Below are 55,250 nucleotides of genomic sequence, written 5' to 3'. Positions count from 1 at the left end.
GGCCGCGACGGGCCGGACGCTTGACGACCTGCTGGCGACCCGGCCCGACGGGGTGGTGATCGCCACGCCATCGGCGCTGCACGCGGAACAGACGATCCGCGCGCTTGACGCCGGTTGCGCGGTCTTCTGCCAGAAGCCCCTGGGCCGGACCGAGGCCGAGGCCCGCGCCGCCGTCGAGGCCGCGCGCCGGGCCGACCGGCTGCTGGCGGTGGACCTGTCCTATCGCGGGACGCGCGCCCTGCAGGCGCTGCGCGACCAGGTGCAGGGCGGCGGCCTGGGGCGCGTCTTCGCAATGGATCTGGTCTTTCACAACGCCTATGGCCCGGACAAGCCCTGGTTCTATGACAAGGCGCAGTCGGGGGGCGGGCCGCTGATGGATCTGGGCGTCCACCTGATCGACAGCGCGCTGTGGTGCCTGGATTTCCCCCGCATCGACCGGATCGCGGGCCGCATCTGTCGCGAGGGCAACCCAAACGTGCCGGAGGACCAGGTCGAGGATTACGCCTCGGCCAGCCTGACCACCGACAGCGGCATTGCCATCAACATCGCCTGTTCCTGGCGGCTGCACGCGGGGACCGAGGCGAAGATCGAGATCCATGTCCACGGCACCGGGGGCGGCGCGTCGCTGACCAATCCGGGCGGAGGCTTCTACGACTTTGCAGCCCATCGCCACGACGGCACGGCCACCCGCGAACTGGTCGGCCCGCCGGACGACTGGGGCGGCCGGATGGCGCAGGCCTGGGCGCGGCAACTTGCGGTGGATCCGCGCTTCGAGCCGCAGGCCGAACGGCTGGTCGATCTGGCGCGGGTGATCGACGGGATCTATGGCCAGGCGCGGGCCGGGCGAAGCTAGACACAGCGTTGGCGCGGGCAGGCCGGATCAGGTGGCGGCCTGGCCGCCAAGATCGCCTGGACGGATGACGCGGTTGACCAAGCCGTGCTTCTCGATCTGGGGCGCGCGCAGGTAGCAGTTGTTCCGTGCATGTTCCAGAAGGTTCTCGACCGAGATGTCGCTGCCCTCGACGAACTCGCGAAATCCCTCCAGTTCAAGTGCCTTCGAGGTTTCCAGAAGCGAAAGCTGTTCCCGCACGATCTGCAGGCAGGCCTGGACCGGGCCCTTCAGCTCCAGGGTCTGGGTCAGGTGGCGTTCGTGGATCAGAAGCACCGCATCTTCGGTCAGGTAGCGCAGCGTCCGGGGGAAGGCCGCCAGGATCGTGACCCCGGCCGAATAGACATAGGATTTGCCGATGATCCGGCCGGTTCGTCCCGGCTCGGCCAGGAAATAGCGGATTTCGCTTGCGATGCGGCGCCCGATGTCGGCGTCGCCGCCCTGGGTGTTCAACTCCATCAGCAAGGGCAGTCCGTCGCGCCGGACATGGGCCAGCTTTTCAAGAAAGAAGCCAAGGGCCGACTGATCGATCGGGCCGTTGATCCAGACATTGGGTTCGAACAAGAGGCTTGAAAGGTCGGGGTCCGTTTGCTTGTCCGGCATGATCGCAGTCCCTTGCTTCTGGGGGTCAACCGGCCGTGGGACCGGATGTTCCCCCGCCTGTCGCACTGCCATCCGGCCGGGATCAGGCCCGCAGCGCGCTGCCCGAGGTTCCCGAAACCGGGAACGAGATCGCGCATCGGACACCGTCCGGACCAAGGTCGAACCTGACGCGGGCCTTCATCTGATAGGGCAGCGCCTGCTCGATCAACTCGCGCCCCTGGCCGCGGCCTATCTGGTCCTCGGCCGGCATCGACACGCCGCTTTCCCGCCACAGGACATGCAGCCAGGGCTTGCCCTGGGCTTCCGGCGGCTCCAGCCTCCAGGTGATGTCCAACCGGGCGGCGGGCTGTCCCAGGGCACCGTATTTGACGGCATTGGTCGCCAGTTCATGCAGAACCAGGGCCAGCGTCTGCACGGTCGAGGAACGCAGCCTGACCCCCGCCGGTCCCTCCAGCGTCACGCGGTCCGCCGTCGCGGGCATGGCCGACAGTTCGGACCGGATCAGTTCGTCGAAGGTCACGCGGTCGTGGTCGTTCAGGCGCGACAGAAGGCCCTGCACGCGGGCAAGGGCGTCCAGCCGCTTGCCGAAGCGGTCCTGGAAATCCGCGAGGCTGACGCTTGTGCTGCCGGTCCGTTCGGCCAGGGCGCGGACCACGCTCATCAGGTTGCGGGTCCGGTGCTGAAGCTCGGCCACCAGCAGCTTCTGCCGGTCCTCCCATTCGCGCCGCTGGGTGGTGTCGATCATCGCGCCGATCATCCGCACCGGCCTGCCGGCATCGTCATACTGAAACCGGCCGCGGCCATGCAGCCAACGCACCGAGCCATCGGGATGCATGACCCGGAATTCGCGCCCGTATTCCTGATGTGTCTCCATCGCGTGGCGCAGGGCCTGTTCGGTGGCTTCCTTGTCATCGGGATGAAGCCGCGCCGCCCATGTCTCGTAGCTTGGCTCGACCTCTCCGACGCGATAGCCCTCCATGCGGAAATGCTCGTCCGACCAGTGGACGCGGTTCGTCTGGACGTTCCAGTCCCACAAGCCCAGCCTGCCGACCTCCACGGCGCTGCGCAGGCGTTCCTCGCTTTGCTCCAACCGCTGCTCGGCCAGCTTCGCCTCGGTGATGTCATGGCCGACGCCGCCGATCATCACCACCTTTCCGGCGGTATCGGTGATGGGAAAGTCGGTGTTGCGCAGCCAGCGGATCTGGCCGTCCAGGGGCCGGCGGATGCGGTATTCGAAGGTCACGTGCTCCCCGGCCCGCACCTGCCTGATCCGCGCGTTCGCGGCCTTTCGGTCGGCGGGAAGGACCAGGTCCAGCCAGTTTCGATAGTTGTTGCCTGACAGGGCGCGGCTCCGGTCGATGCCGTAGATCGTCTCGAAGGCGGGCGTCAGATAGGTCCATCGCAGCGTTTCGGCATCACGGATCCACAGGACGTCCTGCGACGCTTGGCCGAACTGGCTGAACAGGTCTTCCCGTTCGCGAAGCGCGGCCTGGGCTTCATGCCGGTGGGTGATGTCCAGCACGAATTCGACATAGCCGTCGTCCAGCTTGCGGGCGGTGAACAGCCCCCACCACCGCGTCCCGTCGCGGCGGAGATACTGCTTCTCATACGGCTTTCCCTCACCCGTGGTTTCGACTTCCTGGACGAAGCGGGCAGATGCGTCGTGGAAATCGGGTGGGGTCAGTTCACGCCAGGATTTGCCCAGGACATCGTCGCGTTCAAAGCCGCTCATTGCCAGGAACGCCTGGTTCACGTCGTTCAGCCTGCCGTCGCGGCGCCAGAACAGCATCCCCACGGTGCTGATGGAAAAGGCGGCGCGCAGCCGCGCCTCGCTGTGGCGCAAGGCGCTGTCCGCACGGACCCGTTCCATCGCAGCCCAGGTCCGCTCGGCCGCTTCCTCGACAAGGGCCACCTCGCCGGGGGACCAGCGGCGGGGCCTGGCCGTGCTGGCCACCATCGACCAGAGCGGCCTGCCCGGCCCCGCCCGCACCGTCGAGGCCACCGCCGCCCGCAGCCCCAGGTCGCGGCGGAAGGCTTGTTCCGCCGGGGACAGCCCCTCACTGTCGGGGCTGTCGTCGATGACCAGGGTCTTGGTCATGGCTTCCCGAAACGAGGCCTGGAAATCCGACAAGCGGACTTGAACCGGCAGGGGCGCCGCATCGCCGCGCGCGATCTGGTGGGTGATGTCGGCCCGGTCCTCGGCCAGCCGGTAGGCGGCGATGAAACAGCGGTCGAGCCTGAGCTGGTCGGTCAGCATCCCCATCGCCCGATCTGCGACCCTGTCCGCATCGGGTTCCACCCGCAGGGCATCGGAAAGGCGCAACAGGAACGCCTGCCATTCCTCTCGCTCTCGGCGCTCGGTCGTGTCCTGGAAGACGACGCAGACTTGGCGGCTGTCCGGGGCACCGACCGGCGTGGCATAGACGTCGTACCAGCGGCCCGTGTCGTTGTGATGGCTTTCAAAGCGCCTGGCGCGTCCCGTCCGGACGATCTCGGCGTAGTGTTCGATCCACGGGGCTTCCAATCCTGGAGATACCTCGCTTCTGCGTTTGCCTTCGATGCCCGACAGGCCGGTGTGCAGTTCGAACGCCTTGTTCACCTCGACAAAGCGGTAATCGGGGGGACCGCCCAGGGGGTCGTCGATGATGTCGAGAACGCAGAAGCCTTCGTCGATCGAATCGAACAGGGTGCGGAACTTCTGTTCGCTGTCGCGAAGGGCCGCATCGGTGCGCGCCCGCATGATGTCCGCCCAAAGCCGCCCGGCCACTTCCTGCACCAGGCGGATCTGGGGGTCGGGCCATGGGCAGGGGGCGTGGCCCAGCACGGTCAGGTGCGCGACAAGCCTGCCCTGGACCCGCACAGGCACCGCCAGCAGCGCCCTTGCCCCCTGCCGGAACAGGGCAGCCAGGTCGGGCCGCGCAGAGGCGGCATTGTCGTCCAAGACGGCCTGGACGATCCTGCCGGAGCGGAGATCCTGCATGATCGGGTCCGCCAAGGCGGAAAGGCCGCCCGTTCCGGTGCCCGTTCCGCCGTCATCGGCGCACCAGCCGGACAAGACCCCATCGACCTCCGAAAAGACGACGCGCAGCGCGTCCAGCCTGTTGGCCAGCATTCGCGCAGCCGTCGCGACCACCGCGGCGGGATCGGACTGGGCGCGCATCGCGTCGCTCAACGCCAGCAGGAAGGACGGGCCGTCGTCGGGCAGGGGCACCGCCATCGTGTCGGGATTGCGCCCAGGGTCCGCAGGCTTGGGAGGGAAATCGTCAGACATGGATCCTCCGGAACATTGCCGGGCGTGGGGGGCCATTATGCGGCCGGGCGGCGCGATGCGCCAACGGAAACAACGTCCGCTTTCTGGTGTTCACCCTGGCCACTGCGACAGCCCGACGGAACATCCCCCGGCCCACCGGGTTGACCCTGCAGGAGGACGTGCCATGACCCGCGAAAAGCCCAAGGATCCCAATCCCGCCGCCGATCCGCCCCGCCATAACGGCCAGGGGGACCACGAGGGGGTGCCCCATTCGCCCGAGGAGTTCGACGTGATGAACCCCGCCAAGGCCGAAAAGACCCCCGGCGGGCCGCAGGAAAACATGTAGGCAACGTGAGGACCCCGCGCCATGTGGCGCGGGGTCTTAACCCCCGGCCGTCTTCAGCGTGGGCAGAAATCGGTGTCGGGGCGGATGCGGCGGCAATAGGCGGCCGCAAGCTGCGCCGTCCGATCCAGGTCGGCCAGGTCGATCACCTCGCAAGGCGTGTGCATATAGCGCAGCGGCACGCTGAGAAGCCCGGTCGCCATGCCGTTCAGGCTGATCTGCATGACCTGCGCATCGGTTGGCGTGGTGCCTGCCGTCGCATGGATCTGGCAGGCGATGTCGTCCTCGGTCGCGGCCTGCATCAGGATGTCGAAGACCGCGTCGCTGGTATTGGCGCCCCGGTCAATGCCCGGCCCCTTGCCGATGTCCAGCACGCCATAGCGGCGCACATCCGCGTTGGGATAATCGGTCGCCTGGCCCATGTCCACGGCAAGGCCGGTGCGCGCGTTGATCCTATGGGCGGCGATCTGCGCCCCGCGGGATCCGATCTCCTCCTGAACGGCGGCCACGGCATAGACGCCCACCTCGGGGTGGAGACCGCCGTCCTGGCGCAGCAGCCGCAGCGCCTCGGCCACGACATAAAGGCCGCCCTTGTTGTCAAAGGCCCGCGCCACCGCCCTGCTGCCCATCAGGGGCTGGAACTCGTACTGGAACGTCACCACATCGCCCACGCGTGCGGCCTTTTCCGCCTGGTCGCGGGACGTCGCACCGATGTCGATCCACATCTCGGACATCTTCGGCTTCTGGCCGGCCTCGTCGGGGTCCAGAAGGTGGATCGCCTTGCGGCCGATGACGCCCGGCACCCGGTCCTTGCCATGCACCCAGACCCGCTGGCCAAGCAGGGTCGTGCTGTCATGACCGCCGATCGGGCTGAAATACAGCAGCCCGTCATCGGCGATGTAGTGGATGATGAAGCCGATCTCGTCCAGATGGGCGGTCAGCATCACCCGCATCTCGGCCTCGGGGTTCAGGACGGCGATGACATTGCCCACGATGTCGACCTCGACCTTGTCCGCGAAATCCTTCACGCGGTCGCGAAACACCGTGGCCGAGGGCTGTTCGCTGCCGCTGGGCGATGGGGCGGCGATAAGGGAGGTCAGGAAATCAAGGGATTCGGGCGCCATGTCGGTGATCCTTCGGTCTTGGGCATTCGGGCTGTTCAAAGGACCGAGCCTGCCCTTTGTTCCCGGATTTCCGTCCCGACAAACAAAAGCTGCCTCCCGTGCCCCGGCCGCGCCGGAGGACCGGGCCCATTGCCTTGCCCTTGGCGCGGACCGTTCGGGGGGATATGCCAGCCGCGGGACATGCGGAAAGGGAAGGGGTCGGGATGGCGCTGCTTCTGGGGATCGACAACGGGCTGACCGTCACCAAGGCGGTGATCTTCGCCGAGAACGGTCAGGTCCTGGCAACCGCCCGCCGCCGCGTCGCGCAGTCCATGCCCCGCGCGCGTCATGTCGAGCGGGACATGGGCGATCTGTGGAGCCAGACCGCCGCCGCCATTGCCGAAGCCGTCGCCGCCTGCGGCCGCCCCGCGACCCAGATCGCCGCCGTGGCCGCGACCGCGCATGGCGACGGGCTTTACCTTCTGGACCGGCAGGCGCAGCCGCTGGGGCCGGGGATCCTGTCGCTGGACAGCCGCGCGGGCGATCTGGCAGGGGCCTGGCTGCGCGACGGCACAGCCGACCGCGCCCTGGCGCTGACCGGACAGGTTCCCCATGCCTCGGCCCCGTCGGCAATCCTGGCCTGGATCCGCGACAACCAGCCCGAGCGCTTCGGCCGGATCGGCCATGCGCTGGCCTGCAAGGACTGGCTGACCTTCTGCCTGACCGGCCGGATCGGCACCGACCTGACCGAGGCCAGCACGTCATTCACCAATGTCGGCACCCAGGACTTCGACCTGGACGCGCTTGCCGTCTTCGGGCTGGGCGCGCTGCGCAACGCCCTGCCCCCTGTCGCGCTGCCCGATCAGGTCGTGGGTCATGTGACCGGGGCGGCGGCTGCCGCAACCGGGCTTGCGCCGGGCACGCCGGTCGTGGCGGGGCTGCACGACGTGACCGCCTCGGCCCTGGGATCGGGAGGCTATGGGCAGGGGACCGTCGCCATCGTCGCCGGGACCTATTCCATTAACGAGACGGTGTCGGCCGAACCCCGCACCGATGCCCGCTGGTTCTGCCGCAACGGGCTGCGGCGGGGGGAATGGAACGCCATGTCGATCTCGCCCGCATCGGCGGCGAACTATGACTGGTTTCTGGACACGCTCTGCGGCAGCGACCGCCGCGCGGCTGAAGCCGAGGGCCGCGCCTTCCACGCCGAGATCGTGCCCGAGATCGCGGTCGCGCTGTCGCGCCCGTCCTCTGCGATCTTCCATCCCTACCTGTTCGGATCACCCCACGGCCCGCAGGCCAGCGGCGCCTTCCTGGGCCTGCACGGCTGGCACGACCGGGGCCAGATGCTGCGCGCCGTGGTCGAGGGGATCGCCTTCAACCACCGCCACCATGTCGATGCTCTGCGCGACGGCTTTGCGCCCGGCGCGGCGCGGCTGACCGGCGGCATCTCGCGCAGCCCGGTCTTCGCGCAACTGTTCGCGGACGTGCTGGACATGCCCGTCACCACCAGCGACACGGACGAGGCCGCCGCCTGGGGCGCGGCGCTGTGCGCGGGGTCGGGCGTGGGCCTGTTCGACAGCCCCGTTGCCGATCCGCGCGACTTGGCCGCGCTGACCACCATCTACCACCCGGACCCCGGCCGCGCGGCGGACCTGTCGCGCCGCTACGGCGTCTTCAACGATCTTGTCGCCGCGTTGTCGCCGCTTTGGCCGCGGATCGAGGATCTGGCAAAGGCTTCCCATGACTGACATCCAGGACATCGACGTGCTGATCCTCGGCGCCGGCATCAACGGCGCGGGGCTGTTCCGCGACCTCTGCGAACAGGGGCTGCGCTGCGTGATCGCGGACAAGGGCGATTTCGGCGGCGGCACCTCGGCCGCGCCGTCGCGGCTGATCCACGGCGGCATCAAGTATCTGGAAACGGGCGAGTTGCGCCTGGTCGCGCAGTCCACGCTGGAACGCAACCTGTTGCTGAAGAACGCCCCCCATCTGGTGCGCCCGCTGCCCACGGTGATCCCGATCTTTTCCTGGCTGAAGGGGGTGGGAGCCGCCTTGCGGACGCTGCTGGGATCGACGACCGCTCCGCGCAGCAGGGGCGCGCTGCTGATGAAGACCGGGCTGGCGATGTATGATTTCTATGGCCGCCGCCACAGGGTCATGCCCCGCCACCAGCTGTGGTCGAGGAAGCGCGCGATCCGCGAGATCCCGCCCATCACCCCGCGCATCGTCGCGGCGGGGCAATACTACGACGCGACCGTGGCCCTGCCGGAACGGCTGGTCTGGGAACTGCTGGCCGAGGGGATGCGCGCCAGTCCGCAATCGCAGGCCCTGAACTATGCCACGCTGGAGGGGGTAGGGGGCGCGGTGCTGCGTCTGGACACGCCCGCCGGCGCTCAGGCGCTGCGGCCCCGGATCGTGGTCAACGCCGCCGGCCCCTGGATCGACCGGGTGAACGCGGCGCTTGGCGCGCCCTCGCGCCTGATTGGGGGGACCAAGGGGTCGCATATCCTGCTGGATCACCCCGACCTGATCGCCGCGCTGAAGGGCCGGATGATCTATTTCGAGGCCGATGACGGCCGCATCTGCCTGGTCTTCGACTATCTGGGCAGGGCGCTTGTGGGATCGACCGACACCCGCGACGACGACCCCGACAACGTGGCCTGCGACGATGCCGAGATCGACTATTTCCTGGATGCGCTGCGCGGGTTGCTGCCGGGGCTGAGCTTCGACCGCAGCCAGATCGTTTATGCCTATTCCGGGATCCGGCCGCTGCCCGCCTCGGACGCGGCCAATCCGGGGCTGATCAGCCGCGACCATTCAGCCCCCGTGGCAGAACCGGACGGGGCGCGGCCCTGGCCGATCATCTCGCTTGTGGGGGGCAAGTGGACGACCTTCCGCGGCTTTGCCGAGGAAGTCGCGGACCTGGTGCTGGACCGCCTGGGCCAAGCCCGGCGCTTCGACACGAAGCTGGCGCCGATCGGCGGCGGGCGCGATTATCCCGCCGATCCCGAAGCCTGGGCCGAAAGCGCGGCGCGCGGCATCGGCACAAGCCCCGCCCGCGCGGCACGGCTGCTGGCGCGCTATGGCACCACGGCCCAGGCGATCCTGACGGTCGAGGGCGCCGCGCCCGAGATGCTGGCCGATGCCGATTATTCGATCCCCGAACTGGACTGGCTGGTGCGGCACGAAAGCGTGCAGCACCTGGCCGACCTTGTGATGCGGCGCACGCCCCTGGCCGTCACCGGCCACCTGTCGCGGCGCGACCTAGACCGGATCGGGGCGCTGTGCGCCGCCACGTTGTCATGGGACGCCGACCGCAGGACGCGCGAGATCCAGGACACCGAAACATTGCTGGTCACGCGGCACAGGCTGCGGCTGTCATAGGGCGGCCGGCCCAGCAACTGGCGCATCGCTTGTCGCTGCATGACCAGGCGGTGCCGGTCCGGCATGGGGCATCTGGACTGCAGGGAAAGATTTATCAGCCGGGCGGCGCAACCAACTAAAAAGACGCACTACCATGCCGCCTGGCTGATGCAGACCTTATGTCTGGACCTGACGAAAAGGGAAACCTGTCCTTTCGGCCAAGGGGACGGGACAAGAGTGAGGGTCGGAACAATCCCCATGCCGGGCTGTTCATTCAGCAACGGCAGGGGGCAGTCATGGACGACATCAGGGCGAAGGCACAGGAACTGGGCATCCAGCCTGATTATGAAGGCATGGGCGGTACCGCCCACCGCGTGCCCGACGCCACGCTCGAGAAACTTGTCGCGGCCTTTGGCGGCGGCCCGGCCATGCGCCCGCAGAAACTCGAGGCCCCCCGTGACCTGCATTGCCATCTTCCCGAGGCTGACCGAGCCTGGGGCGTCGCGGTGCAGCTTTACCAACTGCGCTCGGATCGCAACTGGGGCATCGGCGACTTTGCCGATCTCCAGGATCTGGCGGCAGTGCTTGGGGACATGGGGGCGGATTTCATCGGCCTCAATCCGCTGCACGCGATGTTTCTGGCAGATCCTGCGCGGTGCAGCCCCTTCTCGCCCTCGAACCGGCGCTTCCTGAACCCGCTCTACCTGGCCATCGACCGGATCGACGGCTTTGATCCCGCGATGGCGGATGCCGATGCCATTGCCCGACTGCGGCAGACGGACCTGGTGGATTATCCCGGTGTCGCTGCCGTCAAGCTGAAGGCGCTTCGGGCGCTTTGGGAAAAGGCGGGCTGCCCCGATGCCTCGGCCGATTTCCGGCGCAGGGGCGGGACGGACCTGGACCGGCACGCGCTGTTCGATGCGGTCTCGGCCCATATGGTTGCGGAAGGCCACGGCGCGGGCTGGGCCAGTTGGCCCGAATCCTGGCAGGATCCCAAGGGTCCCCATGTCACCGCCTTTGCGCAGGACCATGCGGCCCAGATCGCCTTCTATCGCTGGCTGCAGGACCAGACCGACCACCAACTTGGGCAGGTCCGGGATGCCTGCAAGGCCGCGGGCATGGGGATCGGGCTATACCTCGACGTCGCGGTGGGCGAGGCCGGGGACGGGTCGGGAAGCTGGGGCCACCCCGACGTGCTGGCGGATGTGCGGATCGGTGCGCCGCCCGATTACTTCAACGAACTGGGGCAGGACTGGGGGCTGGCACCCTTGTCCCCCGCGGCGATGGCAGCCTCGCGCGCGGCCCCCTTTGGCGCGCTGATGGCCGGGGTCATGGCCCAGGCCGGTGCGGTGCGGATCGACCATGCGATGGGCATCTGGCAGTTGTTCCTGATCCCCGAGGGCGCGGGCCCCGATGCGGGCGCCTATGCCCGCTATCCGCTGGACGACATGCTGACCGCGCTTGCCCGCGCCTCGCAGGAGAATGGCACGATCGTCATCGGCGAGGATCTGGGCAATGTCCCGCCCGGCTTCCGCGAGATGATGGAGGCCGCGAGGATCCTGTCCTATCGCATCCTGTTCTTCGAACGCGACGAGGATGGAGGCTTCCTGCCGCCGCCGCATTACCCCGAGAAGGCCCTGGCCTGCCTGTCCACCCATGACCTGCCCACATTCCTGGGCTGGTGGGCCGGCCGCGACATCGAATTGCGGGAACAGTTCGACCTGATCAGTCCCGACACCGCCCGCGAACAGGCCGAAGCCCGCCCAGGCGAACGTCGTGCCCTGGTCCGCGCCCTGGCTGCCGAAGGACTGCTGGACGACACCTCCCTGGCCGACAGCCGCCAGGCGCCGCCCGATCTGGTCGTGGCCGCCCATCGCTTCGTGGCCCGCACGCCGGCGCGCCTGATGGCCGTCCGGCTGGAAGATCTTGCAGGCGACGACCGGCCGGTGAACCTGCCCAGCACCGCCGACGAATACCCGAACTGGCGGCCCAAGCTGCCCGGCACCATCGAGGCAATTACCGCCAGCGACATCTTTGGCGCGATCGTCGCCGGCATCAGGGCCGAACGCCCGGGCAAGGCCTGAGGCTCAGCAGATCCTGCGCATCCGGGGAATGTCCTTGACGTGCAGAAGATGCACCCCGGTCTTGCGCGACAGGGCCTTGGCGCTTTCGGTGTAATGGCCGGTGGTGATGACCACGGCCGCATCGACGCGGTGATAGGCGCGGCCCGAAAACGCCTCTTGCACGGCCTTGTTGCCGACCGCGCCGTCATATCGCTTGCACTGGATGCCGATCTTGCGGCCGTCGCGCTTGGCGATGATGTCAAGGCCCTGGTCGCCCGACCCGGCCGTGACCACGGCCCGCCAGCCATGCAGTTCCAGCCGGTCGGCCACCCATTGCTCGAAATCGTGCCCGTTCCGGGGCAGTGACGGCGATGATGACGACGACGAAGACGACGACGAAGAAGGGGCGCGGGATCTGGCCGGGGGCCGGGGCCGGGCCGCGCTGCGTGCCCGGGGCTGCGTGCGCTTGGCGCGCCGCTTGCCCTTGCGCCGCTGCGCCACGGTCCGGGGCAGGAACAGCCAGGGCATCACCAGGGCCGCCAGCACCACCCCCGCCATTGCGGGCGCCCCGCCTGCGCCCGTTGCCGCCACGCCGCCCGCAAAGGTCGCCATCAGAAACCCGCCGATCACGATCAGCGTGGCCGACAGGACGGCATAGCGGAACAGGTAAAAGGCAGTTGCGATCAGGCGGCGCATCGGATTCGGGAAAGGTGACATGCCTGGCGCGACTGTCACCCAGGAAGCACAGCCTAAGGGAAAATTAACCCTTGGGCAATTGGCAAAGAAAAACCCAGCGAATCCAGCCTTGCGGAGGAAATGGCCGTGCCTGTCAGGGCCGGGGCTCGCCCCTGAAGATGATGTTGTTCAACAGATAGCGATAGCCGCGCGACCAGCTTTCATCGGTGTTGCCCCGGATGTCGACGGCTCCATGGCGGACATTGGTCCGCGCCTTGGCATCCCGAAGGAACAGGTTCAGCGCCAGGATCAGTTCCGAGGTCTTCTGGATCTCTCCGGTCACGGAATAATCCGCGCCCAGTTCCTGCGCCAGCTTCATGTCGCAGCCGTTGCACGAGGCGATGTTCTTGACCTGCGCCAGCTTCTGGGCGACGGGCGCGGTATCCACCAGGATGAAGCCGCGCGCTTCCAGGTTCCGGGCGATCTGATCCTCGGCCATGGCAATGCGGGCGCGTTCGTCGCTGTCGTCGGGATCGCCCGGATTGTTCATCAGGTAAAGGCCGAAGAAGGCCACGGACCCGCGCGGCACCGGATCCTGCGCCCAGGCGGGCGAGAGGACCAGCGTTGCAGCCATTGCCAGGGCAAGAGGTTTCAGCATGGCTTCAGCCCCATCGGATACGGCCCAAGTCTAGCGGCCGCTTGCCTTGCTTCCTATCGGAAAAAGAGCCGAGCCGCCTTCAGCCTTCCTCGGACGCGCCCAACTCCTCTTCCAGCATGTCGTCGGGCATCGCGTCGGCGGCCTGCAGGCCGAAGCGCGCCGCCACGTCGGGAGCATAGCGCAGAAGGTCGCCCCGCAGCTTCAGAAGCGACAGATCCTTGGTCTTGGCTTCCAGCATGACATCGAAGTCCAGCCCTTGGGCGGTGCGCATGAAGGTCGCGAATTCGAAGGGATTGGTGAAATCGGCGTGTCCGGTCCAGATCGGCGGCAGCAGCACCGTCTTGAACCGGGATGTGGCCTTGACCACCTCGCGCGTCAGCGGCCCCTTGGCCGGGGCATCGGCCTTCATCGCCGCGCGGTCCTTGTCAGTGACCTTGCGCTTGATCTCGCGCAGTTCGGTCCGGGGGGACGAGAAATGGATCTTCGGCCGCACGTTCTTGGGCCAGGACGCCATCACCCGTTCAAGCGTGTTGCGCAGGTCCAGGCCCTCGGGGTTCAGGCACCAGAAATGCTGGTAGTCGAAGATCAGCGGCACCCCGCAGCGGTCGTGGATCCACAGCACGTCGGCGGCGGAAAAGCGGATATCGTCGTTTTCCAGGACCAGGCGGCGGCGGACATGGTCGGGGCATTTCTGGTATCCTTCGATCCAGCGGGCGCGGCTGGCCTCGCGGTCGTCATAGACGCCGCCGACATGGGTCACCAGCACCCCTTCCGGACCCATTCCCATCCGGTCCAGCATCTCTGCCTGAGAGGCCAGATCCCAGATGCTTTTCTCGGTCAGCGCAGGGTCGGGGCTGTTCAGCAGCACGAATTGCGACGGATGGAAGGACAGCCGGATGTCCAGGTCGCGCGCCTTGCGACCGATCGCCGCCAGTTCGGCATTGCTCTCGGCCACCATGGAATGGAACTGCGGCATGTCAGGATGCGTGGCATAGGGCGCCAGATCCGAGGACATGCGGTACATGTCTATCCGCGCCTCGACCAGATAATCCAGGATCGCGTCCAGGTATTCCAGCGAGGTCTTCAGATGCGGGCTTTGCTGCCATCGCCGGGTGTCGTTGCTTTTCAGGCCGGGCTTGCCCATCACCTTGACGGGAAAACCCAGACGCAGGGGCCGGTTGGTCATTGGGGCACTGTCTCCTCGGGAAAGCCGATGCGGGTGGCGAAGTCGTTCCAGTCCTGGGGCCGCAGCGCGCCGCCCGTCGCCTGGGCATGGCCGCTGCCATACTCCGTGCCCGCGCCGGGCGGGCGGTGGCGGGCCAGGAAGTCGATCAGGTCCGTGCCCGTGGCGCTGCGGGCCGCAAAATGCACCCAGCCGGGGCGATAGCCGGTATTGGCCGCCAGCACGATCTTGTCCCGAAGCCGCCCGCGCCAGGACTGCGCGATCAGCGGGTGGATCTGGCAGGCCGAGGCAAAGCGGATCAGCGCGACATCGCCGCGTATGCGGGGCGCCACCCGCCGGGCTCCCTCCAGGGCCGCCGCAACCTCGGCCTTGGCGGCATGAAGAAGATCGGTTTCCGGGTGGCCGCCCTTAAGCAGATCCTTGGCCCCGTCGCATTTCAGAAGCAGCGCAAGCGCCGGCGTCGCATCGGCGCTTGCCGTCCGGCGGGGCGCGTTGACAAGGGAAACGGCATCCCGCAGCGCGGTCTTGCCATATCGTGCCTGCGCCTCGGCCAGTTCGGGAAAACCCTCGTCCGCCATGTCGCCGATCAGGCCAAGGGCCGCCAGCCAAAGAAGGTCGTCACAGGGTCCAAGCGCCCCCGCGCACCAGAAGGCCAGCAGCGATGAGGTCGGCTCGGGCAGCCAACCGTTGCCCGAGATCACGGCCGCATCATCCGGCACGCCCTGTGGAACGTGGTGGTCGATCAGCACAGTGGGAACGCCCGGCAGGATGGGGCCCGCCTGCACGCCAAGGTCCGTCACGATCAGCCCGCCCGGGTCCAGGGCTAAAAGCCCGTCCCGCGACGCGGGCGACCAGGGGTTTTCGCCCTTGCCCATGATGCGGATGTCGGCAGGCCGCCCCGCGCGGTCCAGAATCCGCGCCAGGATCGCAACGGCCGCCAGCCCGTCCGCGTCGAAATGCCCCAGGATCAGGGGCCGGCGCGCGGGGTCAAAGCGGTCAAGCGCCGCGCGAAAGGCGGCTGCGGCATCGTCGGGGGACTGAACGGGTTGCAAGGTCATGGTGCCTAACGGCGCAACCGGCCTGCGGGTTCAGGTCGCAGGACCGGAACAAAGGCCCGCCCCGGCCCGTTCTCGCCACAACTGCGAGGAGGCCCCATGCCGGACGATCCCGATACGCTGGACCGCTTTGTCGACGCGCAGGACGGCATCCATGACCGCGCGCTGTCGGAATTGCGGCAAGGGCGCAAGCAAAGCCACTGGATGTGGTTCATCTTTCCGCAACTGCGCGGGCTGGGCCGGTCGCAGATGTCCCACCGCTATGGCATCGTCGACGGGGACGAGGCGCGGCGATACCTGGCCCATCCGGTGCTTGGCCCGCGCCTGATCCGCTGCGCCGAGGCGGTTCTGGCGCATGAAGGCGTTCCGGCGACGGCGATCTTCGGCCCGGTGGATGCGGAAAAGCTGCGATCCTCGGCCACGCTGTTCGCGCAGGTCGAGGGCGCGCCGGATGTCTTTGCCCGGATCCTGCGGGCGTTCTTCGACGGCAGTCCTTGCCGCCTGACGCTGGACCGGCTGGAGTGACCTTCAGCGAAGCATGTCCAGCCATGCATCCACCGCCGGTCCCATCGCCGCGACGATGGCCGTCACCCCTGCCGCGCTTGGGTGCAACTGGTCGTCCTGCATCAGGTCGGCATAATCCTGGCCCGCGGTGTATCGTTGCGTGATCGGGGCCAGCAGGTCGGGGTAGAGCGTGGCGCCATGTTCCTGCGCCAGTTCGGGAAACATCGCCCCGAAGTCCCGCTGGAACTGGGGTCCGAAATTGCCGGGGGCGGGCAGGCCCACCAGCATGGCGGGCACGCCCTCGGCATCCAGCCGGGTCAGGATCGCATCCAGGTTCGCGCGGCTTTCGGCCGGGTCGATGCCGCGCAGCAGGTCGTTGCCGCCAAGCGCCACGATCATCGCGTCGGGCCGGTCGGCCAGCGTCCAGTCAAGCCGCGACAAACCCCCAGCCGTGGTGTCGCCGCTGACGCCCGCATTGATCACGATCACGTCATGGCCCGCCGCCCGCAGCCAGTCCTGAAGCTGCGGAACCAGCCCCTGATCGGCCGGCAGGCCATAGCCCTGGGTCAGCGAATCCCCCAGGGCCACCAGCCGGAACGGCTCTTGCGCAAGGACTGCTGCCGGGGTTGCGGCCAGAAAGGCCGTCGTCAGAATGTCGCGAAACCGTGGCTTGCCTGAACGGCGGCAAGGCCTAGATGCCAGAAAACGCAGGGCAAGGGAAAGGATGGTCATGATGGGTCCGGTTCTGTCGCTGAGGGATGTCCACCTGACCTTGCAAGGCAATGCCGGGCCGGTCGCGATCTTGCGGGGCATTTCGCTGGATGTCCACCGGGGCGAGACGCTGGGCCTGATCGGGCCGTCGGGTTCGGGCAAGTCCTCGCTGCTGATGCTGATGGGCGGCTTGGAACGCGCCACCGGCGGATCGGTCCGGGCCCTGGACCACGACCTGACCGCACTTGACGAGGATGCCCTGGCCCGCTTCCGCCGGGGGCGCATGGGCGTGGTCTTCCAGTCCTTCCACCTGATCCCCACCATGACCGCGCTCGAGAACGTCGCGACCCCGCTGGAACTGGCGGGCCAGCCCGACGCCTTCGACCGCGCGGCCGATGAATTGCGGGCAGTCGGCCTGGGCGCGCGGATGGACCATTACCCGGCGCAGATGTCGGGCGGCGAACAGCAGCGCGTGGCGCTGGCCCGCGCGGTGGCGCCGCGCCCCGCGATCCTGCTGGCGGACGAGCCGACCGGGAACCTGGACGGGGTGAACGGACAGGCGATCATGGACCTGCTGTTCGGCCTGCGCGACCGGCACGGCACCACCTTGGTTCTTGTCACCCACGCGCCCGAGCTTGCCGCCCGCTGCGACCGCGTCCTGCGCCTGCGCGATGGCCTGGTCGAGGCCGAGGACCGCCGCCAGCGGGCCGCATCGTGACCGCCGCCTGGCGCATCGCCCGGCGGGAATTGCGCGGGGGGCTGGCGGGGTTCTGGATTTTCCTTTCGTGCCTGATGCTGGGGGTCGGCGCCATCGCCGCCGTCGGCACCGTCCGCGCCGCGATCGAGACGGGCTTGTCCCGGCAGGGCGCGGTGCTGCTGGGGGGCGACGCCGCGCTGCGCCTGACGTATCGCTTCGCGACCGACCCCGAGCGCGCCTGGATCGAAGACCGCGCCGCCCGCGTATCCGAGATCGTCGATTTCCGCTCCATGGCCGTGACGGGCGACGACCGCGCCCTGACCCAGGTCAAGGGCGTCGATGCCAACTGGCCCCTGACGGGCGAGGCGCAATTCGACCCGCCGATGACGGTGGCGCAGGTGCTGGCCGGGCGCGACGGACTGCCGGGGGCGGCGATGGACCCGTTGCTGATCCAGCGGATGGGGCTGTCGGTCGGTGACCGCTTCCGGCTGGGCGTGCAGGATTTCGTGCTGATGGCTGCGCTGACGCGCGAGCCTGACGCGCTTGGCGGCAGCTTCGGCCTTGGCCCCCGCACGCTTGTCGCAACCGCCGGCCTGGCCAATGCGGGCCTGCTGTCGCCCGGCACGCTTTTTGAAACCAGCTACCGGGTGCTGCTGCGCCCCGGCGACAGCCTGGACCGGCTGCGGGCCGATGCCTTGGTCCGGTTCGAGGGGGCGGGGATGCGGTGGCGCGACAGCCGCCGCGGTGCGCCGGGGGTCGAGGTCTTTGTGGATCGGCTGGGATCCTTCCTGGTGCTGGTCGGCCTTGCGGGGCTGGCGACCGGTGGGGTCGGCGTGTCCTCTGCCGTGCGCAGCTATCTGGACACCAAGACCCCCGTGATCGCCACGCTGAAGACCCTGGGGGCCGAGGGGCGGACGATCTTTGCCGTCTATTTCGCCCAGATCGGCGCGCTGACCCTTCTGGGGGTGGCCTTGGGCCTTGCGCTTGGCGCGCTGCTGCCCCTGGCCGCGGCACCCCTGCTGCAGGCCCGCCTGCCGATCCCGGTCGAGTTCACCCTTTATCCCGCGCCTTTGGTCGAGGCCGCGATCTATGGCATCCTGACCGCGTTGATCTTCACCCTGCTGCCCCTGGCGCGGGTGGAGGGGGTGCGCGCCGCGGCGCTGTTCCGCGGCATCGGGACCGACGCCCACGCCCGGCCTCGCCGGCGATACATGGCCGCGCTGCTGCTGGCGGTGATGGCGCTGATCGGAACTGCGGCGGTGATGGCCTCGGTTCCCCGGCTGGCGCTGTCGGTGGCGGCGGGGGTCGTGCTGGCCCTGGGCGCGCTGTGGCTGGCGGCGCGGGGGTTGCGCGCCCTGGCCCGGCGGCTGTCGCGTCATCCCGCCCTGCGCGGGCGCAGCGCCCTGCGGCTGGCCGTGGGTGCGGTCGGCAACCCGCAGGAAGGCGCGGTGGCCGTGGTCCTGTCCCTGGGCCTTGGCCTGACGGTGCTGGCGACGGTTGGCCAGATCGACGTGAACCTGCGCCGGGCGATTGCGGCCGAACTGCCGCAGCAGGCGCCCTCGTTCTTCTTCATCGACATCCAGCCCGACCAGTTGCCCGGCCTGCTTGACCGGCTGAACGGCGATCCGGGCGTAAGTCAGGTCGACACCGCGCCATCCCTGCGCGGCATCATCACGGCCATCAACGACATCCCCGCGCGGGACTGGGGCGATCATTGGGTGCTGCGGGGCGACCGGGGCGTCAGCCATGCCGCCGCCCCGCCCGAGGGCGCGGCCCTGACGGCGGGCCAATGGTGGCCCGCCGACTACGCCGGTCCGCCCCTGATCAGCTTCGGGGCCGAGGAGGCGGCGGAACTGGGCCTGTCGCTGGGCGACCGGATCACGGTCAATATCCTGGGCCGCGACATCACCGGAACCGTCGCCAATTTCCGCCAGGTCGACTTCCGCAGCGGCGGCATCGGCTTCGTGATGATCTTCGACGGGGCGACGCTGCAATCGGCGCCGCAGACCCATATCGCCACCGTCCATTCGGATCCTGCGGTCGAGGCGCAGCTTCTGCGCGACATCTCGGACAGCTACCCCAACATCACCCCGATCCGCGTCCGCGACGTGGCCGAACGGGTGGCCGAGGCTATGGGCGCGCTTGCGTCCGGGACCTCGCTTGCGGCGCTTGCGGTTCTGGCGACGGGCTTCGTGGTGCTGATCGGCGCGGCGGCGGCCGGCGAACGCGTCCGGGTGTTCGAGGCGGCGGTGCTGAAGACCCTGGGCGCGGCGCGCGGCACGGTCCTTGCATCGTTCGCGCTGAGGTCCGCGCTGATGGGGGCCGCGGCGGGGCTGGTCGCCGTTGTCGTCGCGGCCCTTGCCGCCTGGGCGATCCTGACCCAGGTGATGGAGCTTGACTACCGCTTCGCGCCCGGATCGGCCTTGGCCGTCATTGCGGGCGGCATCATCGCCACGATGGCCGCGGGCCTGGCCTTCGCGCTGCGACCCCTGTCGGCGCGGCCCGCGCGGGTGCTTCGCGCGCAGGAATAGGGACGGTTTCCCCCGATCCGGGAACTGTCCCGGCCCTTCACGGTTGCATGACAGGTCGACAAGGAGGAACCGACGTGCTTGCAGCCGATTACAGGGGACCGCGCCGGATGCGCGTGGCCTCGAAGGCCGATCCGGTCATCCAGCATCCGCGCGACGCCATCGTGCGTGTCACCCGGTCCTGCATCTGCGGGTCCGACCTGCATCTTTACAACGGCCTTGTTCCCGACACCCGCATCGGAACCACCTTCGGGCACGAGTTCTGCGGCATCGTCGAGGAGGTCGGACCCGAGGTCCAGACCCTGAAGGCCGGCGACCATGTGCTGGTGCCCTTCAACATCGCCTGCGGGCAGTGCCATTTCTGCAAGCAGGGGCTGTTCGGCAACTGCCATGAATCGAACCCGCAGGCCACCGCCGTGGGGGGCATCTTCGGCTATTCCCACACCGCCGGGGGCTATGACGGCGGGCAGGCGGAATATGTCCGGGTGCCCTATGCCGACGTGGGGCCGATGCCGATCCCGGACTGGATGGATCCCGATGACGCGGTCCTGCTGACGGACGTGGTGCCGACGGGCTATCAGGCGGCCGAGATGGGCGGCATCCAGATGGGCGACACCGTGGTGGTCTTTGGTGCCGGGCCCGTGGGCATCATGGCCGCCCGCTGCGCCTGGCTGTTCGGCGCGGGCCGGGTGATCGTCATCGACCATGTGGAATACCGGCTGGACTTCGCCCGCCATTACTGCCCGGCCGAGGTCTACAACTTCCAGTCCATCGACGACATGGCGGTCTTCATCAAGAAACTGACCGACGGGCTGGGCGCGGATGTCTGCATCGATGCGGTTGGCGGTGATGCGGCTGGCAGCGCGCTGCGCACCGTACTGGGCAAGAAGATGAAGATCGAGGCGGGCAATGCCATCGTGCTGCACTGGGCCATCAACTCGGCCAAGAAGGGCGGGGTCGTGTCCATCGTCGGCGTCTATGGGCCCACGGGCAACATGGTGCCGATGGGCAACGTGCTGAACAAGGGGCTGACGATCCGGGCCAACCAGGCCTCGGTCAAGCGGCTGCTGCCCCGCCTGGTGGAACATGTGAAGGAGGGGCGGATCGACCCCAAGGCGCTGATCACCCACCGCGTGCCGCTGGAAGACCTGCCCGACGCCTATCACCTGTTCTCGGCCAAGATGGACGAATGCATCAAGCCGGTCCTTTACCCCAACAACGGCCGCTAGGAGAGTGACGATGGCACGCCAGATTACTTCCCAGACGATCAACCCGGAAGATGTCATCGGCTGGGGCGTGGACGCGGATTCGCGGAACGACCCGACCTATCCGATGCGGGACAGGACTGTTGAGACCGGGTCCGACTGGAACCGTCCCAAGTCGCAGCGCACCGATATCGAGGTGCTGCAATCGATGGAATACAACCGCCGTCCGGCGGTGTTCGGAACCTCGGTCGCGCCTGCTGGCCTCAGCGGCATGATCCGCCGCGCAGCCTTCGGCTATAGCGAATCCGACTGGCGGCATTGGCTGATGCTGCTGGGCGCCGACCGGGTCAACATGGTCGAGGGGATCGTGGACGACCTGACCCATGGCCATCTGCCGAACGTGCCGGGCGAGATGGGCGTCAGGGCCGAGATGCGCCACAACCGCAACGGCCTGGTCAAGAAGGCGGCCATTGGCGCAGGCATCGCCGTGGTCGCAGTCGCGCTGCTTGGCCGCAACCGCAGCCCAAGCCGCCGCCACCTGCGCTGAGGCATCTTGCACCACGGAAAAAGGGACCGGCCTGATCGGAAGGCCGGTCCCTTGCCGTTTGTCGTGGCCCCTGCCGGTTCTAACGCTTGGGTGTCTGTTCCGCGTCGTCTTCGAACTGTTCGGATGGCTTGCGCAGGTCAGGCTCGGTCGGATCCTTATAGCCTGCGTGTTCGTCAGCCGGTCGGGTATAGGCCGTGTCCCGCGTCGTGCCCCTTACGCCATCGGGCAGGATCCCTTCGGGATCGGTCGTTTCAAGGGGAGCACCGTGGATTTCCTGGTTCGTGCCGGGCATCTGCAACCTCCATTTCCTGTCATGCGACAGGTGTTCAGACAATGTCCGAACCGGCTTCGGGGGGCTTTTGTTCCGGAAAGACCTGCCGCCCTGCACGTGCGCGGTCGCCACAGCTTGCACGTGAACGTGGTAAATCGATGAAGTTGGATATGAAACTTCGGCATCGGTTTCGTGCACGTTGTGCCGATCAAGCTGCTCAACTGGAGGTAACGACCGTCCGCCCTGACACATGGACGGTCGGGCGCGCGGGTCGGGCCGCGCGCCTGGGGCTTATCTAGTCCGGGTCTTGCCCGATGACGACCATCCCATCGACGACCGCCACCGGAACCGCGTCCAGCCCGCAATCCGCCCCCCGAGTGCCGCGCCGGTGCTGATGTCGAAGCGGGCGCCGTGGGCTGAACACATCAGCATCGTGCCATCCGCCGACAGCAGCTGGTCGCTGCGGTAATCCAGCGGCAGATACTGGTGCGGGCAGGCATTCACATAGGCCCGCAGGCCGCCCGCCTGCGTCACCAGCAAGGGAAAGCTGCCCTTGTCGGTGACAACAGACAGCGACAGCACGCCCGCAACCTGGGCCAGCGGACAGACCCGCGTTCCCGGCGCGGGGGCAGAGGAATAGTCGGTCCAGGCCATCCCGCCCGCGTCCGCAGCCGGGCCTATTCCGCCGGAGAGGCGCTAAGCACCCCGCGGCGAACCTGGTCTTCCTCGATGGATTCGAACAGCGCGCGGAAATTGCCCTCGCCGAAGCCGTCGTCGCCCTTGCGCTGGATGAACTCGAAGAAGATCGGCCCGATCACGGTCTTGGAAAAGATCTGCAGCAGGATCCGCGTCTCGCCGCCGCCGACCACGCCTTCGCCGTCGATCAGGATGCCGTGCTTCTTCATGCGCTCGATGGGCTCCTGGTGGCCCTTCACCCGCTTGTGCGACATCTCGTAATAGGTGTCGGGCGGTCCCGGCATGAACTCCATCCCCGCGTCGCGGATCCGGTCCGTTCCGGCATAGATGTCGTTCGAGGCGATCGCGATGTGCTGGATCCCCTCGCCCTTGTATTCGCGCAGATATTCCTCGATCTGGCTGTGATCGTCGGTGGATTCGTTGATGGGGATGCGGATCTTGCCGTCGGGCGAGGTCAGCGCGCGGCTGACAAGGCCGGTCTGCTTGCCCTTGATGTCGAAATACTTGATTTCGCGGAAATTGAAGGTGTCGTGGTAGAACTTGTACCAGGTGTCCATGTTGCCGCGGATCACGTTGTGGGTCAGGTGATCCAGGTAGAAGAAGCCGAAGCCCTCGGGGCGCGGGTTGGGCGCGCCCAGCCAGTCGAAGTCGGCCTCATAAGCGCTGCCGGTGTCGCCATAGCGGTCGATGAAATACAGAAGCGAGCCGCCGATGCCATAGACGGCAGGCGCCTCGATCGACTTGCCGGGGCCGGTATATTCGGTGGCGCCCAGGTCAAGCGCACGCTTCAGCGCGGCCTGCGCATCCACCACCCGCCAGGCCATCGCCGGCGCGCAGGGTCCATGTTCCTGGACAAAGCCCGCAGCATGGCTGTCTGCATCCGCGTTCAGCAGGTAGTTGATGTCGCCCTGGCGATACAGCGTGACGTTCTTGGTCTTGTGGCGCGCGACCGGCGCAAAGCCCATCTGCCGGAAGATCCGGTCCAGCACCTGCGGGTCGGGATGGGCATATTCGACAAATTCGAAGCCGTCGGTGCCGGCGGGGTTGATGTCGCTGATCGTGGCCTTTGGGGCATCATGCGGAAACGGTCCCATGCGCGCTCCTCCTGTTCGCTGCGGTTCCATGTCAGAATGACACGGGTTTGGTGCATGAGGGTTGCGAAGTATCGGGCAGAACGCCGATATATGCACGGAACGTGCATGAAAATGGAAAAGGATGCGTCGGATGAAGCTGGATGGATTCGATATCGCCATTCTGACGGCCTTGCAGCGGGACGGCGCGATGACCAATGCCGCCCTGGCCGAAGTCGTGAAGCTGTCGCCGTCCCAATGCTCGCGCAGACGCGCGGCGCTTGAGGAGGCGGGCGTGATCGAGGGCTATTCGGCGCGGCTTGGCGCGGCCAAGCTGGGCTACGGAATGCGCGCGATCATCCGCGTCAACCTGTCCAGCCATGGCCAGCAGAAGGAAGACGAATTCGCGCGCTTCGTCGCGACGCATCCGCAGATCCGCTCGGCCTTCTCGGTGTCGGGCGATGCGGATTACATCCTTGATGTGCGCGTGCGCGATCTGGAAGCCTTTGCCGACTTCGTCCACCGGCACCTGCTGCCCCATCCCCAGGTGTCGCAGGTGCGGTCCGAGATCGTGCTGAAGACGCTGAAGGACGAAAAGGGCGTCGCGCCCGGTCTGGTCGCGACGCCCGATCCATCCTGAAGACCGCGTCAACGGGTGGTCGGTCCACCCTTGACGCATAGCACTCTTCCGGTTGCCCCTGCCGGCACCATCAGAACTTGTATCCGGCAAGGCGCGGCAACCATGTCGCCAGATCGGGAAGGGCCATGATGGCCAGCATCCCGCCGATCATCAGCAGCACGAAGGGCGCTGCGCCCCGGATGACGGTCGACAGGGGGCTGCCGGTAATCCCCTTGATGACGAACAGGTTCATGCCGACGGGCGGCGTGATCATGGCCAGTTCCAGGTTGATCATCAGCAGGACGCCATACCAGATCAGGTCGATGTCGAGCGCGATCAGTGCCGGCAAAAGGATCGGCGTGGTGATCAGGATGATCGCGATGCTTTCCAGGAACATGCCCATCACGAAGATCATCGCCATGACGACCAGCATGAAGACCAGCGGCGTCAGGTTCATCGCCACGATCAGTTCGGATACCTGGTTCGGCAAACGGATGATGGTGATCGCATTTCCGAAGACGGCGGCACCCGCGATGATGGCAAAGACCATCAGCGAAGTCAGGACCGTGTCTTTCAGGCAGGCCGTCAGGACGCGTGGTCCCAGGTTGCGATACACCAGGGCACCGACCAGCAGCGCATAAAGGCAGCCGACGGCCGCGGCTTCGGTTGCGGTGAAGATGCCGAAGTAGATGCCTCCCATGACCACGGGCGGCATCAGCAGCGCCCAGATCGACTTGTTCATCGCCGCAAGCACCGCCCGCCAGCCGGGAAAGGGCGCACGATCGATCTCGCTGGAGCCACGCGCGCTGATCAGGCAGAACACCGCGAAGACCAGGGCCAGCAGCAGGCCCGGAATGATGCCCGCCAGGAACAGGGCGCCGATCGAGGCATTGGCGACGACCGCGTAAAGGATCATCGGGCCGGATGGCGGGATCAGGATGCCCAGCGTCCCGCCGGCCGCCACCAGGCCCAATGCGCTGCGCTCGGGGAAGCCATAGCGCTTCATCTGCGGGATTGCCGTCTGGCCGATGGACACGGCCGTGGCGACCGACGAGCCCGAGATGGCTGCGAAGATCGTGCAGCTGAGGATGGTCGCGACGCCGATGCCGCCCTTGACGTGGCCGATCAGCGTGTTGGCCATCCCGAACAGGTCGTCCACCGCGCCCGACCGGATCATCAGCTGCGCCATCAGGATGAACAGCGGGATCGTCAGCAGCACGGGTGAATTGAGATGCGCGAAGACCGTGTCCGCCACGCTTTCGACCGAGCCTTCGAAGAAGAACAGCACCGTCGAGCCGGTCAGCAGAAGCGCCGCGAAGATCGGGATCCCCGACAAAAGCAGCGCGATCAGCCCGATGACGATCAGGATTCCCGTCATGTCTCGTCCCCCTTCATGGCGCGCAGCAGGCGCAGCAGTGCGGAAAGGCCCAGAACGATCGCACCCGGAACCATCGGCGCCTGCACCCACCAGACCGGGACCTCGAGGGGGCCGGTGGAATAGGTGCCGAAGTCGCGGTTGAACATGACGGTATGCCAGGCCGACCAGGTCAGGATCGCGGCGCATCCCAGCACGCAGAGCGCGGCCCAGATTTCAAGCCTGCGGCGGGCCCGCGGTCCGGTCGAGGCGGTCAGGATATCGACGCCGATATGCTGGTCCAGCAGAAGCGCGCTGCCCAGCCCGCAAGAGGCGATCGCGACGACCAGATAGCCGGTCAATTCGTCCACCCCGTTCAGCGGGGTGCCCAGAAGATAGCGATAGAAGACCGCCACCACCACGGCGGCAAAGCCCACCGCCACAAGCGCTGCCGAAACGGCCGCAAGCGCATGGATCGGCCAGGCCAGAAGGGTCCAGGCCGAACCGTGCCGGCCCGCCGCAACCTTGTGGTCCCCGGACGGATGGGCCATCGTCATTGCACCATTCCATCGACCAGCTGCAGCAGTTCGGCGACGTCCTCGCCACCCTCTTCGGTGAAGGCGTGGTCGAAGGCGGGCTGCATCACGGCGCGCATCGCCTCGTTTTCCGCGTCCGTTGCAACATGCAGCGTCACGCCCTCGGCTTCCAGTTGGGCGGGCGCTGCCTGTTCGGCGGCCAGTCCGTCTTCGACCGCCCAGACAGCAGCCTTCCTGCCGGCCTCGTCCAGGGCTGCCTTTTGCGTATCCGACAGTCCGTCATAGAAGGCCTGGTTCATGTAGCCGTTGAAAAAGACCGAGATGACGGGCGATACCGTCATGTGGTCCTGAACCTCGTAGTACTTGCGGGAATAGGCGGCGGCCACATCGGTGATGGCCGCGTCGATGACGCCGGTGGAAAGCGCCTGGTAGACCTCGGACCCCGGCATCGAGCTGGTCGCGGCCCCCATGGCGGTCAGGCTGGTATCGAAGGCCGGGTTCAGCCCGCGGATCTTGATCCCCTGGAAATCGGCGGGCGCGATCAGCGGCTTGCCGTTCGAGGTGAAGACGCTCATCCGGGTCTGGAACAGCCAGGCGATGTTCTTCAGCCGCTTTTCCTCCATCAGCCCTTCCAGAAAGGCGGCGGGTTCGGAATCGGGCCATTTGCGCCAGATCTCGGGATCGCTGAAGGCATAGGGGCGCAGGGTCACGTTCATGGCGGGCAAGGTCTTGCCCCACTGGAAGTTGACCGAGAAGGCGCATTCGAAGCTGCCCTTCGCGACCGAGGGGATGTTCTCCTCGGGCTTTGCAAGGGCGTTGGCTCCGAAAAGCTGGACGTCCAGTTCGCCGTTCGACAGCGTCTCGACCTCGGCAGCCCAGCGTTCGATGACCTGCGCCACCTCGTGCTGGGGCGGCAGCTGGTGGCTGCAGCGGATGGGCGTTTCCGCCAGAGCCGGGATCGCGGTCAGGGCGACCAAGGCCGTGCTGGCAAGGATCGTGCGTGCGTTCATGTGGGTTCCTCCTCCCCGTGTTGTTGTCCTGTCAGGCCGCGTGGGCCTGCCAAGTCATTCCCTTGGGCAGCCCGGCCTGCGCCAGGGTGCCGTGCAGCTTTTCGTCAGGCATTTCGCGTGCCAGGATCTCGCGAATGGCGATGACCTCCTCCAGGTCGATGCCGGTGCTGATCCCGGCCGTCTCGAACAGGTAGACCAAGTCCTCGAAAACGACATTGCCGGTGGCGCCCGGCGCAAAGGGGCAGCCCCCCAATCCTGCAAGCGAGGCGTCGAAGACACGCGCCCCCGCGTCATAGGCCGCCAAGGCGTTGGCCAGACCCAGACCCCGCGTATCATGCAGGTGAACGATATAAGGCCGGTCGCCCATCAGCGCCGTCATGCGGCGGCAAAGCTCCGCGATCTGGCGCGGCCCGCCATAGCCCACGGTATCCGCGATGCCGACCAGATCGACGCCCGCCCTCAGGCAGGCTTCGGCCAGGCGTTCGACTTCGGCCGGATCGACAGGACCCGCCAGCGAACAGCCGGTCGCCATTGCGATGCCCACGTTGATCAACGTGGTCGAACGGGCTTCGTCGCGCAGACGGACTGTTGCGGCGATCTCGGCCAGCGATTGCTCGCGCGGGCGGCGGGCATTGGCCATGTTATGGGCTTCCGTGGCGGACAGCACTACGGTCAGTTCCGTCACGCCCGCCTCCAACGCGTCCCGAGCACCCCGCCCGTTCAGCGCCAGCCCCAGCGAGTGCGCGCCCAGGCTGTTGACCAGATCGGTCAGTTCGCGCACGTCCGCGAATTGCGGAAAACGGCTGGAGGGCAGGAACGACCCGACCTCGAAGTGGCGCACGCCGGCGGCATGTTCGCGCCGGATCCAATCCGCCTTGGCTTCGGTCGAAGGGAAGCTTTGCGTCAGTTGCAGCCCGTCGCGAAGGCCCACCTCGCGCAGGATCACCCGGTCGGCCGGATAGACGCGTTCCGCATCGCCCGCCATCACGCGCGTTCCATCTGCGGCAGGGCGGACAGGATCTCGGACGTGTGTTGCCCGACCGACGGCAGGTCCGCGTCAACCGGCCGCGGCGCCTCCCCATCGACCGAGAAGGGCAGGCCCGGCGCGCGGAAGTCCTTCTTGTCGGCATAGCGCGAATGGATCAGGCCGCCGGGGCGGGTCACATGCGGATCGTCATACATCTCGGCCGGGCGCGCGATCGGCGAACACAGCAGGGCCGCGGCCTCGCAGGCGGCCAGCAGGTCGGCATAGTCGCGCGTGGCGACGGCCTCGGCGACCATGGGCAGGGTCCAGCTTCGCGCGGCGATCTGGTCGGGGCGGGTCTGAAGCCGCGGATCCGAGAGCAGTGCCTCCAGCCCCAGCACCCGGCACAGTGCCGTCCATTGCGTCTCGGTCACGGCGCCCAGGAAAATCTGGCGGCCATCGCGGGTCCGGAAGATGTCATAAACGGGCCACGAGAAGATGCGTTCCGGCATCGGCGGGCTTTCGGTTCCTTCGATGTCGAACTGCACCATGTGCTGCGCGACCAGCAGCAGGCAATTTTCGAACAGGCCCGCGCGCACGATGCTGCCCTTGCCGTCCTGTTCCCGCGCGATGATCTGCGCCAAGACGCCGTAGGCTGCGAACAACCCCCCCATGATGTCGTTGGCCGAGGATCCGATCCGTAGCGGCCGGCCGGTCGGCCCGGTCATATAGGCCATGCCGGTCATCATCTGCACCAGTTCGTCCATGGCGGCGCGGTTTTCGTACGGTCCTTCCAGGAAGCCCTTGCAGGACGCCGCGATCAGCCGGGGAAAGCGCTTGCGCAGGCTTTCGGGATCCAGACCCATCTTCGCCAAGCTTTCGGTGCGGAAGTTCTCGACGAAGACGTCGGCCGTGGCCAGCAGGCGCTCCAGGTCAGCGCGGCCCTCGGGCATCTTGATGTCCAGCACCACCGATTTCTTGCCCCGGTTGAAGGTGGGGAAGAAACCCGCGCCCATGCCGGTCAGGTTGCGGGTCTTGTCACCCTCGGGCGGTTCGATCTTGATGACTTCGGCGCCCAGGAAGGCCAGGAACATCCCGCAGGACGGTCCCATGACCATGTGGCTCATCTCGACGACGCGGATGCCGTCCAGGGGCAGATGCATCGGTTATCCTCCCGTTCCTCTGGCCTTGGACGTTGCCAAGCGCCGGGGCTTCGCACAAATAGAAGATTCAGATATGCGGTTTCAGATAATCAGAAGGCCGACCGGATGCCGTTGAACCTGCGCCAGCTTCGCTATTTCGCCGAGATTGCCCGGATCGGCGTGATGGGCCACGCGGCCGAGGAGCTGGGCGTCGCGCAATCTGCGCTGAGCCATCACATGTCCGAGCTTGAATCGCAACTGGGCGTGCGCCTGTTCGACCGTCGTCCGCGCGGCGTGACGCTGACGCCCGCGGGCGAGCGGCTGTTTGAACATGCCCAAGCCATCCTAGGCGCACTGGAACGTGCCGAGACGGACGTTCGCGACTTCACGGAACAGGTTTCTGGCCCCTTCGTGCTGGGCTTGTGCCACACGGCGACCGAGGTGGCCGCCTTGGGCATCATGCAGCGCGTGGCCGAGCAACTGCCCGGCGTGCACCTGAGCATCGTCGAAAGTGTCAGCGGCAACCTGCTGGCGATGATGCTGCGGGGCGAGATCGACCTGGCCGTCGCCTATCAGCCGCCTGACGACAGCCGGTTCCACACCCTGCCGATCCTGAACGAACATCTCTATCTGGTGGGGCTTCCGCAGATGATCGGTGCCCAGGATGCCCCGATCTCCTTCGATGACCTGCCACAAGGGAAAGTGCTGGCGCTGAACCTGGTCCGATCCTCGCGCTCGATCGTGCACAGCCAGTTCCTGCGCCGCCAGATCATCCCGCACCCCCAGCTTGAAATCGAATCGCTCAGCGCGCTGATCCAGGCGATGCGCGCGGGCTTGGGCTGTTCCATCCTTGCCCGCGCGACGGTGGCCGATGACCTTGCCAAGGGTGGCCTTCACGCCCGCAAGATCATCCATCCCGAACTGAACCGCACCCTGTACCTTGTCACGATGGCAAACCAGCCAAGGCGACGGGCGGATGATGAGATGAGCAAGCTTGTTCTTGCCGTCCTGGATGAGGCCGTCGCCGAAGGTCGATGGCCGGGTGAAAGCCTGACGCGATCAGGGGGACAGGCTCGATGACAGTGGATCGGGCGCCGGGCGCCGAAGGGGATCAAGGTCCAGGATCAGTTGCAGGAAGCTTGTCCGGATCGAAACGATCGGGGCGCGCGGCAGCAAAGGCCGGTAATGCAGCGCAATTCCGTGCCACGGCCGCAATGCGGGGCAGGTGGCTATAGTCCACGCCCCAGCGGCTGGCATTGTAAAGCTGCGGGATCAGCACGCAGTCGGCCATGGTGGGCCCCTCGCCGTGGCAGAAGCAGCCGGTCGTCCCCTTGGCCAGCAATGCCTCGAAGGATGCAAGGCCGCTGCGGATGTTGTCGGTGTTCCACCTTTCCCGGGCCATGGACCCGCCAAGCGCCTCGACCCGCTTCAGCACGCGGAGATTTGAGATCGGGTGGATCTCGCTTGCGACGATTTGCGACAAGGCGCGGACCCGCGCCCGCCCGGTCGGGTCCAAGGGCAGCAGTCGGGGGCCAGGCCGCGTCTCGTCAAGGTATTCGATGATCGCCAGGGATTGCGTCAGAACCAGACCGTCGATCTGCAGGACAGGAACCAGGCCCTGTGGGTTCATGGTCAGATGGTCGGGACTGCGCTGCGCGTCCGCCATCAGGTCGACCGGCGCCCGGTGATAGGCGACCCCTTTCAGTGCCAAGGCAATCCGTACCCGGTAGGATGCCGAGGAACGCCAGTACTCGTGCAGAACGACCTTCACGGCTGCGCGGGCAGCACGGTGCCGGTGCAGGGACCAAAGCCGATCTGGTAGCCGTCGCCCTGGGCAGTTGCGAACAGCGTGATTTCGTCGCCGTCCTCGATGAAGATGCGGGCCTGACCTGCGACCGTGACAGGGGTCTTGCCACCTTCCGTCATCTCCAGCAGCGCGCCCACCTGATCCGGCGAAGGGCCGCTGATCGTGCCCGACCCCAAGAGATCGCCAACCCGCATCGGGCAGCCGGAACTGCTGTGATGGGCCAGTTGCTGCGCGGATGAATAATACATGATGTTGTAATTCGTCCGGCACATCACCTGCCCGTTCAGGGACCAGCCGACCGTCAGGTCATAAAGGCCGGGACGGCTTTCCTGAAGATGGGGCAGCAAAGGGTTTGCCCGCTCTGCCCCCTTGCAGCGAAACGGCTCCAATGCGGCCTGGGTGACGATCCAGGGGCTGATGGTGGTGGCAAAGGCCTTGGACTGAAACGGACCCAGCGGCTGATACTCCCAGGCCTGGATGTCGCGGGCCGACCAGTCGTTCAGCAGGACATAGCCGAAGATCATGTCCTCGGCCTCATCGACGCTGACGCGGCTGCCCATCTGGCTTGGCTGGCCCACGATGGCCCCCAGCTCCAGTTCCAGATCCAGCCTGCGGCAGGGAACCCATTCCGGGCCGCTCTCCCCCTTCACCTGACCCATCGGTCGGCGGACCGGCGTGCCCGAGACGACAACAGAAGACGCCCGCCCGTTATAGCCGATGGGCATATGCGTCCATTGCGGGGGCAGGGCGTTTTCCGGCCCCCGGAACAGCACGCCCACGTTGAAGGCATGGTTCCGTGACGCATAGAAATCAGTGTATTCCGTAACGTGGATCGGCAGGTGCAGCGTGGCATCCGCCATTGGCACCAGCGCCACGTCGCCCGCACTGCCCTCGGCCAGCAGATCGGTCAGGCTCGCGCGCACCTTGTCCCATCGGGCACGTCCAAGCGCCATGAAGTCGTTCAACTGCGGTCGGGCGAAGGTGCCGCCCGCATCCAGCAGGCCCCTGGTCTCGCATTCCGCCAGATCCACGATCATGTCGCCAATGGCCGCCCCGCAGCGCGGCATGTCCCCTGCCACGGAAAAGACGCCATAGGGCAGGTTGTTCAGGGGAAACGGGCAGCTGGCATCGTTCGCGCTGTCCAGCCAGGACCGGATCAAGGCCATTCCCGGCCTCCTTTCATCTTGGAAAAAATATCCCACGGGGGTCGGGGGGTGTGAAACCCCTCGTCTTCGGGATCCTCACTTCACGCCGGGCGTGCCGTCGAACTTCTTTTCCAGGCGTTGCCAGACTTCCATGTATTCCTGCTGCATCGGCGCCTCCTTGGCGGCGAATTCCGTCAGGTGCTGGGGAAAGCGCGTTTCGAACATGAAGGACATGGTGTCCTCCAGCTTCTGCGGCTTCAGGTCGGCATTGCTGGCGCCCTCGAAGGCGTCGCGGTCGGGACCGTGGGGCAACATGCAATTGTGCAGGCTGATGCCCCCCGGCGCGAAGCCCTGGGGCTTGGCGTCATAGACGCCATAGATGTTGCCCATCAACTCGGACATGATGTTCTTGTGATACCAGGGCGGGCGGAAGGAATGCTCGGCCACCATCCAGCGTTCGCGGAACAGCACGAAGTCGATATTGGCCGTCCCCTCCTGCCCCGAGGGCGCGGTCAGCACTGTGAAGATCGACGGGTCGGGATGGTCGAACAGGATCGCGCCCACCGGAGAATAGGTCCGCAGGTCGTATTTGTAGGGGCAGTAATTGCCATGCCAGGCCACCACGTCCAGGGGCGAATGACCGATCCAGGTTTCGTGGAACTGGCCGCACCACTTGATCACCACGCGGGACCGTGTTTCGCGATCCTCGAAGGCCGCGACCGGGCATTTGAAGTCGCGCGGGTTCGCCAGGCAATTGGCACCGATCGGGCCACGATGGGGCAGATCGAACTTCTGGCCGTAATTCTCGCAGACGAAACCGCGGCACGGCCCCTCCAGAACCTCGACGCGGTATACCAGGCCGCGCGGAATGATCGCGATTTCCTTCGGCTCAAGGTCGATGACGCCCAGTTCGGTGCAGAACCGCAGCCGGCCTTCCTGGGGCACGACCAGCATCTCGCTGTCGGCGGAAAAGAAGTATTCGTCCTGCATCGACCGCGTGACCAGGTAGACATGAGAAGCCATGCCGACCTGGATGTTTACATCGCCCGCCGTGGTGATGGTGCGCATCCCGGTGATCCAGGTCAGATCCTGATCCGGCACCGGGATCGGATCCCAGCGATACTGGCCCAGGCTGGTGATGCCGTCGTTGATGTGCGGCGCTGTCTTCCAATAAGGAACATCGATGGGCGCAAAGCGTCCCGTGTGATGGACCGAGGGACGGATGCGATAGCACCAGGTCCGCTCGTTCTGGCCGCGCGGCGCGGTGAAGGCGGTGCCCGACAACTGTTCCGCGTAAAGGCCATAGTTGCATTTCTGCGGGCTGTTCTGGCCCTGGGGCAGGGCATCCGGCAGCGCCTCGGTCTCGAAGTCGTTTCCGAAGCCCGGCATATAGCCTGCCGTGGCGCGGGTTGCGGCGGATCGGGTCATGGCCATCCCTCAAGACTCATTGCTGATGCAACGAATTATCGTTGCTTGCGCAACGGTGTCAATGATGATCTGCTGGGGCTTGCCGGCTTCAGCCATTTCTTCCGGATCACGATGAGCTTCGATCTCGACGATTTCCTGCCCTACCGCCTGTCGGTCGCGGCCGCCCATGTCAGCCGCCGCTTCGCCGAACGCTATGCGGCCGAAGCGGGGCTGACGATCCCCGAATGGCGGGTCCTGGCGCATCTTTCACGGTCGGGCATGGTCAGTATACGCGACATCAACCGGCGCGTGAACCTGGACAAGTCGATCGTCAGCCGGGCGGCAAGCCGGCTGGAGGAAGCGGGCCATGTCCTCAAGTCCGGCCACGACCGCGACCAGCGGCTTGTGGCGCTGCAACTGACTCCGCAGGGTCACGCCCTGATGGAAAGGCTGGGCCGGATCGCGCAGGCCTATCAGGCCGAGCTTCTTGCCGAACTGGGCGAGGACGGGCCAGCCTTCCGCCGCGCGCTGCTGCGTCTGGCGCAGCACGCCGAGTGACTGGCGATCACCTTGATGTCAGCCAGACGCCCAGCATCGTCACCGCAAGGCCCGCGAAGATCAGCGCGGTCAGCGGCTCGTCGAACAGCGCCCAGGCCCAGACCATCGTGACGGGCGGACACAGATAGATCGCGGCGCTGACGCGGGCTGCGGAAAACAGGCGCAGGCTGGTGTAGTAGACGGAATAGGCCAGGAAGGTCCCCAGCAGCACAAGCCAGGCGATGCCGATGGCGAAGTCGCGGGTCAGGGGCGGGGCCAGGCTGTCGCCGGTCACCAGGGCGCAGATCCCGAACAATGCCGCGCCGGTCAGCGAATGGATGCACAGCGCCTGATGAACCGGCATGTCCAGCGACCTGCGGCCCTTCAGCAGGACCGATGCCAAGGCAAAGACCAGCATCGAGCCCGCCGTCAGCCCATAGGCCCAGACCGGGGCGGCCCCAATGGCCAGGCTGTCCAGCGACACGATCAGCACCCCTGTGACGGCGACGGCGGTGCCCAGCCATTGACGCGGGCTCAGCCTTTCGCCCAGCACCGGCTGAGACAGGGCGGCAATGGCCAGGGGCAGAAGATCGGCCATCAGCGCCACAAGGCCGGTCGGCACCCCCCGCCCGATCGCCAGGGCAAAGCCCCCCAGGTAAAGAAACACCGCCATGACGCCGAAACCCATCTGCGACAGGACAGCCCGCCATTCCAGCCGCGGCCCGAAGGCCAGGGCAAAGGGCATCAGGATCAGTCCCGACAGCAGCGTCCGCCAGAACAGCAGCAGGACGATCCCGGCTTCCTGGTTGGCATAGCGGATTCCAACATAGCCCGAACTCCATCCCAGGATCAGCAGCCCGGCCATGATGGGCCACAGAAGGGGGTGCCGGTCGGCAGCGGGGGCGGCGACAGTGGTCATGGTGTGCTTGTCCGTTCGGGGGCGGTCTTCAGGACCATAACCGTCGAACTGCCCGTTCGAGACATGACAAATCCAGATATAGATATGACAAGCCATTAAGCCCCGTCATATCAGCGTGCAGTTTGGCGGCGATCTGTCATGCTGGACTTGCAACAATCAAAGGCCGCTGATGTCCGACCAGATGATCGCCCGGCTCGAGATCGACGCGCTGCGCGCCTTGCGGGCGATCCGCCAGCATGGCGGGATCACACGGGCGGCGCAGGCGCTTGGGCTGACGCAATCGGCAGTCAGCCACAAGATCAAGCGGCTGGAAACCAGCCTGGCCTGCGATCTTCTGTCGCGCAGGCCCGGGGCGCCGCTTTTCACGCCTGCCGGGCAGGATCTGCTGGACTATGCGGATCGCATCCTGGATCTGCATGACGAGGCGCTGACCAGCCTGACCCGGACGACGCTGGCCGGGCGCATCATGCTGGGCCTGACCGAGGACACCAGTTGCAGCGACCTTTCGCGCATCCTTGGCCGCTTCCGCCGGCTGCACCCGCAGGTCAGCGTCCGCACCAAGGTCCGGATGAGCCTTGTGCTGCGCGCCATGCTGGACCGCCAGGAACTTGACGCCGCGATCCTGCAGGTCTTCGCCCATGAGGTGCGGCCGACCGACGTCGTGCTGTTTCGCGAAAGCCTGCACTGGGTCAAATCCCCGGCACTGCCGCTGCCGCCCGAAGGCGGCGCGATCCCGTTCCTGTCCTTCGACGAACAGTGCTTCTATCGCCGCTGGGCGGTCGACATCGGGCAGGACGGCGGCGCCAGCCTGGAAATCGTCTTCGAATGTTCAAGCGCCGCGGGCATCGCCGCCGCCGTGTCCGCCGGGTTGGGCGTGGCCTTGCTGAACCGCCGCCACCTGCGCCCCGAGATGGAGGTCATCCGCGACCGCCTGCCCGATCCGCCGCCCCTGGCCTATGTCATTCGCCGTGCCCGCAAGGCGCGCAATCCCGCGCTCGACAGCATGGTCAAGGGGATCGAGGCCGAGATCTCGCGCCAGGGCGGTCTGACGCTGGCGGTCTGACGCAGGGCTTGATTGATCTGCCCAGGCACCGCGTGTATTTATACTGTCGACAATCCTCATGATCTGGAGATCGGACGATGCCCGACAGCGCAGCCCTTCCGGAACGCAGGCGCGGCTCGGGCGTCAGGATGGTTTATGACCAGCTTCGCGACGAGATCCTGGATCTGGAACTGCTGCCCGGCAGCCCCATCGACGAGGTCCAGCTTGCCGAACGCTTCGGCATGTCGCGCACGCCCATCCGCGAGGCCTTGGTGCGCCTGGCGGGCGAGGGGCTGGTCGAGACGCTACCCAACCGCTCGACCATGGTGTCCAACATCGACTTCCTGAACCTGCACACCTTCTTCGACGCGATGACGCTGATGTACCGGGTGACGACAAGGCTGGCCGCGACCTATCACCGGCCTGCCGACCTCAAGACGATCCGCAAGCATCAGGCCCGCTTTGCCAAGGCGGTCGAAGCGCAGGACGCCTTGGCCATGATCGCCTCGAACCGCGACTTTCACGCTGCCATCGCCGAGGCCGGGCGCAACCCCTATTACACCAGCCTGTTCCTCCGGATCCTGGACGAAGGACGGCGCCTGCTGCGGCTGTATTACCAGTCCTTCGACGACCGGCTGCCGCAGGAGTTCGTGCAGGAACACGAGGACATCATCGCCGCCATCACCGCACGCGACATCGACCTGTGCGACCGGCTGGGCAAGGGCCATGCCGACCAGATCATCCGGCAGATCCAGCATTTCCTGGCCCGCGACGAACGGCAGCCGGTGTCGCTGTAGCCGTCAAATCTTGTCGACAAGTAAAATGCAAATGCTAGAGTGCCCGTGAAAGAATCGGCGCCGATGCCGCCTGCCTGTCGAAAGGATCCCCGATGAACACCCAGATCTTCACCGGCGTCATTCCCGCCCTGATGACGCCCTGCACCGCCGACCGCCAACCCGATCACGACGCGCTTGTCCGCAAGGCGCAGGAATTGGTCGCGGCAGGCATGTCGGCCGTCGTCTATTGCGGGTCGATGGGCGATTGGCCCTTGCTGACGGATCAGCAGCGGATGGAAGGTGTGGAACGCCTGGTCGGCGCGGGCATCCCGGTCATCGTCGGGACAGGGGCGGTCAATTCCGCTGCCGCCGTCGCACACGCGGCGCACGCTCAGAAAACGGGCGCCGCGGGGCTGATGGTGATCCCGCGCGTCCTGTCGCGCGGCCTGTCGGCCACGGCGCAGCGCCACCATTTCAAGGCGATCCTTGCCGCCGCGCCGGATCTTCCCGCCGTGATCTACAACAGCCCCTATTACGGGTTCGAAACCAAGGCCGACCTGTTCTTCGCCCTGCGGGCCGAACATCCGAACCTTGTGGGCTTCAAGGAATTCGGCGGCGCCAAGGCCATGACCTATGCGGCCGAGCATATCACCAGTGCCGATGACGGCGTGGTGCTGATGGCGGGCGTCGATACCGGCGTCTATCACGGCTATGTCAAATGCGGCGCGACCGGCACGATCACTGGCATCGGCAACGTCATCCCGCGCGAGATCCTGCATTTCGTGGCCCTTGCCAAGGCCGCGGCAAACGGCGACCTGGACGCCCGCGCCCGCGCCAAGGAGATGGGCGAGGCGCTCGAGGTGCTGTCGTCCTGGGACGAGGGGACCGACCTGGTCCTGTATTACAAGCACATGATGGTGCTGCAGGGCGATCCGGAATACAGCCTGCACTTCAACGAGACAGACGAATTGACCCCCAGCCAGAAGGGGTGGGCCGAACGCCAGTTGCGCCAGTTCCAGGCCTGGTACGGGGAATGGAGCAAGCTTCCGGGCGCGGTCCAGGCCTGCAAGCCCTGACCCTGCCAAGGCCCCCGGCGATCCGGGGGCCTTTCGCCTTCAGGCAATCGCATCCAGCCCGAGCGCCAGGAAACGGTCGAGTTGCGCCAGTTCGGCCTGGGTCAGGTCCACCCCCTCGGCCTGGGATCTCGCGCGTGCGGCGAAGCGGCGTTGCGAGGGCAGGCGGGCGCCCTGGCCCTGGATCGCCTCGAACAGCAGTTCCGCCCGCGCGAAGGGATCGCCGCGCCGGCCCGCCGCAAAGCGTTCCGGCGACAGGGCGATGACCAGCTCGCCGTGGAAGGGTGCCAGCGTGGTCGTGCCCAGGAAATCCAGCACCTCGGGACTGGTCAGGTCGCCGATCATGACCCCCGCCAGCAATTCGATCATGGTGCCGATGGCCGATCCCTTGTGCCCGCCAAAGGGCAGCATCGCCCCGCCAAGCGCCGCCTCGGGGTCGGTGGTGGGCTGGCCGTCCGCGTCGATGGCCCAGCCCTCCGGCAGGGACTTTCCGGCGCGGCGGTGCAACTCGATCTCGCCCCGCGCGGCGACCGAGGTGGCGAAGTCGAAGACATAGGGCTGTTGCCCCTGCCGCGGCCAGCCGAAGGCAAAGGGGTTGGTTCCCAGCAGCGGCTTCGTGCCGCCCGCAGGGGCGACGGTTGCGTAGCTGGGGCACATCACCATCGCGGCCAAGCCGTGGGCCGTCACCGCCTCGACCTCGGGCCACAACGCCGCGAAATGGGCACAATCATTCACCACCATCGCAGCCAGGCCCAGGTCGCGGGCGCGATCCGCCAGCACCGGCAGGCCCAGTTCGAAGGCGGCATTGGAAAACCCGCCACCGGCATTCACCCTGACGATGGCGCCGTTGTCGGCCCCTTCTACAAAGGGCTTTGCCGTTCCCGAAACCTTGCCCGCCTTCAAGGTCCGCAGCACTCCCTCGATCCGATAGATGCCGTGCGACTTGCAACCGTCGCGTTCACCGGCCGAGATGACGCGCGCCAGCGGTCCCGCCTGCATGGCGTTCATTCCCGCCCGCAGGAAGATCCGCTGGACCCTGTCCTCCAGTTCCGTCATGGAAAGCGTGCTGTTCATGCCCTTGTCCGTCCCCTGCAACCGATGGCCCTGCAACCTGCCGGGGTCATAGCAGATCGGGCACCCCCATTGTATACTGTTTGTATTTTTAATTTGCGTCGCGGGGTCTTCTGCCCGATAGTGACAGGCAGGAATCGGCCGAAAAAGGCCGACAGTGATCCACAGGGAGAAGGTTCATGAAACAGACCACGCTTGGGCTTGGCTTGCTGGCCGCGACCGCGGCCATGGCGGCGCCGTCCTATGCCGACAAGCTTGATGACATCATCGCCTCGGGCACGCTGCGCTGCGCGGTGGTGCTGGACTTCCCGCCGATGGGGATGCGCGACGACAGCAACAACCCGATCGGCTTTGACGTCGACTACTGCAACGACCTGGCTGCCGCCCTGGGCGTCACGGCCGAGATCGTGGAAACGCCCTTCCCCGAACGCATCCCCGCGCTGATGTCGGGCCGGGTGGACGTGGGCGTCGCCTCGACCTCGGACACGCTGGAACGGGCCAAGACCGTGGGCATGTCGATCCCCTATTACGCCTTCGAGAACGCCGTGGTCGCCAACGAGGGCGTCGAGATGGCGACATGGGAGGACATGAAGGGCAAGACCGTCGGCGCCACCGCCGGCACCTACGAGGCGATCTGGCTTGAAAAGCAGATCACCGAATGGGGCGAGGGCACCTTCCGTCCCTACCAGACCCAGGCCGACGTCTTCCTGGCGCTGAGCCAGGGCCAGCTTGACGCCACCGTCTCGACCGTCGAGGTGGCCAATGCCAATGTCGCCTCGGGCAATTTCCCGGGCATCAAGATCGTCGATAAGGCGCCGATGGTGCCGGACTATGTGTCGCTGTTCACGCTGCGCGAGGAATACGGGCTGATCAACTATCTGAACCTGTTCGTGAACCAGCAGGTCCGCACCGGCCGCTATGCCGAATTGTACGAGAAGTGGATCGGCGAGGGCGAGCCTGCGGACCTGACCATTCCCGGCGTTTACCGCTGAACCCTGCCGGGGCGGCATCCCGCCGCCCTGACGCTTTCCGGCAGCCGCGGGACGGCCCATGTTCAACTATACCTTCCAATGGAAGCAGGCCCTGGCCCGGCTTCCGCAGATGCTGGATGGCGCGCTTGTGACCATGCAGATCGCCGTCCTGTCGATGGTGATCGGCATCCTTCTGGCGATCCTTCTGACGATGTTCCGACTGTCGGGCATCCGCGTGCTGTCGGCCGTCTCGAAGACCTGGGTCGAGATTGCCCGCAACACGCCCGCTCTGTTCCAGATCTACATGGCGCATTTCGGGCTGGGCAGCTTCGGCATCCACCTGTCGCCCTTCGCGTCCATCCTGCTGGGGATCACCTTCAACAACGCGGGCTACCTGACGGAGAACTTCCGGGGCGCGCTGAAGGCCATTCCCGACACCCAGGCCCGCGCCGCGCGGTCGCTGGGCTTCGGGCAGGGCGGGGCGTTTCGATACGTCGTGCTGCCGCAGATGCTGCGCATCGCCTTCCTGCCGATGACGAACCAGATGGTCTGGGCGATCCTGATGACCTCGCTTGGCGTGACGGTGGGGATGAACACCGACCTTTACGGCGTCACGCAGGATCTGAACGCGCTGACCTTCCGCACCTTCGAGCTGTTCGCCCTGGCCGCCGTGATCTTCTACCTGATCACCAAGACCATCACCCTTGGGGCGCGGCTGATCGCGACCCGCCTGTTCCGGTATTGAAGGGGGCTGGCCGATGTTCGATACCGCACTGACCGCCGCCGATTTCGCCTTTCTTGCCCGCGGCGCGGGGATGACCATCGTGGTCACGCTGATCTCGGTGATCGCGGGAACCATCCTGGGCATCGTCTTCGGCGTCTTCCGCTATCAGGTGGGTCCCATCTGGGCCGCGCCGCTGACCTTCGTGCTGGACGTGTTCCGGTCCATCCCGCTGCTGATCCAGCTTGTGCTTGCCAATGCCTTCCTGGGCACGATCCTGCGGCTGAACATGTCGGGCTTCACCGTGGCCTGCATCATCCTGTCGCTGTACACCGCCGCCTTCTGCGCGGAGATCGTGCGCGGCGGGATCGAGGCCGTGCCCATGACCACCCGCCGCGCGGCGCGGTCGCTGGGCATGACCTGGGGCCAGGACATGCGCTCCATCGTGCTGCCCCTGGCCACCCGGGTGGCGCTGCCGTCCTGGATCGGGCTGGCGCTTGGGGTGATGAAGGATTCCGCGCTTGTCTATATCGTGCAGGTGACGGAACTGCTGAAATCGACGCAGATCCTGATCACCCGGCTTCAGGAACCGCTGCTTTTGCTGATGATCTGCGGCGCCTTCTACTTTGTCATCTCGTTCCCGCTGGCCCGGTTCGGCGGCTATCTGGAAAAACGGTGGTCCAATGATTGAGATCGAAAACGTCCGCAAGTCCTTCGGCTCGCTGGAGGTGCTGAAGGGCATCGACCTGACCGTCCAGAAGGGCGAGGTGGTGACGATCATCGGCGGATCCGGGTCGGGCAAATCGACGCTGCTGACCTGCATCAACGGGCTGGAGCCGATCGATTCCGGCCGCATCACCGTGGACGGGACCGAAGTTCACGCCAAGTCCACCGACCTGAACAAGCTGCGCCGCAAGATCGGCATCGTCTTCCAGCAGTTCAACGCCTTCCCGCACCTGACCGTGCTGGAAAACGTGATGCTGGCGCAGGTAAAGGTTCTGAAGCGCCCCAAGGCCGAGGCCGAGGCCGAGGCGGTGAAGCAGTTGAACCACGTGGGCCTGGGCGACAAGCTGAAGGTCTATCCCTCGCGCCTGTCGGGGGGCCAGCAGCAGCGCATGGCGATCGCCCGCGCGCTTGCGATGTCGCCCGACTACATGCTGTTCGACGAGGTGACTTCGGCCCTTGACCCCCAGCTTGTGGGCGAGGTGCTGGACACGCTGCGGATGCTGGCGCGCGAGGGGATGACGATGATCTGCGTGACGCACGAGATGAAGTTCGCGCGCGAGGTGTCGGACCGCGTGGCCTTCTTCCACAAGGGCGTCATGGCCGAGATCGCGCCCCCCGACCACCTGTTCGGCGCGCCCCAGGACCCCGAGCTGCAGAAGTTCCTGTCGGCGACCCATTAGGCCATGACCCAGGACGTGATCGTGATCGGGGCCGGTGTCGTCGGCCTATCGGCGGCTTTGGCCCTGCAGGCACGCGGCGTGCCGGTGACGGTGATCGACCGGGAAGGCCCCGCTGCCGGGGCATCCGCCGGGAACGCGGGGGCCTTCGCCTTTACCGACATCCTGCCCCTGGCCTCGCCCGGGATCATGCGCAAGGCGCCTCGCTGGCTGCTGGACCCGCTGGGGCCGCTGTCGGTGCCGCCCGCCTATGCGCTGCGGATCGCGCCCTGGATGCTGCGCTTCTGGCGGGCCTGTTCGCCCGCCCGCGTCGCCGCCTCGGCCAGGGCGCAGACGGCGCTGATGGATCTGTCCAAGGCCGAGCTTGAGCCCTTCCTGACCGCCACCGGCACGCTGCCGATGCTGCGCAAGGAGGGCAACCTGGAAGTCTATGAGGGGCAGCGGCAATTCGACGCCTCGCTGCCCGGCTGGCAGGCGCGAGCCGAGCACGGCATCGACTTCCGCCACATGACGCCCGAAGAGATGGCCGAGATCCAGCCGGGCCTGTCGCCGCGCTTCACCCACGGCACCTTCACGCCAGGCTGGTATTCCATCGCCGATCCCCGGGTTTATGTGCTGGCCCTGGCCGACCGCTTCCGCGCGGGTGGCGGGCGGATCGTGATCGCGCAGGCGACGGGGCTGACCGCCGACGGCGTGCTGACCGCGACCGGCCCGCTGCGAGGCCGGGTCGTGCTGGCGGCGGGGGCGTTCTCGCACCGGCTGGCGCGGACCCTGGGCATCCGCATCCCGCTGGAAACCGAGCGCGGCTACAACACCACGCTGCCGGGCGAGGCATTCGACCTGCGCACCCAGGTGACCTTCGGGGGCCACGGCTTCGTGGTGACGCGGTTGTCCTGCGGCATCCGGGTCGGAGGCGCGGTGGAACTGGGCGGGCTGGACCTGCCCCCTAACTTCCGCCGGTCGCAGGCGATGCTGGACAAGGCGGCCGCCTTCCTGCCGGGCCTGCGCACCACCGGCGGCAAGCAGTGGATGGGCTTCCGCCCCTCGCTGCCCGACAGCCTGCCAGCCATCGGACCTCTGCCAGGCCATCCCCACGTCATTTGCGCCTTCGGCCACGGCCATCTGGGGCTGACCCAATCGGCGGGCACCGCGCGGATCGTGGCGGATCTTGCCACGGGTGCCGTGCCCCCCATCGACCTTGCGCCCTTTTCGCCTGCGCGTTTCGGAAAATGGACATGACCCAATACATCTTCCCCTGCATCGACGGCCACACCTGCGGCAACCCCGTCCGCCTTGTCGCGGGCGGCGCACCCCGGCTGGAGGGCGCTGACATGCTGGAAAGGCGCGCCCATTTCCTGCGCGACTTCGACTGGATCCGCACCGGCCTGATGTTCGAGCCGCGCGGCCATGACATGATGTCGGGCTCGATCCTGTATCCGCCGACGCGGGCGGATTGCGACGTGGCGGTGCTGTATATCGAGACTTCGGGCTGCTTGCCCATGTGCGGCCACGGCACCATCGGCACCATCACAATGGGGATCGAGAACGGGCTGATCACCCCCCGCACCCCCGGCCGCCTGTCCATCGAGACCCCTGCCGGCAAGGTCGACATCGAATACCGCCAGGAGGGCCGTTATGTCGAGGAAGTGCGCCTGACCAACGTGCCGGGCTTCCTTTACGCCGAAGGCCTGACCGCCGAGGTCGAGGGCCTGGGCGAGATCGTCGTGGACGTGGCCTATGGCGGCAACTTCTATGCCATCGTCGAGCCGCAGAAGAACTTCCGCGACATGGCCGACCACACGGCGGGCGAATTGATCGGCTGGTCGCCGAAACTGCGCGCGGCGCTGAACGCGAAATACGACTTCGTCCATCCCGAACATCCCGCCATCAACGGGCTGTCGCATATCCTGTGGACCGGACAGCCGACCCAGCCCGGGGCGCATGCGCGCAACGCGGTGTTCTATGGCGACAAGGCCATCGACCGCAGCCCTTGCGGCACTGGCACCTCGGCCCGGATGGCGCAGCTTGCGGCGCGGGGCAAACTGGCGGTGGGCGACGAGTTTCACCACGAATCCATCATCGGCAGCATCTTCAAGGGCCGGGTCGAGGCCGCGACGACCGTGGCGGGCCGCGACGCGATCATCCCCTCCATCGCCGGCTGGGCCCGCCAGACAGGGCTGAACACCATCTATATCGACGCCGAGCGCGACCCCTTCGCCCACGGCTTCGTGGTCAAGTAAACGTCCCCGGAAAGGACCACCATGCGCACCAGTCTTTCCATCTCGGTCATCGGCTGCCATGCCGAGGGCGAGATCGGCGATGTCATCGTCGGCGGCGTGCTGCCCCCGGAAGGTGCCACGATGATGGAGCGGATGATCGCGATGGAACGCGACCATGACCACATCCGCCGCCTGCTGATCTGCGAGCCACGGGGATCGGTCGCGCGCCACGTGAACCTGATCGTGCCGCCGATCACGCCGGGATGCGCGGCGGGCGCCATCGTGATGGAGCCCACGGAATACGTTCCCATGTCGGGGTCGAACACGATCTGCATCGCGACCGTCCTGTTGGAAACCGGCATGGTGCCGATGCAGGAACCCGTGACCCGCTTCAAGCTGGACATGCCCGGCGGCGTGATCGAGGTCACCGCGGATTGCCAGGGCGGCAAGTGCCGGTCTGTCACCTTCCGCAACGCGCCGGCCTTTGCCGCCGTGCTGGACGGCGCCTTGGAGGTCGAGGGCCAGGGGACCATCCCGCTGGACATCGCCTATGGCGGCATGTTCTTCGGCATTGTCGATGCGCAGGCCTTGGGCTTCCAGATCCGCCCCGACGAAGCCCGCGACCTGGCCATCCTGGGCGAGAGGATCCGCAAGGCCGCGCGGGAACAGTTCGACGTGGTCCATCCGGATTTCCCGAACGTGCGGGGCGTGTCAATCGTGCAGTTCGCGATGCCCTTCGCGGGCAGCGGCCAGGTCGCGCGCAACACCTGCATCGTGGCGCCGGGGCGGTCCGACCGATCGCCCACCGGGACCGGCACCTCGGCCCGTATGGCAGTGCTGCAGGCGCGGGGGCTGATGGGGCGGGGCGACGTGCTGATCCATGAATCCATCATCGGGTCGCGCTTCACCGGCGAAATCCTGGAGGTCCGGCAGGATGGCGGGCGCACCAGCATCATCCCGCAGATCACCGGCCGGGCCTGGATCACCGGGCAGCACAGCTACTATCTCGACCCCGAGGATCCGTGGCAGGCGGGCTACATGCTGTCCGACACCTGGGGCGTCACGCCGACGCTGAAGCAATGACGGCGCTGTCGATCCTGCCGGGAACGGCCGAGGGCCCGGTGGTCGCGTCCGGCGAGCCGCTCAGCTTCTGGGGAGGGGTCGATCCGGCGACGGGGCGGGTCATCGACGTGCATCACCCGCTGAACGGGCAGGCGATCACCGGGGCGGTGCTGATGATGCCGTCCACGCGCGGATCCTGCACCGGGTCGGGGGTGCTGCTGGATCTGGTCCTGTCGGGCCGCGGCCCGGCGGCGCTGATCTTTTCCGAACCCGAGGATGTCGTGACCCTGGGCGCCCTTATCGCCTCCGAGATGTTCGGCCATGCCCTGCCGGTCCTGCGCCTGCCGCTCGACGACTTCGCGGCCCTGGCGCGCGAAACCCAGGCCCGGATCGGCGCCGACGCCATCACGGCAGGTGGACTGTCGCTGCCCGTGTTGCCGCCCGCCACGGCGTCGCTGGATCTGACCAACGACGACCACGCGATGCTGGCGGGCCGGGACGGAGAGGCCGTTGCCCAGGCCATGCGGATCATCTGCGCCATGGCGGCCCAGCAGGGGGCCGAACGGCTGATCGACGTGACGCAGGCCCATATCGACGGCTGCATCTATGCCAGCCCCGCCAACCTGACCTTTGCCCGGAAGATGGTGTCGCTGGGGGCAAGTGTCCGCGTGCCGACCACGATGAACGCGATCTCGGTGGACCGAGAGAACTGGCGCGCCCAGGGGGTGCCGCCCGACTTCGGCAGGCCGGCGCAGCGGCTGGCCGATGCCTACGTCGCGATGGGCTGCCGGCCGACCTTCACCTGTTCGCCCTATCTGCTGGACAGCGCGCCCGGCAGCGGAGAAGCCGTGGCCTGGGCGGAATCGAACGCGGTGATCTATGCCAACAGCATCCTTGGCGCGCGAACGGCCAAGCATCCCGATTTCCTGGACCTCTGCATCGCGGTCACGGGCCGGGCGCCGCTGGCAGGCGTCTATCTGGACGATCAGCGCGCGGCGCGCCGCATCATCGACATCGACCTGCCCCATGCACCCGACGACGCCTTCTGGCCGCTGATCGGCTGGCTGGCGGGACGGCTGTCGCCCGACCGCATCCCGCTGCTGCGCGGCCTGGCCCCCGCGCGTCCCGATGCGGATGCGCTGAAGGCGCTTTGCGCGGCCTTTGGCACCACATCCGCCGCGCCCATGCTGCATGTTCAGGGTGTCACGTCCGAGGCGGGCCATGTCGCCCCCGACGCCGACCGCCGCCGGATCACGGCCGCCGACATGGCCGAGGGGTGGCGCCTGCTGAACGACGCCCCGGACGGGATCGACCTGGTAGCCCTGGGCAGCCCCCATGCCTCGCTGTCCGAATGCCGCGCCTTGGCAGACGGGCTGGCGGGCCGCCGGGTGCAGGTTCCCACCATCGTCACGGCGGGCCGCGACACCATCGACCGCGCGCGGGCCGAAGGCGTGCTGGACCGGCTGGAGGCCGCGGGGGTGCAGGTGCTTCCCGATCTGTGCTGGTGTTCGATCTCTCGCCCGGTCTTTCCGGAGCGGACGCGGACCCTGATGACCAATTCGGGGAAATACGCCCATTACGGGCCAGGCCTGTCGGGCTGCGCGATCCGCTTCGGCAACCTGGACCAGTGCATCGGTGCGGCGTTGACCGGGCAGGCCGCGAAGGATCTGCCCGGCTGGATCGGCCGATAGCGTCAGGACCGGCCTCGGCCCGAGCCGACGCGGGCCAGCAGGATAACCGGCAGGATGCCCACCACCACGATCGCAAGCGCCGCGATCGCCGCTTCCTCATAGGTGCCGCGCGCGGCCTCGCCGTAAAGATGGGTCGCCAGCGTCTCGAAGTTCAGCGGGCGCAGCAGCAGCGTGGCCGACAGTTCCTTCATGCAATCGACAAAGACCAGCAGTCCCCCGGCGGCAAGCGCTGCCTTGGACAGCGGCAGGTGGACATTGCGCAGCGTGCTGCCGATGCCGTGGCCCAGGGTGCGCGCCGACTGGTCATAGCTGCGGGGGATGCGCGTCAGCCCGGCCTCGACCGACCCGACCGAGATCGCCAGGAACCGCGCCAGATAGGCATAGCCCAGGGCCACGCCTGACCCGATCAGGACCAGCCCCGGATCGATGTCCAGCCAGGACTTCGCGGTCCGGCCGATCCAGCGGTCCACCCCCCCGGCGGCGATCAGGATGCCAAGCGCCAGGATCGTCCCCGGCATGGCATAGCCCAGCGAGGCCATGCGGTGGATCACCGCCATGCCGCGCTGCGGGAAGATGCGCGCGGCATATGCCACCGTCAGGCCGCAGACCAGCACGGCCACGGTCGCCACCGCCGAAAGGGCGAAGGTGTTCCAGGCTTCGCCCACCAGACGGGACGACAGGCCCGCGAACTGGAAGCGCTTCCAAGCCTCGACCGACAGATAGATCGCGGGCAGCACGAAGCCCAGCAGCACTGGCACCAAGCAGACGGAAAGCGCGACCCAGCGGAGGGGGCCGGTCAGCGGCTGGCGGGCCATCGGGCGGGCGCGCTGCGCGTTGACCGAATACCGCTGCTTGCGCCGCGCCCATCGTTCCAGCGAGATCAGCGCCACCACCAGCACCAGCATCGCAAGCGCGATCTGCGAGGCACCGGCCAGATCGGACCGCGTGACCCATGTGGTATAGACGGAAATCGTCAGCGACCGCACGCCCAGGAACTCGGACGCGCCGATGTCGTTCAGCGTCTCCATCAGCGCCAGGCTGACGCCCACGGCAATGGCGGGCCGGGCCAGGGGCAGGGCGACCCGGTGGAAGATCTGGCCCCGGGTGGTGCCCAGCGTATGGGCGACCTCGACCAGGTTGGCGGCCTGTGTCATGAACATCGCCCGCACCGGCAGGTAGACATAGGGGTAAAGCACCAGCCCCATCAACAGGATCGCCCCCGGCATCGACCGGATGTCGGGCAGGCGAAAGTCGCGCGGGCTGTCATAGCCCAGCACGGCGCGGACTGCCGACTGGAACGGTCCCAGCGGGTGCAGCATGTCCAGATAGGCGTAAGCCACAATATAGGTCGGCACCGCCAGCGGCAGCAGCAGCGCCCATTCCAGCATCCGCCGCCCCGGAAAGTCATGGGCCGTCACCAGCCAGGCGACGGTGGTGCCGATGCCGGCGGTCAGCACGCCCACGCCAGCCATCAGGATGGCCGTCTGGGTCAGCGCATGGGGCAGGACATGGCGGGCCAGATGCGTCCACAAGCCGTCCGATCCCTGCGCCGCCTGCCAGGCAAGCGCCAGGATCGGCACCGCGACAAGCCCTGCAATCAGCAGGCTTGCAATGACCCAAGACCCCCCGCGAAAGCGGAGGGTCCGGAATGGCGGCGCAAGCGTCCGCTGCCGCCCTGCGGCCCCGTCGTCAGTTGTCGAAGCCAACGCGGTCGACCAGCTCGCTTGCCTGCTGGCGGTTCTTGACGATGTCGGTCAGGGGCACGGGATCGACGTTCAACTCGCCGAAGGATGCGATGATCGGGTCGATGGCCGCGCCCGGCTTGACCGGATATTCGTAATTCGCCTCGGCATAGATCTTCTGCGCCTCGTCGGACACGAGGAACTCTAGCAGCTGCACAGCCTCCTCGCGGTTCGGCGCGTTCTTGGCGACGGCCGCGCCGCTGATGTTCACATGGGTGCCGCCATCCTCGAAGGTGGGCAGGATCACCTTGATCGCCTCGCCCCAGGCCTTCTGTTCGTCGCCGCCCTTGCCGGACCGCATCAGGCCCACGTAGTAGGAATTGGCAATCGCGATGTCGCAGATGCCGCCCAGGATGTCCTTGGCGCCGTCGCGGTCGCCGCCGCCCGCCTGGCGGGCCAGGTTGGCTTTCAGGCCGGTCAGCCATTCCTCGGTCTGGGCCGCGTCGTGATGGGCCATGAAGGCCGAGAACAGCGCGGTGTTGTAGGGATGCTGGCCTGACCGGATGCAGATGCGGCCCTTCCATTCCGGATCGGCCAGATCCTCATAGGTGATGCTGTCCAGATCCAGGTCATTGGCCGCATAGACCACGCGGGCGCGCATCGACAGGGCGAACCACTGGTTGGCAGGATCGCGCAGGTTTTCCGGGATGGACGAAGACAGCACCTCGGACTCGACGGGCTGGGTCAGGCCCTTGTCGACCAGGTCGGTCAGGTTGCCCACGTCCACGGCCATCAGCAGGTCGGCGGGCGAGCTTTCGCCCTCGGAAGCCACGCGCTCGGCCAGGCCGTCCTTCAGGAACACCGTGTTCACCTTGATCCCCGTGGATTCGGTGAAGGCCGCCAGCAGCGGCTCGACCAGGCCGGGTTCGCGCGAGGTATAGAGGTTCAGTTCCTGGGCCTGGGCCGCGCCGGCCCCGAAGGTGGCAAGAAGAATGACGGGTGCAAGTTTCATGATGTTCCCTCCGACGTTTGTTCCGTTGCAAAGGGTCTTACGCAGCCGGGAACGGGTAGTCTAGTATTTTCGTCAAGTTTCCGGCTGCAGCGGGTCGACAGCCGGAGGCTCGGGGAAAACATGGATCTGCGCGCCGTTCAGTTGCAGGCTGACCTTTTCCCCGATCGCCATGGGAATGCGGAAATGGGAATGCATCCGCAAGGTCTGCGCCAAGGGATGGACCATGATGTCGATCTGTTCGCTTTCCCCCGTGAAGGTCTTAGCCACGACGCGGGCCGAGATGCCCTGCCCGTCCGGCCCGATCGACAGCGCCTGCGGCCGGATGCAGGCGAGGGCCAGGGATCCGTCGGGCAGGTCCAGATCGGCGGGGAAGGTGCCGATGGGCGTCTCGATCCTGCCGTCGGACCAGATGCCGGTCAGGCGGTTGCAGGGCCCCATGAACTCGGCGGCATAGGGCGAATGGGGGCGGTCATAGATCTCGAACGGTGTGCCTGCCTGTTCGATCCGGCCCGCGCGCATCAGGACGATCAGGTCGCCCACGGCAAGCGCCTCTTGCGGGTCATGGGTGACGATGATCGCGGTGGTGCCGATGCGGCGCAGGGTTTCCACCGTTTCGCGGCGGACCTTTTCGCGAAGCCCCTGGTCAAGGTTGGAAAACGGCTCGTCCATCAGCAGGATCGCTGGTTCGGGGGCAAGCGCGCGGGCCAGGGCCACGCGCTGCTGTTCGCCCCCCGACAGCGAATGGGGATAGCGGTCCAGAAGGCCGGTGATGCCGATGCGTTCGGCCACCCGTGCCACGCGCTTGCGGCGTTCGGCCCGCGGCAGGGCGCGCAACCCGAAGGCCAGGTTGTCGGCCACGCTGAGATGCGGGAACAGGGCGTAATCCTGGAACATGAAGCCGATCTTGCGGTCCTCGGGTTCGACGAACATGCCCGGACCCACTACATCGACGCCGCCCACCCGGATGCGGCCGCCGGGGTCGGGCCGGTCCACGCCCGCGATGATCCGCAACAGAGTCGACTTGCCGCAGCCCGATTGTCCCAGCAGGCAGGTGATCCGGCCCGGCGGGATCGACAGAGAGATGTCCGACAGGACAGCCCGCCCCTCGAAATGGCGCGAGATGGCTTCAAGCTCGAGCGATGACGCCGGGTTTGCGTGCATGACAGGCCTTTCGGTTCCGCCCCGGGCCGGGAAAGAGGGGCAGGGGCGCTTGCTGCTTATCCGCTTGCGTCTTTCTCCTCCAGTCACGGAACGATCAGAATCTGCGGCGCGGCAGGACGACCCCTGCCGCGATCAGGGGATCAGCCCGACACGGCGGCGGATGGCTTCGTCCCGCAGCGATACCTCGGTTCCCAGGAACTCGTCGCCGTCGGGGCCGCACAGCCACACAAGGGCACGCGCGGGCCATTCGGGCGGAATGTGGACAGACCAGTCAAGCCGGCTGACCGGGTTGACGCCGCTTTTGCGGATGGCGTCCTGCATGTCGGTCGCGACGGTGCCGGGGGACAGGCTGATGGCGCGGATCCCCTGGCTTCGCGCCTCGTGATCCAGGGCGCGGGTCAGCATCCAGGCGCCTGCCTTGCTGGCGCAATATGCGCTCCAGCCTTCCTGGGGATTGTGGGCCGCGCCCGATCCGACGGTCAGGATCGTGCCGCCGCCCTGCGCCCTCATCACCGGCAGCGCGGCGCGCATCCCGTGAAAGACGCCCTTCAGGTTCACGTCGATGGCCTGGCCCCATTCGCCGGGATCGGCCGCCGAAATCCCGGCAATGGGCCCGATCAGGCCCGCGTTGTTCACCAGGACGTCCAGCCGTCCCGCCTGTTCAACAAGCGTGGCGACCGCGCGTTCCATGTCCGTGGGGCTGGTCACGTCGCCGGACAGGGCGATGCCGCCGATCTGGGCCGCGAGGTCGTTCACGGCGGATTCGCTGCGGGCCATCACGCCGACGCGGGCGCCGGCCTGGGCAAAGGCCCGCGCCGCGGCCGCGCCGATGCCCCGGCTTGACCCGGTAACCAGAACCACCTTGCCCTGCAGGTTGACCATCCCATCCTCCTTGCCATTGGGCGGCGGACCAGGGGCCGCGCCGCAAGCCTGCGGACCTTAGATCAGGTCGATGCGGATGCTGTCCAGCGGCAGCCTGTCGAAATCCGCCTGCCAGGTCTCGCCCGCGCGTACAGGAAGGGCTTGCGTCAAGGTGCCGGTCGTGACGATGTCGCCCGGCATTAAAGGGGCTGCGTCGGGCATCGTTGCAAGGAGATCCGCCAGATGGCCCAAGGCGACCAGAGGCCCGCCACCCAGGACGTTGCGGGCATGGCCCCGGTCCAGAACCACCCCGTCCCGCGACAAAGTGGTCTCGAAATCCCGCAGCCGTTCCACCCAGTCAGACCGTTCGGACGGATCCAGATCCCGGATCGGGCCGTGCAGGAAGGCGCCATGCAGCCCGAAGCCCGCCACGGTATCCGCAGCCTCGAACCGCCAGCCCGGAAAGATCGAATGGACCATCTCGAACCCCGCGCAGATGCCCCCGATGCAGGCGATCAACGCGTCGGGCGCCATTCCCGGTCCCGGCGCTGCGGCAAGGCGAAGGGCGATCTCGGGTTCGATGCGGGGCTCCATGAGGCCCGTCAGCGGGAAAGGAACGCCCAGCGGCCGGACCGTGCTGTCATACATGGGCCCGAAGATCGGGGCCGAGACGTTGAATTCGTCCCAGATCGTCTTGTTCGTGAAGCCGATCTTGCGCCCCACGACCTGGCTGCCCTGCCCGACGCGCGCGGCCTCGATCAGCGCACCGATGCGATAGGCGCGGCTCAGGCTAAGGCCGCCGTCCCGTGTGGTCAGGCAGGGGATCTGCCGGCCTTCCGCCAAGGAGCGGAGAATCTCGGCCGAAAGCGCGTCGTCTGGCATGGAACGGGTTTGGGTCTGGGTCATGGGGGCAGGGGATCACAAGCCCGCCTGCCCTGCAAGCCGCGCCGGGCCGATCCGTGACCCTTTTGGCGGCGCTTGACAGGCTCGCCCCACAGGCGGTTCCATGGCGAAGCCGCAGAGGGAGATCGCGCGATGTGCAACGCCTGCCTGATCGAGAACGTGAAACACCACATGATGTCGCGTCGCAAGCTGTTTTCGGGCGCGGCCGCCACCGCAGCCCTTGGTGCCGCGGCGGGCCTGGCGGCCGCAAGGCCCGCCATGGCGCAGGCAAGCGGGCGGGTGGTGGACCTGACCCATGCCTATGACAGCGACTTCCCGACCTTCGACGGCAAGCCGGGCATCCTTTTCGAGCCGGACAAGAACTTCGACCCGGACGGCTATCACCTGTTCAAGCTGACCATCTTCGAACATACCGGCACCCATATCGACGCCCCGCTGCATTTCGCGCAAGGCGGCATCTCGGTCGATGCCCTGCCGGTCGAGAACCTGATCGCCCCCCTCTGCATCATCGACATCTCGGCCAAGGCCGCTGAAGACCCAAATGCCACCGTCGAGCCTGCCGATGTCGAGGCCTGGATCTCGGCCCATGGCGATCTTCCGGCGGGCGCCTGCGTGGCCATGAATTCGGGCTGGTCCGCACGGATGGGCGATCCGTCCTGGCGCAACCTGCCGGACGGCACGCTGGCCTTTCCGGGCTTTTCCAAGGCCGCGACGGATCTGCTGGCCGATGCAGGCGCGGCGTCGATCGGGGTGGATACGCTGTCGCTGGATCCGGGAAACTCGGCTGATTTCGCGGTGCATTATTCCTGGCTGCCGTCTGGCCGGTTCGGGATCGAGGGGCTGGCGAACCTGGACCAGCTTCCCGCGACGGGGGCCACCGTCTTCATCGGCGCGCCCAAGCACCGCGGCGGCACCGGTGGTCCTGCGCGGATCATCGCCCTGGTCTGACGGCACGGGTCTTGCCCGGCCCCGCCGGGGGCCACATACGCGACCAGACGCCGTCGCGGCGGATCAGGGCGTGCTGGATGGCGGCGGCGACGTGGATCGCCAGAACCGCGATCAGGGCATAGGCGCCGATCGCATGGATGGATTGGGCGACCTCGGCCACCCGTTCCGATTTCGGAAGCCATGGCCCGACGCCGAGCCGGTCCAGAAGCTCGATCGGAAAGCCGCCCGCGCGGACGCGGACAAAGCCGCTGACCGGCATGACCAACAGCAGCAGGTAAAGCATCACATGCGACAGCCGCGCCGCAATCCTCTGCCAGCCGGGAACCGAGCGCGGCAGGGGCGGTGCCTTGTGCGTCAGGCGATACAGGATCCGCACCAGGATCACCGGCACCAGAAGCACGCCCATGTTCTTGTGGAACAGGAACAGCGCGTCCTGCACGGGGCGGGAAATCCCGTCCCGGATCATGATCAGGCCTGCGGGGATCATCAGCAGCACGACCGCCGCGACGATCCAGTGCAACCATCGGGCGGCCGGGCGATAGCCCGGCTGGGGATCGGCCATGACTGGGCTCCTTTGTCGGGCCAAGGCTAGCAGAAAAGCCGCCCTCCGCGAAGCGGGATTGCAGGACGCGCTTGACGGATTGCAGCCTTTCCCTAGGCTTCCGTCATGCGCGGCACCCACGCCTTCCAGCTTGCAGGACTTCAACGGTACCTTGCAGGGACCATCCCCGCGCAGGTGGCGGCGACAGCCATGGCCGGCGTCGCGACGATCGCGGCCCTGACCGCTGTCCTGCCTGCAACGGCGCCAGGACTGCTGGGCGCGGCTCTGGCCTTCCTTCTGGCAAGCACGGCGGTTGCGGTCCTGATGCGGCGCTATTATCCGCATCGCCGGATCGGCGGCTGCAATGTCGTGACGCTGCTGCGGGCGGGGCTGGTCTGTGCGCTGCTCATGCCGCTGATGGCGGACCGGCCCGCAGGCTGGACCGTGGCCTTGGTGGCCGGCATCGGCTTGGCGATGGACGGGCTGGACGGGTTCCTGGCCCGCCGCAGCGGCCTTGTTTCCGCCTTCGGCGCCCGCTTCGACATGGAGGTGGACGCGGCCCTGGCCCTGGTCCTGGCGCTGCACGTCATTGCCGGAACCGCCGTGGGGGCCGAGGTTCTGGTGCTGGGACTGATCCGCTATGTTTTCGTGCTGGCAAGCTGGGTCTTGCCCTGGCTGCAAGGCGCGCTGCCTGTCCGCCGCTGGCGCAAGGCCATCTGCGTGATCCAGATCGCCGCGCTGATCGTGCTGCAGACGCCGCTGCTTTCGCCCGGCCAGGGGATCGTCCTAGCCCGGATCGCCGCCCTGCTGCTGGTCGGATCCTTCGCGGTGGACATCCGCTGGCTGTGGAGGCACCGTTGACCGCCCTGCGCCTGCTGGCTGCGGCTTTCGTGATCCACCTGCTGCTGGTCCTGCCGCCGGCGCCGATGCCCGCGACCCAGGCGTTGATCCGCCTTTCCCCCGAACTGCCGCTGATCCTGCTGGGGCTGGCCCTGCTGGGCCGCTGGGGCCGGCTGCTGGTCATGGCGGCCCTGTTGCTGCTGGCGGTGCAGAAGATCGCCGATCTGGCAATGATCTCGGCCCTGGGGCGGCCGTTCAACCTGCTGACCGACGTGACCCTGATCGGATCAGGAATCGAGCTTCTGGCCGAGGCGACGGGCGGTTGGCGGCTTCTGGCCATGACGGCTGGCGTCGCGGCCGCAGCCTTGGCGACAGGCGCGGCCTTGTGGTGGGCGACGGGGGTCTGGGCGCGGCGA

At 67.1% G+C, this 55,250-nt stretch carries 54 protein-coding genes (2 of these 54 only partly in view); 27 read left to right on the top strand and 27 right to left on the bottom strand.

Going from position 1 to position 55,250, the window contains the following annotated elements; genetic code table 11:
• Positions 1–853, top strand: the 3' portion of a protein-coding gene (locus FIU66_RS17895; RefSeq protein ID WP_167624237.1) for a Gfo/Idh/MocA family protein. Its footprint begins 182 nt before the window's first position; the window shows 853 of its 1,035 coding nt (coding positions 183–1,035); its start codon lies off the left edge, out of view; it ends in the stop codon at positions 851–853.
• A gap of 27 nt (positions 854–880) precedes the next feature.
• Here FIU66_RS17895 and FIU66_RS17890 read toward each other — a convergent pair whose 3' ends face one another.
• Both FIU66_RS17890 and FIU66_RS18350 read right to left on the bottom strand, forming a co-directional pair.
• Entirely contained in the window at positions 881–1,492 is a 612-nt protein-coding gene (locus FIU66_RS17890) for an ATP-dependent Clp protease proteolytic subunit (RefSeq protein ID WP_167624236.1), read from the bottom strand.
• 82 nt (positions 1,493–1,574) lie between these two features.
• Complete coding sequence (locus tag FIU66_RS18350; protein WP_167624235.1) at positions 1,575–4,763, bottom strand: PAS domain S-box protein; 3,189 nt, start codon at positions 4,761–4,763, stop codon at positions 1,575–1,577.
• Between the two features lie 163 nt (positions 4,764–4,926).
• On the opposite strand from FIU66_RS18350, the gene FIU66_RS17880 reads away from it, so the two are divergent.
• Complete coding sequence (locus tag FIU66_RS17880; protein ID WP_167624234.1) at positions 4,927–5,088, top strand: hypothetical protein; 162 nt, start codon at positions 4,927–4,929, stop codon at positions 5,086–5,088.
• A gap of 53 nt (positions 5,089–5,141) precedes the next feature.
• Here FIU66_RS17880 and FIU66_RS17875 read toward each other — a convergent pair whose 3' ends face one another.
• The gene (locus tag FIU66_RS17875; protein WP_167624233.1) at positions 5,142–6,209 is read right to left on the bottom strand and encodes a M20/M25/M40 family metallo-hydrolase; all 1,068 of its coding nucleotides are present in this window, start codon (positions 6,207–6,209) and stop codon (positions 5,142–5,144) included.
• Positions 6,210–6,412: 203 nt separating this feature from the next.
• On the opposite strand from FIU66_RS17875, the gene FIU66_RS17870 reads away from it, so the two are divergent.
• The 3 genes from FIU66_RS17870 to malQ all read left to right on the top strand — a co-directional run bounded on the left by FIU66_RS17870 (position 6,413) and on the right by malQ (position 11,638).
• On the top strand, positions 6,413–7,939 hold the full coding sequence (locus FIU66_RS17870) for an FGGY-family carbohydrate kinase (protein WP_167624232.1): 1,527 nt from the start codon (positions 6,413–6,415) through the stop codon (positions 7,937–7,939).
• Positions 7,932–9,575, top strand: a complete 1,644-nt coding sequence (locus tag FIU66_RS17865; protein ID WP_167624231.1) for a glycerol-3-phosphate dehydrogenase/oxidase — start codon at positions 7,932–7,934, stop codon at positions 9,573–9,575. The genes FIU66_RS17870 and FIU66_RS17865 overlap by 8 nt, the downstream gene beginning before the upstream one ends.
• A 275-nt stretch (positions 9,576–9,850) precedes the next feature.
• Complete coding sequence (gene malQ, locus FIU66_RS17860; protein WP_167624230.1) at positions 9,851–11,638, top strand: 4-alpha-glucanotransferase; 1,788 nt, start codon at positions 9,851–9,853, stop codon at positions 11,636–11,638.
• A gap of 3 nt (positions 11,639–11,641) precedes the next feature.
• Here the strand turns inward: malQ and FIU66_RS17855 are convergent, their stop codons facing one another.
• From FIU66_RS17855 to FIU66_RS17840, 4 genes are all read right to left on the bottom strand, one after another.
• On the bottom strand, positions 11,642–12,313 hold the full coding sequence (locus FIU66_RS17855) for a restriction endonuclease (protein ID WP_167624229.1): 672 nt from the start codon (positions 12,311–12,313) through the stop codon (positions 11,642–11,644).
• A gap of 133 nt (positions 12,314–12,446) precedes the next feature.
• Positions 12,447–12,950 (bottom strand): DUF3280 domain-containing protein, encoded by a 504-nt coding sequence (locus FIU66_RS17850; protein WP_167624228.1) that lies wholly within the window; start codon positions 12,948–12,950, stop codon positions 12,447–12,449.
• A 79-nt stretch (positions 12,951–13,029) separates the two neighbouring features.
• Positions 13,030–14,136 (bottom strand): UV DNA damage repair endonuclease UvsE, encoded by a 1,107-nt coding sequence (gene uvsE, locus FIU66_RS17845; protein ID WP_167624227.1) that lies wholly within the window; start codon positions 14,134–14,136, stop codon positions 13,030–13,032.
• A complete protein-coding gene (locus tag FIU66_RS17840) occupies positions 14,133–15,191 on the bottom strand; it encodes a DHH family phosphoesterase (RefSeq protein WP_167624226.1) in 1,059 nt (352 codons plus the stop codon). Before FIU66_RS17840 ends, uvsE begins: the two co-directional genes overlap by 4 nt.
• 96 nt (positions 15,192–15,287) lie before the next feature.
• Between FIU66_RS17840 and FIU66_RS17835 the strand changes: the two genes are divergently transcribed.
• On the top strand, positions 15,288–15,713 hold the full coding sequence (locus tag FIU66_RS17835; RefSeq protein ID WP_167624225.1) for a DUF1810 domain-containing protein: 426 nt from the start codon (positions 15,288–15,290) through the stop codon (positions 15,711–15,713).
• Positions 15,714–15,716: 3 nt separating this feature from the next.
• On the opposite strand, the gene FIU66_RS17830 is transcribed toward FIU66_RS17835, so the two are convergent.
• The gene (locus tag FIU66_RS17830; RefSeq protein WP_167624224.1) at positions 15,717–16,424 is read right to left on the bottom strand and encodes an arylesterase; all 708 of its coding nucleotides are present in this window, start codon (positions 16,422–16,424) and stop codon (positions 15,717–15,719) included.
• Between FIU66_RS17830 and FIU66_RS17825 the strand changes: the two genes are divergently transcribed.
• The 4 genes from FIU66_RS17825 to FIU66_RS17810 all read left to right on the top strand — a co-directional run bounded on the left by FIU66_RS17825 (position 16,423) and on the right by FIU66_RS17810 (position 21,380).
• On the top strand, positions 16,423–17,121 hold the full coding sequence (locus FIU66_RS17825; RefSeq protein WP_167624223.1) for an ABC transporter ATP-binding protein: 699 nt from the start codon (positions 16,423–16,425) through the stop codon (positions 17,119–17,121). The genes FIU66_RS17830 and FIU66_RS17825 overlap by 2 nt on opposite strands.
• On the top strand, positions 17,118–19,631 hold the full coding sequence (locus FIU66_RS17820; protein ID WP_167624222.1) for an ABC transporter permease: 2,514 nt from the start codon (positions 17,118–17,120) through the stop codon (positions 19,629–19,631). Before FIU66_RS17825 ends, FIU66_RS17820 begins: the two co-directional genes overlap by 4 nt.
• 74 nt (positions 19,632–19,705) lie before the next feature.
• Complete coding sequence (locus FIU66_RS17815; protein ID WP_167624221.1) at positions 19,706–20,857, top strand: zinc-dependent alcohol dehydrogenase; 1,152 nt, start codon at positions 19,706–19,708, stop codon at positions 20,855–20,857.
• Positions 20,858–20,867: 10 nt separating this feature from the next.
• On the top strand, positions 20,868–21,380 hold the full coding sequence (locus FIU66_RS17810; protein WP_167624220.1) for a hypothetical protein: 513 nt from the start codon (positions 20,868–20,870) through the stop codon (positions 21,378–21,380).
• A 79-nt stretch (positions 21,381–21,459) separates the two neighbouring features.
• Here the strand turns inward: FIU66_RS17810 and FIU66_RS17805 are convergent, their stop codons facing one another.
• The 3 genes from FIU66_RS17805 to hppD all read right to left on the bottom strand — a co-directional run bounded on the left by FIU66_RS17805 (position 21,460) and on the right by hppD (position 23,441).
• The gene (locus FIU66_RS17805) at positions 21,460–21,672 is read right to left on the bottom strand and encodes a hypothetical protein (RefSeq protein ID WP_167624219.1); all 213 of its coding nucleotides are present in this window, start codon (positions 21,670–21,672) and stop codon (positions 21,460–21,462) included.
• A gap of 270 nt (positions 21,673–21,942) precedes the next feature.
• Entirely contained in the window at positions 21,943–22,305 is a 363-nt protein-coding gene (locus FIU66_RS17800) for a Rieske (2Fe-2S) protein (protein WP_370528980.1), read from the bottom strand.
• Positions 22,306–22,328: 23 nt separating this feature from the next.
• Positions 22,329–23,441, bottom strand: a complete 1,113-nt coding sequence (gene hppD, locus FIU66_RS17795; RefSeq protein ID WP_167624218.1) for a 4-hydroxyphenylpyruvate dioxygenase — start codon at positions 23,439–23,441, stop codon at positions 22,329–22,331.
• Positions 23,442–23,571: 130 nt separating this feature from the next.
• On the opposite strand from hppD, the gene FIU66_RS17790 reads away from it, so the two are divergent.
• Positions 23,572–24,057: an Lrp/AsnC family transcriptional regulator gene (locus tag FIU66_RS17790; protein ID WP_229849393.1), complete on the top strand. Its 486-nt coding sequence runs from the start codon at positions 23,572–23,574 to the stop codon at positions 24,055–24,057.
• A 70-nt stretch (positions 24,058–24,127) separates the two neighbouring features.
• Here the strand turns inward: FIU66_RS17790 and FIU66_RS17785 are convergent, their stop codons facing one another.
• The 5 genes from FIU66_RS17785 to FIU66_RS17765 are packed head-to-tail and all read right to left on the bottom strand — an operon-like array spanning position 24,128 to position 29,063.
• Positions 24,128–25,414: a TRAP transporter large permease gene (locus tag FIU66_RS17785; RefSeq protein ID WP_167624216.1), complete on the bottom strand. Its 1,287-nt coding sequence runs from the start codon at positions 25,412–25,414 to the stop codon at positions 24,128–24,130.
• Entirely contained in the window at positions 25,411–25,941 is a 531-nt protein-coding gene (locus FIU66_RS17780) for a TRAP transporter small permease (RefSeq protein ID WP_167624215.1), read from the bottom strand. Before FIU66_RS17780 ends, FIU66_RS17785 begins: the two co-directional genes overlap by 4 nt.
• Before the next feature lie 2 nt (positions 25,942–25,943).
• Entirely contained in the window at positions 25,944–26,936 is a 993-nt protein-coding gene (gene dctP, locus FIU66_RS17775) for a TRAP transporter substrate-binding protein DctP (protein WP_167624214.1), read from the bottom strand.
• Positions 26,937–26,967: 31 nt separating this feature from the next.
• The gene (locus tag FIU66_RS17770) at positions 26,968–27,921 is read right to left on the bottom strand and encodes a hydroxymethylglutaryl-CoA lyase (protein WP_167624213.1); all 954 of its coding nucleotides are present in this window, start codon (positions 27,919–27,921) and stop codon (positions 26,968–26,970) included.
• Positions 27,921–29,063, bottom strand: coding sequence for a CaiB/BaiF CoA-transferase family protein (locus FIU66_RS17765; protein WP_167624212.1), 1,143 nt, complete (start codon positions 29,061–29,063; stop codon positions 27,921–27,923). The genes FIU66_RS17770 and FIU66_RS17765 overlap by 1 nt, the downstream gene beginning before the upstream one ends.
• Positions 29,064–29,168: 105 nt before the next feature.
• Between FIU66_RS17765 and FIU66_RS17760 the strand changes: the two genes are divergently transcribed.
• A complete protein-coding gene (locus FIU66_RS17760; RefSeq protein WP_167624211.1) occupies positions 29,169–30,122 on the top strand; it encodes a LysR family transcriptional regulator in 954 nt (317 codons plus the stop codon).
• 31 nt (positions 30,123–30,153) lie between these two features.
• Here FIU66_RS17760 and maiA read toward each other — a convergent pair whose 3' ends face one another.
• From maiA to hmgA, 3 genes are all read right to left on the bottom strand, one after another.
• A complete protein-coding gene (maiA, locus tag FIU66_RS17755; protein ID WP_167624210.1) occupies positions 30,154–30,813 on the bottom strand; it encodes a maleylacetoacetate isomerase in 660 nt (219 codons plus the stop codon).
• Positions 30,810–32,015, bottom strand: coding sequence for a fumarylacetoacetase (gene fahA, locus FIU66_RS17750; protein ID WP_167624209.1), 1,206 nt, complete (start codon positions 32,013–32,015; stop codon positions 30,810–30,812). Before fahA ends, maiA begins: the two co-directional genes overlap by 4 nt.
• Positions 32,016–32,090: 75 nt before the next feature.
• Entirely contained in the window at positions 32,091–33,422 is a 1,332-nt protein-coding gene (gene hmgA / locus FIU66_RS17745; RefSeq protein WP_167624208.1) for a homogentisate 1,2-dioxygenase, read from the bottom strand.
• Between the two features lie 111 nt (positions 33,423–33,533).
• Here hmgA and FIU66_RS17740 point away from each other — a divergent pair, with 111 nt between their 5' ends.
• Positions 33,534–33,959, top strand: a complete 426-nt coding sequence (locus FIU66_RS17740; protein WP_167624282.1) for a MarR family winged helix-turn-helix transcriptional regulator — start codon at positions 33,534–33,536, stop codon at positions 33,957–33,959.
• Positions 33,960–33,966: 7 nt separating this feature from the next.
• Here FIU66_RS17740 and FIU66_RS17735 read toward each other — a convergent pair whose 3' ends face one another.
• Positions 33,967–34,857 carry a DMT family transporter gene (locus FIU66_RS17735; RefSeq protein ID WP_240544822.1) on the bottom strand — a complete coding sequence of 297 codons (891 nt, stop codon included), beginning with the start codon at positions 34,855–34,857 and terminating at the stop codon, positions 33,967–33,969.
• A gap of 169 nt (positions 34,858–35,026) precedes the next feature.
• On the opposite strand from FIU66_RS17735, the gene FIU66_RS17730 reads away from it, so the two are divergent.
• The 3 genes from FIU66_RS17730 to FIU66_RS17720 all read left to right on the top strand — a co-directional run bounded on the left by FIU66_RS17730 (position 35,027) and on the right by FIU66_RS17720 (position 37,751).
• On the top strand, positions 35,027–35,920 hold the full coding sequence (locus FIU66_RS17730) for a LysR family transcriptional regulator (RefSeq protein ID WP_167624207.1): 894 nt from the start codon (positions 35,027–35,029) through the stop codon (positions 35,918–35,920).
• Between the two features lie 77 nt (positions 35,921–35,997).
• Positions 35,998–36,696, top strand: a complete 699-nt coding sequence (locus FIU66_RS17725) for a GntR family transcriptional regulator (RefSeq protein ID WP_167624206.1) — start codon at positions 35,998–36,000, stop codon at positions 36,694–36,696.
• Positions 36,697–36,788: 92 nt separating this feature from the next.
• Complete coding sequence (locus tag FIU66_RS17720) at positions 36,789–37,751, top strand: dihydrodipicolinate synthase family protein (RefSeq protein ID WP_167624205.1); 963 nt, start codon at positions 36,789–36,791, stop codon at positions 37,749–37,751.
• A gap of 39 nt (positions 37,752–37,790) precedes the next feature.
• Here the strand turns inward: FIU66_RS17720 and FIU66_RS17715 are convergent, their stop codons facing one another.
• Positions 37,791–38,822, bottom strand: coding sequence for an Ldh family oxidoreductase (locus tag FIU66_RS17715; protein ID WP_167624204.1), 1,032 nt, complete (start codon positions 38,820–38,822; stop codon positions 37,791–37,793).
• 176 nt (positions 38,823–38,998) lie between these two features.
• Here FIU66_RS17715 and FIU66_RS17710 point away from each other — a divergent pair, with 176 nt between their 5' ends.
• The 8 genes from FIU66_RS17710 to FIU66_RS17675 are packed head-to-tail and all read left to right on the top strand — an operon-like array spanning position 38,999 to position 46,886.
• Complete coding sequence (locus FIU66_RS17710) at positions 38,999–39,811, top strand: transporter substrate-binding domain-containing protein (RefSeq protein ID WP_167624203.1); 813 nt, start codon at positions 38,999–39,001, stop codon at positions 39,809–39,811.
• Positions 39,812–39,869: 58 nt separating this feature from the next.
• A complete protein-coding gene (locus FIU66_RS17705) occupies positions 39,870–40,535 on the top strand; it encodes an amino acid ABC transporter permease (RefSeq protein WP_167624202.1) in 666 nt (221 codons plus the stop codon).
• Between the two features lie 13 nt (positions 40,536–40,548).
• On the top strand, positions 40,549–41,202 hold the full coding sequence (locus FIU66_RS17700; RefSeq protein WP_167624201.1) for an amino acid ABC transporter permease: 654 nt from the start codon (positions 40,549–40,551) through the stop codon (positions 41,200–41,202).
• Positions 41,195–41,917, top strand: a complete 723-nt coding sequence (locus FIU66_RS17695) for an amino acid ABC transporter ATP-binding protein (protein ID WP_167624200.1) — start codon at positions 41,195–41,197, stop codon at positions 41,915–41,917. The genes FIU66_RS17700 and FIU66_RS17695 overlap by 8 nt, the downstream gene beginning before the upstream one ends.
• A 3-nt stretch (positions 41,918–41,920) precedes the next feature.
• Positions 41,921–43,153, top strand: coding sequence for an FAD-binding oxidoreductase (locus FIU66_RS17690; protein WP_167624199.1), 1,233 nt, complete (start codon positions 41,921–41,923; stop codon positions 43,151–43,153).
• Positions 43,150–44,154 (top strand): 4-hydroxyproline epimerase, encoded by a 1,005-nt coding sequence (locus tag FIU66_RS17685; protein WP_167624198.1) that lies wholly within the window; start codon positions 43,150–43,152, stop codon positions 44,152–44,154. The genes FIU66_RS17690 and FIU66_RS17685 overlap by 4 nt, the downstream gene beginning before the upstream one ends.
• A gap of 21 nt (positions 44,155–44,175) precedes the next feature.
• Positions 44,176–45,216, top strand: a complete 1,041-nt coding sequence (locus FIU66_RS17680) for a proline racemase family protein (RefSeq protein WP_167624197.1) — start codon at positions 44,176–44,178, stop codon at positions 45,214–45,216.
• Positions 45,213–46,886, top strand: a complete 1,674-nt coding sequence (locus FIU66_RS17675) for an aconitase X (RefSeq protein WP_167624196.1) — start codon at positions 45,213–45,215, stop codon at positions 46,884–46,886. The genes FIU66_RS17680 and FIU66_RS17675 overlap by 4 nt, the downstream gene beginning before the upstream one ends.
• Before the next feature lie 2 nt (positions 46,887–46,888).
• On the opposite strand, the gene FIU66_RS17670 is transcribed toward FIU66_RS17675, so the two are convergent.
• From FIU66_RS17670 to FIU66_RS17650, 5 genes are all read right to left on the bottom strand, one after another.
• Positions 46,889–48,592 carry an iron ABC transporter permease gene (locus tag FIU66_RS17670; protein WP_167624195.1) on the bottom strand — a complete coding sequence of 568 codons (1,704 nt, stop codon included), beginning with the start codon at positions 48,590–48,592 and terminating at the stop codon, positions 46,889–46,891.
• Positions 48,576–49,580, bottom strand: a complete 1,005-nt coding sequence (locus tag FIU66_RS17665; RefSeq protein WP_167624194.1) for a Fe(3+) ABC transporter substrate-binding protein — start codon at positions 49,578–49,580, stop codon at positions 48,576–48,578. The genes FIU66_RS17670 and FIU66_RS17665 overlap by 17 nt, the downstream gene beginning before the upstream one ends.
• Before the next feature lie 72 nt (positions 49,581–49,652).
• A complete protein-coding gene (locus FIU66_RS17660; protein WP_167624193.1) occupies positions 49,653–50,741 on the bottom strand; it encodes an ABC transporter ATP-binding protein in 1,089 nt (362 codons plus the stop codon).
• Positions 50,742–50,873: 132 nt separating this feature from the next.
• Complete coding sequence (locus FIU66_RS17655) at positions 50,874–51,623, bottom strand: SDR family oxidoreductase (protein ID WP_167624192.1); 750 nt, start codon at positions 51,621–51,623, stop codon at positions 50,874–50,876.
• A gap of 57 nt (positions 51,624–51,680) precedes the next feature.
• Complete coding sequence (locus FIU66_RS17650) at positions 51,681–52,508, bottom strand: 2-keto-4-pentenoate hydratase (protein WP_167624191.1); 828 nt, start codon at positions 52,506–52,508, stop codon at positions 51,681–51,683.
• Positions 52,509–52,637: 129 nt separating this feature from the next.
• On the opposite strand from FIU66_RS17650, the gene FIU66_RS17645 reads away from it, so the two are divergent.
• Positions 52,638–53,453 carry a cyclase family protein gene (locus tag FIU66_RS17645; protein ID WP_167624190.1) on the top strand — a complete coding sequence of 272 codons (816 nt, stop codon included), beginning with the start codon at positions 52,638–52,640 and terminating at the stop codon, positions 53,451–53,453.
• Here the strand turns inward: FIU66_RS17645 and FIU66_RS17640 are convergent.
• Positions 53,437–54,015, bottom strand: coding sequence for a cytochrome b (locus tag FIU66_RS17640; protein WP_167624189.1), 579 nt, complete (start codon positions 54,013–54,015; stop codon positions 53,437–53,439). The genes FIU66_RS17645 and FIU66_RS17640 overlap by 17 nt on opposite strands.
• A 105-nt stretch (positions 54,016–54,120) precedes the next feature.
• Here FIU66_RS17640 and FIU66_RS17635 point away from each other — a divergent pair, with 105 nt between their 5' ends.
• Both FIU66_RS17635 and FIU66_RS17630 read left to right on the top strand, forming a co-directional pair.
• Positions 54,121–54,855 carry a CDP-alcohol phosphatidyltransferase family protein gene (locus tag FIU66_RS17635; protein ID WP_240544821.1) on the top strand — a complete coding sequence of 245 codons (735 nt, stop codon included), beginning with the start codon at positions 54,121–54,123 and terminating at the stop codon, positions 54,853–54,855.
• Positions 54,852–55,250: the 5' end (the start) of an LTA synthase family protein gene (locus tag FIU66_RS17630; protein ID WP_167624188.1), read on the top strand. Its footprint extends 1,152 nt past the window's final position; the window shows 399 of its 1,551 coding nt (coding positions 1–399); it begins with the start codon at positions 54,852–54,854; its stop codon lies beyond the right edge, outside the window. Before FIU66_RS17635 ends, FIU66_RS17630 begins: the two co-directional genes overlap by 4 nt.

Origin of the sequence: Paracoccus sp. AK26 (assembly GCF_011801365.1) — a bacterium.
In the GTDB taxonomy this organism is placed as follows: Bacteria; Pseudomonadota; Alphaproteobacteria; order Rhodobacterales; family Rhodobacteraceae; genus Paracoccus; species Paracoccus aerius.
This window is presented reverse-complemented; position numbering and strand designations above follow the sequence as displayed.

What these genes read in the sequence shown, in the direction of transcription:
- FIU66_RS17635 (WP_240544821.1), top strand. Translation starts at nt 54,121, where the DNA reads ATGCGCGGCACCCACGCCTTCCAGCTTGCAGGACTTCAACGGTACCTT.
- FIU66_RS17840 (WP_167624226.1), bottom strand. Translation starts at nt 15,191, where the DNA reads ATGACCTTGCAACCCGTTCAGTCCCCCGACGATGCCGCAGCCGCCTTT.
- FIU66_RS17705 (WP_167624202.1), top strand. Translation starts at nt 39,870, where the DNA reads ATGTTCAACTATACCTTCCAATGGAAGCAGGCCCTGGCCCGGCTTCCG.
- FIU66_RS17855 (WP_167624229.1), bottom strand. Translation starts at nt 12,313, where the DNA reads ATGCGCCGCCTGATCGCAACTGCCTTTTACCTGTTCCGCTATGCCGTC.
- FIU66_RS17825 (WP_167624223.1), top strand. Translation starts at nt 16,423, where the DNA reads ATGATGGGTCCGGTTCTGTCGCTGAGGGATGTCCACCTGACCTTGCAA.
- FIU66_RS17665 (WP_167624194.1), bottom strand. Translation starts at nt 49,580, where the DNA reads ATGAAACTTGCACCCGTCATTCTTCTTGCCACCTTCGGGGCCGGCGCG.
- FIU66_RS17880 (WP_167624234.1), top strand. Translation starts at nt 4,927, where the DNA reads ATGACCCGCGAAAAGCCCAAGGATCCCAATCCCGCCGCCGATCCGCCC.
- FIU66_RS17810 (WP_167624220.1), top strand. Translation starts at nt 20,868, where the DNA reads ATGGCACGCCAGATTACTTCCCAGACGATCAACCCGGAAGATGTCATC.
- FIU66_RS18350 (WP_167624235.1), bottom strand. Translation starts at nt 4,763, where the DNA reads ATGTCTGACGATTTCCCTCCCAAGCCTGCGGACCCTGGGCGCAATCCC.
- FIU66_RS17690 (WP_167624199.1), top strand. Translation starts at nt 41,921, where the DNA reads ATGACCCAGGACGTGATCGTGATCGGGGCCGGTGTCGTCGGCCTATCG.
- fahA (WP_167624209.1), bottom strand. Translation starts at nt 32,015, where the DNA reads ATGGCCTTGATCCGGTCCTGGCTGGACAGCGCGAACGATGCCAGCTGC.
- FIU66_RS17720 (WP_167624205.1), top strand. Translation starts at nt 36,789, where the DNA reads ATGAACACCCAGATCTTCACCGGCGTCATTCCCGCCCTGATGACGCCC.
- FIU66_RS17870 (WP_167624232.1), top strand. Translation starts at nt 6,413, where the DNA reads ATGGCGCTGCTTCTGGGGATCGACAACGGGCTGACCGTCACCAAGGCG.
- FIU66_RS17680 (WP_167624197.1), top strand. Translation starts at nt 44,176, where the DNA reads ATGCGCACCAGTCTTTCCATCTCGGTCATCGGCTGCCATGCCGAGGGC.
- hmgA (WP_167624208.1), bottom strand. Translation starts at nt 33,422, where the DNA reads ATGACCCGATCCGCCGCAACCCGCGCCACGGCAGGCTATATGCCGGGC.
- FIU66_RS17655 (WP_167624192.1), bottom strand. Translation starts at nt 51,623, where the DNA reads ATGGTCAACCTGCAGGGCAAGGTGGTTCTGGTTACCGGGTCAAGCCGG.
- FIU66_RS17875 (WP_167624233.1), bottom strand. Translation starts at nt 6,209, where the DNA reads ATGGCGCCCGAATCCCTTGATTTCCTGACCTCCCTTATCGCCGCCCCA.
- FIU66_RS17685 (WP_167624198.1), top strand. Translation starts at nt 43,150, where the DNA reads ATGACCCAATACATCTTCCCCTGCATCGACGGCCACACCTGCGGCAAC.
- dctP (WP_167624214.1), bottom strand. Translation starts at nt 26,936, where the DNA reads ATGAACGCACGCACGATCCTTGCCAGCACGGCCTTGGTCGCCCTGACC.
- FIU66_RS17650 (WP_167624191.1), bottom strand. Translation starts at nt 52,508, where the DNA reads ATGACCCAGACCCAAACCCGTTCCATGCCAGACGACGCGCTTTCGGCC.
- FIU66_RS17790 (WP_229849393.1), top strand. Translation starts at nt 23,572, where the DNA reads ATGAAGCTGGATGGATTCGATATCGCCATTCTGACGGCCTTGCAGCGG.
- FIU66_RS17740 (WP_167624282.1), top strand. Translation starts at nt 33,534, where the DNA reads ATGAGCTTCGATCTCGACGATTTCCTGCCCTACCGCCTGTCGGTCGCG.
- FIU66_RS17735 (WP_240544822.1), bottom strand. Translation starts at nt 34,857, where the DNA reads ATGACCACTGTCGCCGCCCCCGCTGCCGACCGGCACCCCCTTCTGTGG.
- FIU66_RS17730 (WP_167624207.1), top strand. Translation starts at nt 35,027, where the DNA reads ATGTCCGACCAGATGATCGCCCGGCTCGAGATCGACGCGCTGCGCGCC.
- uvsE (WP_167624227.1), bottom strand. Translation starts at nt 14,136, where the DNA reads ATGACCAACCGGCCCCTGCGTCTGGGTTTTCCCGTCAAGGTGATGGGC.
- FIU66_RS17800 (WP_370528980.1), bottom strand. Translation starts at nt 22,305, where the DNA reads ATGGCCTGGACCGACTATTCCTCTGCCCCCGCGCCGGGAACGCGGGTC.
- FIU66_RS17640 (WP_167624189.1), bottom strand. Translation starts at nt 54,015, where the DNA reads ATGGCCGATCCCCAGCCGGGCTATCGCCCGGCCGCCCGATGGTTGCAC.
- FIU66_RS17700 (WP_167624201.1), top strand. Translation starts at nt 40,549, where the DNA reads ATGTTCGATACCGCACTGACCGCCGCCGATTTCGCCTTTCTTGCCCGC.
- FIU66_RS17645 (WP_167624190.1), top strand. Translation starts at nt 52,638, where the DNA reads ATGTGCAACGCCTGCCTGATCGAGAACGTGAAACACCACATGATGTCG.
- FIU66_RS17780 (WP_167624215.1), bottom strand. Translation starts at nt 25,941, where the DNA reads ATGGCCCATCCGTCCGGGGACCACAAGGTTGCGGCGGGCCGGCACGGT.
- FIU66_RS17695 (WP_167624200.1), top strand. Translation starts at nt 41,195, where the DNA reads ATGATTGAGATCGAAAACGTCCGCAAGTCCTTCGGCTCGCTGGAGGTG.
- FIU66_RS17830 (WP_167624224.1), bottom strand. Translation starts at nt 16,424, where the DNA reads ATGACCATCCTTTCCCTTGCCCTGCGTTTTCTGGCATCTAGGCCTTGC.
- FIU66_RS17710 (WP_167624203.1), top strand. Translation starts at nt 38,999, where the DNA reads ATGAAACAGACCACGCTTGGGCTTGGCTTGCTGGCCGCGACCGCGGCC.
- FIU66_RS17850 (WP_167624228.1), bottom strand. Translation starts at nt 12,950, where the DNA reads ATGCTGAAACCTCTTGCCCTGGCAATGGCTGCAACGCTGGTCCTCTCG.
- FIU66_RS17675 (WP_167624196.1), top strand. Translation starts at nt 45,213, where the DNA reads ATGACGGCGCTGTCGATCCTGCCGGGAACGGCCGAGGGCCCGGTGGTC.
- FIU66_RS17865 (WP_167624231.1), top strand. Translation starts at nt 7,932, where the DNA reads ATGACTGACATCCAGGACATCGACGTGCTGATCCTCGGCGCCGGCATC.
- FIU66_RS17765 (WP_167624212.1), bottom strand. Translation starts at nt 29,063, where the DNA reads ATGCATCTGCCCCTGGACGGCATCCGCGTCGTCGAGATGAGCCACATG.
- malQ (WP_167624230.1), top strand. Translation starts at nt 9,851, where the DNA reads ATGGACGACATCAGGGCGAAGGCACAGGAACTGGGCATCCAGCCTGAT.
- FIU66_RS17660 (WP_167624193.1), bottom strand. Translation starts at nt 50,741, where the DNA reads ATGCACGCAAACCCGGCGTCATCGCTCGAGCTTGAAGCCATCTCGCGC.
- FIU66_RS17785 (WP_167624216.1), bottom strand. Translation starts at nt 25,414, where the DNA reads ATGACGGGAATCCTGATCGTCATCGGGCTGATCGCGCTGCTTTTGTCG.
- FIU66_RS17770 (WP_167624213.1), bottom strand. Translation starts at nt 27,921, where the DNA reads ATGGCGGGCGATGCGGAACGCGTCTATCCGGCCGACCGGGTGATCCTG.
- FIU66_RS17805 (WP_167624219.1), bottom strand. Translation starts at nt 21,672, where the DNA reads ATGCCCGGCACGAACCAGGAAATCCACGGTGCTCCCCTTGAAACGACC.
- hppD (WP_167624218.1), bottom strand. Translation starts at nt 23,441, where the DNA reads ATGGGACCGTTTCCGCATGATGCCCCAAAGGCCACGATCAGCGACATC.
- FIU66_RS17890 (WP_167624236.1), bottom strand. Translation starts at nt 1,492, where the DNA reads ATGCCGGACAAGCAAACGGACCCCGACCTTTCAAGCCTCTTGTTCGAA.
- FIU66_RS17760 (WP_167624211.1), top strand. Translation starts at nt 29,169, where the DNA reads ATGCCGTTGAACCTGCGCCAGCTTCGCTATTTCGCCGAGATTGCCCGG.
- FIU66_RS17835 (WP_167624225.1), top strand. Translation starts at nt 15,288, where the DNA reads ATGCCGGACGATCCCGATACGCTGGACCGCTTTGTCGACGCGCAGGAC.
- FIU66_RS17715 (WP_167624204.1), bottom strand. Translation starts at nt 38,822, where the DNA reads ATGAACAGCACGCTTTCCATGACGGAACTGGAGGACAGGGTCCAGCGG.
- FIU66_RS17725 (WP_167624206.1), top strand. Translation starts at nt 35,998, where the DNA reads ATGCCCGACAGCGCAGCCCTTCCGGAACGCAGGCGCGGCTCGGGCGTC.